The following is a 55,821-nucleotide window of genomic DNA, read 5'->3' on the forward strand; positions in this document are numbered from 1 at the left end:
GGCCTTCACGGCCTTGGTCTTTTGCCCTTCGGTGCCTCATGACGTTCCTCGCGTCGCCGTATCCGCTCCTTCAACGGCTCTTCCACGTCGTGTACTTCCGTAGCGCGGCGCACATGCTGGATCGCGTGTCATCTCCGCGTCGGACTGTGGCTCACTCGGCGTTGTCGAAGGCTGGAAAGAGGGCGCGGGCGACCTCTGGGGTTGGGGCGAGGAAGACGCCGTCTGCCTCCACCAGAGGGGTGTTCGCGGCCCGTTCCGTGGCGATCGATCCGGTCACGAAGGTCTTGCGTTCGTCTGTTCCCGTGACGTGGGCGGTTACGAGTAGAGGGGCCTGTAGGGGGACCGGGCCCCGGTATCGCATGTGGAGCGAGATGGTCATGCCCGGGTTTGCCGGTGGCGGTGCAGGCCCAGCCCATGAGTTCGTCGAGGAGCATGGCGCTGACGCCGCCGTGGACGTAGCCGGGTGGCCCTTCGTGGGGGATGCCGAGGCTGCATCGTCCGACCAGGGTGTCTTCGGTGCGGGTGACGTGCATCGGCGGCGCGATCGGGCTGCCGATGCCGGTGACCGGGCTGAACATCCGTACTCCGCCCGGGAATTCGTCGACTTCGGGGATTTCCGATGGGGAGCGGAGTCGGCCGGTGAGCTGCTGGGTGAGGGCTCGGGTGTCCGCGGCCAGGCGGTGCAGGGTTTCCGGCGAGGCGGTGGTGCGGACTGCGGTGTCGACGAGCAGGCGCAGTTCGCGGCCGAGGGTGGCGATCGCTTCTCGGTGTGGGGTCAGGTCGTCGGCTGCCGGATCTTCGGTGGCGCTTGTCGTGGTGAGGCGCGTGTTCATCGGCTGTCTCTGTGGCTGTCTCTGTGCAGGGGCGTGCGGTCGTCAGGGTGCGGTCGGGGGCGCGGTGAAGTCGCGTACGAAGACGGGCTTGAGGTGCTTCTCGGGCAGGGTGTCCGGGAGTTGGTCCCAGTTGAGGACGTGGGAGACGACGCGTTCGGGGGCCACGGTGCCGGAGGCGGCGAGGTCGAGGGCGTCGGGGATGTGGGTGCGGACGTTGTCGCGGGCGATGCGCAGGGTGACGCCGGTGAGGTACATGTCGAGGAGGGGAAGTTCGCCGGGGCGGAAGTGGTTGCCCGCTGATTCGCAGATGCCTTCGGGGGCGAGGGAGTTGACGGCGAGGGCGAGTTGGACGGCGCGACCGGTGGCCTCGACGGCGAGGTCGAAGCCGTGGCGGATGGGTTCGAGTGTCTCGGCGGTGCGGGCGCCGTAGCTCTCGGCGAGCTTGCGGTGTTCAGGGTCCGGGTCGACGTAGAGGACGTCGGAGGCGCCGAGGGCGCGGGCGATGTCGCAGACGTACAGGCCGATGCTGCCCCGGGCGACGACCAGCACCCGGGCTCCGGGGCGGGACTTGAGGTGCGGGGCGACCAGGCGCCAGGACAGGGACCAGTTGTCGCTGGCCGAGGCCATGGCGATGGGGTCGAGGCCGGTGGGCAAGGGGACGAGCATGGCGTTCGCGTACGGGACGTGGACCAGGTCGGAGAAGAGACCGCCCCAACTGCCGCCGATCGGTGCCCCGTACATCGCCATGTGCGGGACCGAGGTGCAGTGGGCGGTTAGTCCGGTGCGGCAGTTGTCGCAGGTGCCGCAGTTGATGGACCAGGGGACCACGACCAGATCCCCCGGGGGGGCGACGGTGGTCACCGCGTCGCCGATGTCGAGTACGCGGGCCACGCACTCGTGGCCGAGGGCGAAGGGCGGGGCTATGAAGCCGTGTCCGGCCAGGATCGCGGAGTCGACGTCGCAGGTGGTGGCGGCGACCGGAGCGACGATCGCCTCTCCCGCGAAGCGGACCTTGGGGTCGGGGGCCTCGCGCCACTCGGCGGTCCACCGGCCGGTGTAGGTCAGTTCACGCATCGGCCTGCTGTCCCTTCGCGGCGGCCACGAGGTCGGCGTAGCGGATTACGGAGCCGCCCGCACCCCACGTGCCGTCGGGCTGTTCGTGGACGAGGACCCACACCCGTAGCGCCTCGGTCGAGGGCAGTCCGGCCGCGGCGAGCACGGTGGCGGTGGTGTCCTCGACGAGGCCCGCCTTGCGCCGCTCGGACAGTGCGCCCTGCGGGACCGTGACCTCCGAGAGGAAGCGCGGGGCGTCGTCCTCGGCGGTGGTCTGCGCTCCTTCGGGCAGCTCGACGAGGTAGCTCCACGCCTGGGCGCGGAAGAAGGCGGTGTCCGGGGCACCCTCCCAGCGCAGCAGCACCGCGGCAAGGTCGCGCTGGATCGACGCGCGGCCCTGGTCGGTGAGGGCGCCGGCCGGGGCGGTCAGGCGGATCATGGGCATGGCAGCTCCTATGGCAGTCGTTATAGACGCCGGTCACGCTAGGCTATGACGGACGTTATAGCCAGAGGGGAGTGCTCAGTGATGGTCAAGAGCAGTGCGCCGTCGCGCGAGCGGATCGTGGCCGGTGCCGCCGACATGATCAGCAGGCGCGGGCTGAGTGCGACGAGCATCCGGGAGATGGCCAAGCACGCCAAGGCGCCGCTCGGCTCGACGTATCACTACTTCCCTGAGGGCAAGCAGCAGTTGGCGACCGAGGCCGTCCGTTTTACGGGCGACTGGGTTGCGCGAAGTCTGCGCAAGGAGCTGGAGGCGGGTCCGGCGGCGGGACTGAGCGCCTTCCTGGCGCTGTGGCGGAAGATCGTCGTCGAGAGCGGCTTCCATGCGGGCTGCCCCGTGCTGGCCGTGGCCATCGAAGAGCCGCCCGCTGATGAGGTGCCACCCGCCCTGGCCGCAGCGGCCGAGGTCTTCGAGCAGTGGGAAGCCCTGCTCGCCGACTCGCTGAGGGAGCACGGCGCCGAGCCGGAACAGGCCGCGCAGCTCGCGACGCTCATCGTCGCCGCGGTCGAGGGCACGGTGGCCATGTGCCGCGCCAAGCGCAGTACCGAGCCGCTCGACCGCACCGCCGAACAGCTACAGGCCCTCATCGCTACCGCGACCGGAAGCTGACCGGGGCCGGAGACTGGCTGGGGTCGGGGGGGGATGACCCGGCCCCGGCCTGCGCTCACGCCCCGAGCGCGGCGCGGATCGCCTTGGCCTTCTCCTCGGTGAACACGCCGCTTTCGAGGAGGGAGAGGATGGACTGTACGCCACCGCTGGAGCCCCAGCTTCCCTCGTCGATCACGCGGAAGTTGACCCACCAGGCGGGCGACGGCTTCGCCAGGCCGCAGGCGTCTGCCAGCGCCGCCAGGAGACGCTCGATGACGGCGGTCCTGACCTCCTGACGCCAGTCCCCGTCCATCACCGCCACATCGATCACCATGATGTCGGCCTCCGGGCCGATGTCCGCGACGAGCCGTCCGCCGATCGCTATCATGTCCGGCTCGCGCTCGACGAAGTGCACCTGGAATCCGACCCGCGCGGGCGGGGCGAACTGCCCGACCTCGGGTACGAGGACCGCGTCCGTCAGGGTCCCGGCCAGCTTGCGGCGCCGCTCCAGGCTCAGGCGGCCCTTCGAGGTGTTCACGGTGATGATCGTCACGACGTTCCTCCTATGACAGTTGTTATAGGCGACGTCAGATTACACCCGTCTATAACGTCTGTCATAAGCTGATGGCCTGGCCTGGCCTGGCCTGGCCTGCGAGCGGCGCGTCGTGAGGACGCGGCGCCCCGTTCAGTCGGAGATCACGGCGGTGCGGTGGATCCATTCGGTGCCGTGCAGCGCCTGGTGCATGAAGGCGGCGACGTCCGCCCGGCTGATTGTCGGGTTGCCTTTCATCGAGAGCCGGTCGTCCGCGCTGTAGGTTCCCTTGGCGGGGCCGTGGGTCAGCCGGGTCGGGTAGACCACGGTCCAGTCCAGAGCGCTGGAGCGGATGCGCTCGTCCGCGATCTCCTTGTCAGCGTAGATCGACCGCAGCAGCGTGTTGTAGATCAGCTTCTGTGCCGGACTCGACCACTTGAGGGTGTGGCCGACACCGAACGACGACAGCCACACCAGGCGGGAGATACCCACGTCCCCGGCCGCGCCGAGTACGGCGGCCGAGGCGCGCGTGAAGAGGCCGTCGGCGCGCACCGAGCTGCCCCTGCCGAGCGCGGAGACGATCGCGTCGTGACCGGCCGCCGCGGCTGCGACGTCGCATTGCGAGGTGGCGTCGCCGGTGACCGCGGTGATCTGTTCGGCCAGGTCGCCCAGGCCGGCCGGGTTGCGGACCAGGGCCGTGACCGAGTCACCGGATCGCAGGGCCAGGTCGACGAAGTGGCGACCGGTGGGGCCGGTCGCGCCGAGGATGAGCAGCTTCATGACGGGGGCTTCTTTCGGGCGCTCGGGTGCTCGGGTGCGAGGTCAGGGCGAGGGCTCGGGGTCAGCCGAGGTCGGCGAGGTCCTGTTCGGTGAGGGTGAGCGAGGCGACGGCCATGTTCTCCTCCAGGTGGGAGAGGGATCCCGTGCCGGGGATGGCCAGGGCCACCGGGGAGGAGGCCAGTAGCCGGGCAAGGCCGATCTGCGGGACGGTGGCGCCGTGCCGGGCCGCGACCTCGGCCAGACCCTTGTCATCGACGTTCCGGCCACCGCCCACCGGGAAGAACGGCACGAAGGCGATACGGGCCTCCTCACACGAGGCCAGGAGGTCCGCCTCGCCGCTCCCGGCGGCGAACTGGTTCTGCACGGCGACGACGGGCGCGATGGCGCGCGCCTCCGTGAGGTGTCGGGCGTCGACGTTGCTCAGGCCGAGGTGATGGATCAGGCCCTCCTCGCGCAGTGCGGCGAGCGCCTCGAAGCGCTCGGCCAGCGACTCGCCGTGCGGGGGTGCCATGGCCCCGATGCGGAGGTAGACAAGGTCGAGGCGGTCGAGGCCCAGGCTGTCCAGGTTGGCCTCGACGAGGCCGCGCATATCTGCGGCAGTGCCGTGGGAGAAGCCGTCCGATCGCACGATGGGGCCCACCTTGGTGGCGATGACCAGGTCGGACGGGTAGGGGTGCAGCGCCTCGCGGATCAGGGTGTTCGCCCGGACCGCGGCGTTGTCGCTGACGTAGAAGTCGGCGGTGTCGAGGTGGTTGACGCCGAGTTCGACGGCGCGGCGCAGGACCGCACGGCTGGTCTCCGGGTCGCGGGCGGGACCGCCCATGCCGTCCTTTGAGGGCAGGCGCATCGCGCCGAAGCCGAGCCGATGGACATCAAGGTCGCCGCCGAGGCGGAACGTGTCGTTCATGGCGCCAGTCTGCATGGCCCGGCTTCGGCTGCCGAGGCCGTGACACGTTGCTGCCACGCGCCGCCATGCGCCCCCTCGTGGACGCTGACTCCGTGCCCCCTGGATGCTGGCCACGTGCCGCGTGAACGGTGCCGAGCCCCGTGGACGGTGTTCACGCGCCTCATCAACCGGCCCCGCGACCGGCGCCGCGCGCACAATGGGCGTATGACACAGGTCCTGGAGCTCACCGGTGATCTCGAGCTGTGGGCGCGGATCAAGCCCTTGACGGAGTCGTACGACGCGGAATGGGTCAACGTCGCCCGCGACCTCGACACCTGGCCCGGCGCTCGTGAGGCGGCCCGCCGCACGATGCGGCGTGACGCGGCGGCCCGCGCCCGCAAGCTGTACAGCCCCGCCGTGCTCGCCGACGAGCGCGACCGGGAGGCCCTGAGCGAGATGGCCGCCCAGGGCATGCGGATCCGGATCTCCGCCACCCCGCTGTCCCGGGGGACTGTCTTCATCGACCGGCGAACCATGATCCTCACCAGCTCCGCACCCTCTGCCCCGGCCGCTCCCGGACACCGCAGGTACACCATGAGTACCGCGCCTGCCCTGGTCGACGGGGCGTACGCGCTGTTCGAAGCCGCTTGGGAGCACGCCATCGACCTCGACGTCTTCCTGGGGGCGAGGCGGCCCCGGATCGACGCGCAAGCCGGCAGGGTCCTGCGGGCCCTGTCCTCCGGCACCACCGACGAGGCAGCCGCGCGGGAACTCGGCATGTCCCTGCGCACCTACCGCCGTCGGGTCGCCGACCTGCTTGTCGTCCTGGGCGCGGGCTCCCGGTTCCAGGCCGGAGCGCGCGCCGGCGAACTGGGCCTGACCCGCGACTGACCACCCCTGCCGACTGTCGGCCGTGGGACCGGCAGGCTACGAACCGGCAGGGCGCAGTATCCGCCCGCTACATCGCCTTCCACGTCCCGTCGAGGAGCCGCTGCGCCAGCGCCCGGTGCGCGGTGCCGAAGATCTCGATGTGCCGCTGTACCCCGGCGACGCCCATGAGGAGAGGGTTGGGGGCGGACGGGTCGGCCTTGAGGGTGCGCAGGTGGCTGAAGGCGGCGCCCTGGTAGGCGTGGGTGTTGATGAACGCGTCCGCGCCCTCCTGGGCGGCCAGGCCCTGGACGAAGTCGGACGAGATGGCGTACTGGGAGGCGGCGTCGGCGTTGTCGTTGCCGCTCCACACCACCACCTTGCTTGTCTTTCCCCGGTGTTCGACCGGGACGATGACGGTCATCTGGCCCTCGGTGTGTCCGGGCGCGAGGGCGGCGACGGCCTCGGTTCCGGGCGCGATCTCGATCCGCTCCATGCCGACGGTGTGGCTGGGATACGCCTTGATCTGGATGTCGATACGGCTCGGGAGGACCGCCAGCTTCGCCTTGTACTCCTCCTTGGTGTACTCGTCGCGGTGGGCGCGCAGCTCGGCGCGGGTCTTGGCGACGTACTGGGCGTCGGGCTGCCCCATGACGAACTTGGCCGTGGGCGCGTACCGGTCCCGGATGAGGTTGGCGCCGCCGGTGTGGTCGACGTGGCGGTGGCCTATGAAGACGTAGCGGATCCGCCTCGGGTCCAGGCCCGCGGCGGACGCCTGGTCGAGGAACTGGGTGCGCATGTCGTCGGGGGTGGTGAGGGAGTCGAGCATGACCAGGCCGCCGTCCGGGGTGCGGACGATGACGAGGCCGGTGAAGTCGGTGCCGAAGTACCAGGCGTTGTCGAGGAACTGGACGCCGCCGGCGGGCATGGGCCTGATGTGATTCTTGTGGAGGAAGCCGTTCGGGGACACGAAGTCCTGGGTGGGGTCGGGGAGTTCGTCGACGGGCTGGCCGGTGCCCGCGTCGCCGATGCCGCGGTAGCCGGTCTGGCACCACACGCGGTACTGCCAGCGGATGACGGGGTTGTCGTCCACCTCCGACAGCGCCTTGGCCGCCGTGTCGTACGCCTTCGCCAGCGGCTTGTCCGGCGCGAGCGGCCCGCCCCAGGGGACGTCGGAGCCAGCTGCCGCGGGCGTGGCCGCGGTGGTGGTTGCTGAGGCTGTGGCTGCGGTGGCCGTGGGTGCGGCCATGCCGAGTGCCGTCGCCGCCGCACCGAACACGGCGAGGTGGGTGAACTCACGTCTGTTGTACGTCATTTCTCCTCCTGTGGAACGGTGCGGCGGGCCGGGCGGTGCTGGATGCCGGTCAGTGGGCTGCCGGATAGAGCAGGCAGTCCTCGGGGCGGATGAGCAGGTTGAGGTCGCCGTCGGTGTGGCGTACCGGGCTCTCGGCGTGGATGCGCAGGTCGCCGACGGTGAGCTCGTACTCGAAGCGGGCTCCGGTGTACGAGCACTGCTCGACCTTGGCGCGCAGTACGTTGACGGCGCCGTCGTGCGGGGCGTCCGCGCGGGTGGTGAGGGTGATGCGCTCCGAGCGCAGGCCGACCGTCGCGGACGTCCCGGCGGGCGCGGTGCCGGCCACCTTCAGGTGCTGGCCGGTGGAGCCGAGTTCGACGCTCACGACCTTCCCGTCAGCGGCGCCGACCCGGCCGTCCAGGAGGTTGCAGCGGCCGATGAAGCCCGCGACCTCCGGGGTGGCGGGAGTCTCGTAGATCTCCGTCGGGGTGCCGACCTGCTGGAGGCGGCCGTGCATGAAGACGGCGATGCGGTCGGACAGGGACATCGCCTCGACCTGGTCGTGGGTGACGTAGACCGTGGTGATGCCGACCTCGCGCTGGAGCTGCTTGAGCCAGACGCGGGCCTGGTCGCGCATCTTGGCGTCGAGGTTGGACAGCGGTTCGTCGAGGAGCAGGACGCCGGGCGAGTAGACGATGCCGCGGGCGAGAGCGACGCGCTGCTGCTGGCCGCCGGAGAGCTGGTGCGGGTAGCGGTCACGCAGGTGCGCCATGTCGACCTTGGCGAGGGCGTCGTCGATCAGGCGGCGCTGCTCGTCCTTGGCAACCTTGCGGAGTTTGAGCGGCAGGGCGAGGTTGTCGGCGATCGTCATGTGCGGCCACAGCGCGTACGACTGGAAGACCAGGCCCAGATTGCGGCCCTCGGGCGGCACCGTGTTGCGCGGCACCCCGTCGAAGAAGGTCCGGTCGCCGACGCGGATGGTGCCGGAGTCTGGGGTCTCCAGGCCCGCCACGCAGGACAGGGTGGTGGACTTGCCGCAGCCGGACGGGCCGAGCAGGGTGAAGAACTCTCCGTCGACGACGGTGAAGTTGATGTCCTCCAGGACGGTCGTCCCGTTGAAGGACTTCTTGAGGTTCTCGACGGCCAGCTCAGGCATGGGTCAGCTCCTTCGGGTTCGTGCCGGCCGTGACGGCCTGGGTTGCCTCGGCCTTGGCGGCCTTCTTGTCGCGCAGCAGCAGTCCGGCGAGGCCGGCGACGACCGCCGTGACGGCGATCTGAAGGGTGGCGAGCGCGGCCACCGAGCCGGTCTCTCCCTGCGTCCACAGGTCGATCGCGGTGGTGCCGATGACCTGGGACTCGGATCCGGCGAGGAACATGGCGGGCGCGTACTCGCGGATCATCTGGGTCCAGATGAGCAGGAACGAGGCGAGCATCGCGGGGACGAGGAGCCGGATCAGGATGCGCGAGACGGTGCGCCACCAGTCGGCCCCGGCGACCCGGGCCGCGTTGTCGAGTTCGCCGCCCAGCTGCATGGTCGCCGGGGAGATCGCCCCGTATGCGGAGGGCAGGGCTCGTACGCCGAAGGCGATGATCAGCGCGATGAGGGTGCCGCGTACGGCGTCGCCGCCGGGCATCCACGCGAAGGCCCAGAAGAAGCCGATGCCGACGATGAGGCCGGGCACGGCGTGCGGGGACTGTGCGGTCGTCTCCAGGAGGCGGGCGAAGCGGAAGTCCGAGCGGCGCGCGACCAGCACCACGAGCGTGCCGAACACGGTCACGGCGACCGCGCCGATGAGGGCGACGGTGATGCTGTTGGTGATCGACTCGGTGTACGGCGCGTACGCGAAGACCAGCTTGAAGTTGTCCAGGGTGAGCAGCGAGAACGGGTTGACCAGTGGGGTCAGCAGCGTGGTGAACGCCCGCAGGATCAGGGCGAGCAGGGGCAGCAGCGCCCCGAAGACGACGTAGATCCCGACGAAGGCGAAGCCGAGCCACTTCCAGCGGCCGATGTCGAGCAGATGCGAGCGCGACGCCTTGCCGCGCACCGACACGAACCGCTGGGCGTGCTTGAGTAGCCGCGACTGGACGACGACCAGGCCGATGGTGGTCAGCAGCATGAAGGTGGCGGCGGCGCCGAGCAGGCCGTAGTCCGGGCTGATGGAGTCGATGCCTTGGTCGTAGAGGAAGTTGGAGAAGAGCGTGATCCCGGCCGGTTCACCGAGGATGAGAGGGATGGAGAGGGTCTCCACCGACGTGCCGAAGATCAGCAGACCGGCGTAGAGCATCGGCGGACGCAGCATCGGGACGACGACCGAGCGCAGGATGCGGAAAGGCCCGGCGCCGACCGTGCGGGCGGCGTTCTCCAGTGAACTGTCGGACGCGACGAGGGCGTTGGCGCAGAACAGATAGGCGATCGGGACTTGCGCGACAGCCTCGACGAACGCCATGCCGGGCAGCGTGTACAGGTTCCACGGCACCCAGCCGAACGCCTCGCGGACGGACGTGGTCAAAAACCCGGCGGGGCCGTAGACGACGATCCAGCCGAAGGCGAGGACGAGGGGCGAGATGTAGATCGGCCAGCGCAGCACCTGGCCGAACAGGCGGGCCGCCGGAAAGCGGGTGCGCTCCAGGAGTATCGCCATCGGCACCGCGATGACCAGTGCGAAGAGCGTGGTCAGCGCGGCGAAGAGCAGCGTGTCGAGGATGATCGAGCCGAAGCCCGCCTCGGTGAACAAGTGGGTGTAGTTGGAGAGGGTGAAGGCGCCGCGGGCCGCGTACAGCGGCTGGTTGCGGATCGACTGGTAGAGGATCGGGATCACGGGCGCGAGCACGAGCGCGGCGGTGATCAGGAATGTCAGCCAGTGGATGGTCACTTCACGCCCGGCGCCGAACAGGCGCCGGTACTGCGGCGTGCCGAGGTCGCTGGCGCGCGGGGCACTGCGGGGTGGCGTGGGCGCCACGGGATTCTGGATGGCCATGGGGGCTCCGTATGAACAGGCCGATGGGGAAGGGAAGGTGGGAGGTTGTGGCGAGGGGCGGGGTCAGCCCACCGCCTTCTCCCAGCGCGTCACGTACGCCTCCATGACGTCCTCCGGCACCTTCTTGGGCCGGTACAGGTGCACCTGGTCCGCGCCGAGCCTGCGCTGCATGTCCTGGAAGCTGTCCATGGCGTCCTGACGGACCCCCGGCCGGTAGGGCGACAGGCCCCCTTCGGCGACGGCGGCCTGTCCGCGGGCGGAGAGCAGGAAGTCGAGGAAGAGCCGGGCGGCGTTGGGGTGCGGCGCGGTCTTCACGATGGACGCGGCGCGCGGCATGATGACGGTGCCCTCGGCGCAGTAGCTCCAGCCGAGCAGGCCGCCGCTCTTCTCGGTGGCCGGGATGGCCACGCCGCCGCTGAGGTTGATCGACACGTCGTACTCGCCGGAGACGACCTTCTCGACCAGCGTGCCGGAGGAGTGGTCGGGGCGGGTGAAGGGCAGCACGCGGCGGAAGGTCTCCCAGCCGCCGGGGACGTTCGCCGTGTAGCCCTGGTTGCTGGCGTAGCCGTAGGCGTTGGTCGGGTCGTACACGCCGATCTTGCCGCGGAAGCGGGAGGGCGTCGCCTCCACGATGTCCGCCAATGACCGCAATCCTTTGGGGAATTGGGACGCGTCGAGGGTCTTGCGGTTGTAGATGAGCGTGACGGCGTCGGTGGACATGGTCCACACGCCGGGCACCAGCTCCGCCCAGCCGGGCAGATGGTCCTTCTCCGGCGAGCGGTAGTCGGAGGCGACGTTCCGGGCCGCGTAGTCGCCCCACAACGGGCCCGCGTTGTTGGCGAGCAGGTCGACGGGGGACCTGCCGGTGGCGGATTCGCTGTAGTAGCGCTCGTAGACCGCCGAGCCGCCGAGGTTGGTGGCGCGGATGTCGGACAGCCAGGGGTAGCGGTCGCTGAACGCGTCGAAGACCGGATGCCAGTTGGTCTGCGAGGTGTTGGAGTAGATCAGGATCTTCTTCTCGCGCCGCGAGGCTTCGACGATCTTGTCGTACGAGGCCGGGTAGTACGCGGGGGCCTTGGGTGCGGCGGCGTTCGCCTCGTCGGCGGTGCAGGCGGCCAGGGCCCCGCCCAGGGCGGCGAAGGTCCCGGCGGCGGCGGCCGTACGCAGGACACGGCGGCGGGAAGGACGGGCGGGGAGAGGTGGCGACGGTGGTGTCGTCGGGGGCATGGCGGCTCTTCTCGTAGGGAGCGCGACGGCGCTGTCAGCTGCGACTTCGAGAGGGGGGTGGCAGGGGGGGCGTCGGGGTTACGGAGTGGCGACCGCGCGGCGCATCACGTACGGCAGGATTCCGCCGTGCCGCAGATACGCCAGCTCCTGGCGGGAGTTGAGGCGCAGCCTCAGCCGGGCGGTGGTGCGGGAGCCGTCGGGGCGGGTGAGGCGCAGGGCGACGGGGTTGGTGCCGACGTGCAGCGCATCGAGGCCGTCGAAGACGAGTTCCTCCTCGCCGGTGAGGCCGTACGCGGCTGCCGTGTCGCCGGGTTCGAACTCCAGCGGCAGTACGCCCATCCCGATGAGGTTGCTGCGGTGGATGCGCTCGTACGATTCGGCGATCACCGCGCGGACACCGAGCAGCGCCTGCGCCTTCGCGGCCCAGTCGCGGCTGGAGCCGGCGCCGTAGTTGCGGCCCGCGACGACGACCAGGTCCAGGCCCGCCGCGCGGTAGGTGGGTGCGGCCTCGTGTACCGGCAGGACCGCCGACCGGTCGGCGGCGTAGGCGTGGCCGCCTCGCAACTCTCCGTCCTCGATGAGGAGTTGATTACTGACGGCGGCGTTGGTGAACGCCCCGCGCAGCATCACCTCGTGGTTGCTGCGCCGCGTGGAGTACTGGTTGAGATCGCGGCGGGCGACGCCACGCTCGGCGAGCCACTGTCCGGCGGCGCTGCGGGCCGGGATCGCGCCGGCCGGTGAGATGTGGTCGGTGGTGACGTCGTCGCCGAGGTGAAGCAGCACCTTGGCCCGGTCGATACGCAGTCGGTCCGGCGCATCGGCGAGCAGACCGGTCAGGTGCGGCGGGCGCCGGATGTACGTCGACTCCGGATCCCAGCGGAAGCGGACGCCGTCCGGCGCCTCGATGTCACGCCACGCCTGGGTGCCCTCGCGCAGCCGGGCCGCGTTGGCCCGGAACATCGCGGGCCGCACGGCCGCGGCGACGCGCGCGGCGACCTCCTCGTCGCTGGGCCACAGGTCCTTCAGGAACACGGGCGTGCCGTCGGCGGTGCTGCCGAGCGGCTCGCGCTCGAAGTCGTGCCGGATCGATCCGGCCAGCGCGTAGGCGACGACGAGCGGCGGGGAGGCGAGATAGGAGTGCGCGACGCGCGGGTTGACGCGGCCCGCGAAGTTGCGGTTCCCGGACAGGACGGCGACCGGGTCGGCCCCGCCGTCGGCGGCGACCTGCTCCAACTCATCTTGCAGGGGGCCCGAGTTACCGATGCACGTCATGCAGCCGAAGCCGACGATGTGGAAGCCGGTCTCCTCCAGCGGGGTCAGCAGTCCGGCCTCGCGCAGATAGTCCTCGACGACCCGTGAGCCCGGCGACAGCGACGTCTTCACCCATGGCTTCGCCGTGAGCCCGGCCTGCCGTGCCCGTTCGGCGACCAGTGCCGCCTGCACGATCAGCGACGGGTTCGCGGTGTTGGTGCAACTGGTGATCGCGGCGATGGCGACCGGCCCCTCGGGCAGTGGTTCACCGGCGACCGTCACGGGCGCCCGGTTGCCGCTCGAAGGCTGGAAGGAGCCGGGCACCTGCGACAATGGCAGCCGCTGATGCGGCAGATCGGGCCCGGCCAGGCTCGGCTCCACCGTCGACAGATCGAGCTCGATCAGGTCGTCGTAGCGCGGCTCAGGGCTGTCGGCGGTCCGCTTGAGTCCCTGCGCGCCGAGATAGGCGTCGACGAGCCGTACGTGGTCCTCGTCCCGGCCGGTGAGGCGCAGATACGCAGCCGTCTCGTCGTCGTAGGGGAAGTAGACGCACGTCGCCCCGTACTCGGGTGCCATGTTGGAGACCGCCGCGCGCTCCGCCCAGCCGAGCGCTGCGACGCCGGGCCCGCAGAACTCCACGAACTGGTCCACCACGCCCTGTTCGCGCAGGAGTTGGGTCAGTGTGAGGGCGAGGTCGGTGGCGCCGACGCCGGAGCGCAGCCGCCCGGTCAGCCGGACGCCGACCACGCGCGGGAACGGGATGGTGACCGGCTCGCCGAGCATCGCGGCCTGTCCTTCGAGCCCGCCGACGCCCCAGCCGACGACGCCCAGCGCGTTGATCATCGGGGTGTGGCTGTCGGTGGCGACGAGCACGTCCGGGTGCAGCCACGGCAGACCGCCGCCCTCGGCCGGATCGTCCTGCTGCCAGACGACGCGGGCCAGGGTCTCCATGTTGACCTGGTGGATGATGCCCGTACCCGGCGGCACCACGCGGAAGTTGCTGAGGCTGCGCTCGGCCCACTTCACGAAGGCGTACCGCTCGGCGTTGCGCCGGAAGTCGATCAGCAGATTGCGCTCGACGGCGTCGCCGTGCCCGTACTCCTCGACGATGACGGAGTGGTCGACGGTCAGGTCCACGGGCACCGCGGGCTGCAACTGGCCCGGATCACCGCGGAGTTCGGCGACGCTGTCGCGCAGGGCCGCGAAGTCGGCGAGCGCGGGCAGGCACGTCGTGTCGTGCAGCATGATCCGATCCGGGTGCACCGGCACCTCGCAGTCACCCTGGCCCGCGCGGATCCGGTCGAGTACGGCGCCGAGCGCGGCGGGGGAGCGACGAGCGACGTTCTCGACCAGCACTCTGACCGCGTAGGGCAGTTCGGCGAGCCGCTCGGCCGGCAGCAGCCGGTCCAGCGGTAGATGGCGGTACGCGCGACCGTCGACGGTGAGGACGGCGGTGACGGCGGTGACGGGCGTGTCAGCGCATGTGCCGGTGGCTGCGTCGGCGAGTGCGGCGGTGTGGTCTGTGCTCATGATCCCTGCTGTGGTTCAGACGCGGGCGGGTCCACGGGCGCACGCCGGGTGCGCCGGGCCGCCAGTATTGTCCTAAGCCGAAGATTAATACAATGGCTGGAACGAGGAATCTGCCGCGGTGTGAGAGCGGGGAGGGTGAGTGCCCGGACCGGGCGGGGTCAGCGGCCCGTCTTGATGGTGCGCACCTTGTCCAGGTGGCGGCGCAGGAACGCCGCCGCCTCTTCGAGATCGCCGGCCTCGACCAGGTCGAGCATGTGCAGATGTTCCCGCGCCTGACCGGCCAGACGGGAGCGGTCGACCTGGTGGCGGTACTCGATGAGACGGCGCAGCCGGTTCTGGCGGCGGGTGGCGTCGAGCAGGAACTGGTTGCCCGAGAAGCCGACCAGCGTCTCATGGAACGACGCGTTCACGTGGAAGAGTTCGGCCCGCGGCAGGAGCAGGATGTCGCCGCGCAGCAGGGCCTCCTGCTGCTTGCGATGCAGGGCCGCCGCCTCTGGATCGATCGTGAAGCCCGGCTCGAGCAGGGCGTTCGGCTCGATGATCATGCGGTAGCGGTAGCTCTGGTCGTGCGCCTCGACCGTATTGAGGACCTGCTGGAACTCCCAGCCGCGCCCGCCGATCTTGCGGCGTACGAGGTCCTCGGACTCCATACGGGCCAGCACCCGCTCGGCCTGGCGGGGCGTCAGGCCGTAGCCGCGGCCGATGTCGGCCGTCGTGAACGGGCCGGTGAAGCGGCCGCCCACGTAGTCGTCGGCGATCCGGAAATACGCGTCCTGCTCGATGTCGCCACCGTCGGACAGGTCCGTCCCGGCCAGCGTGGCGGCGGAACGGGCAAGGAAGAAGCCTCGGTTGGGCTCGCGCCGCAGGATGCCGACCTCGGCGAGGAAGAGCATCGCCTTGCGGGCCGGGGTGCGCGAGACGTCCAGCTCGTCAGCGGTCCACTGTTCGGTGACGTGCGCACCCTCCTCGAGGCCGCTGCGGCGCAGCAGGTCCACCAGGCGGGTGGCGATGGAGGTGGTCAGGTTCGGCCGCGACATCACGCTGCGCTCTTCGTACGGGGACGGGGAGATCCCATCTTAAGCGCCGTGCCGGCTGCGACCGAGGGATTGTATAGATAGGCGTATTGATGCAAAATGGCGCTCGTGGGACGTCGAATCGTCCTGCTGCTGTGCAAGAGAGCCTGTGACCAGCCCCAGCCGACAGCCCGAGTGAGAGGCGCGAAGCCCCGCATGCCGACGACCGTCACGACCCCCGTCCCCACCGCCGACCTCGCCGACCAGCACGGTGACCGACTCCGTGTCTGCGATGTGCAGTTCACCAACTACGGCGGCGCCCGATCCTTCGCCGGACCGGTGCGGACCGTGTCCTGTCGCGAGGACAACGCCCTGCTGCACGAACTGCTGCGTACACCGGGAGAGGGCGCCGTCGTGGTCGTCGACGGAGGCGGCTCCCTCGCCACCACGCTCTTCGGGGACCGCATGGCCACCCGGGCCCTCGAGAACGGGTGGGCGGGAGTCGTCGTCCACGGCGCCGTCCGCGACAGCGCGGCACTGGCCACCATGCCGCTCGGTGTCCAGGCGCTCGGCACCAATCCACGCCGGGCCGGGAAGGCGGGCAGCGGGGCGGTGGATGTGCCGGTCAGCTTCGGCGGCGTCACCTTCGAGACCGGGGACGTGCTGCACGCGGACGAGGACGGGGTCGTCCTTCTGCCCCGCGCCTGAGCTGTCCGTGCGCGGCCGCCCATATGCGCCGCCTTGGCCGAGTCCCGCCCTATCTGGGGTTGCGACGATCTGATGCCATGTCGGGAAGGCGGCGGGGGCGGCATCGGCGGATGGGGGCCGCCTGGGAGCATCTGCGCAGTGGGGCCGGCCCGCAGGTGGGCACGCGCACGTGCGACGCTGTCAGACGTCCTTGATCCGTACGCGGTCGCCGCACAGCTTCGACCAGTCGTCGCGGTCCGACGTCAGTACCAGAACGGGTGCCGGGGCGCGGAGCGCCATCGCGGCGACGAGGGCATCGATGGCGTACTTGTGGCCGTGTAGGCCACCGGCGTCGCTCAGTAGCTGAACTGCGGTGAGGCTGTCCGCCTGGGTGACGTCTTGGACCTGAAGGCGGGAGAGCATCCAGCGCAGCCGGGCGGTATCCGTCTTCCCGTAGACGGCCTCCACCACTGTCAGGGGCGACACGAGGACGGGCACGCCCACGCGCCTAGCGGCCTCGATCCGGGTGATCATCTGGCGGTCGTTGCGCAGGAGCAGCGACAGGGCCTGGGAGTCCAGCACCAGAGACCTTGCGGCGGGTTCCTTCATGCGGCGCTGTCGCCGGACGCGTACGGAGCCGGTGCGTCACCGAACAATTCGCGCTGCGCGGCCTGGACTTCTGACTCGCTCAGCGGTTCGTGCTCGGCTTCGTAGGCGGCCACGATCTCGGCGAGGCCGTCCATCGCCAGCTGGTGCCGGACCGCCGCGGTCACGTAGGCGGATACGCCGCGCTTGCCCGTGCGTGTACGCAGCGCGCCGAGGAGTTCCGAGGGCATCGAGACGGAGATGTTCTCCGTGCCGCCGGGGCGGGGTGACTTCATGGGGGCCAGTCTAGTACAGGAACTATTACATCGGGTGGTGTGCTGCGCAGGCCGCATCCGGCGGCGTAGTCTCGGCGCCACTGGATCTTCTTGTGCTTTGTCGCGGCTCCCGTGCTGGGATGGTGCTGGGATGCGCCCGCATTTCCGCAGGTCAGGGCCTTGTGGTGGAGTTCCGCTTCAACGTGTAGCGCACATGAATAACTGATCGTCCGCGCGCAGCGTACTGCTGCGGTGGCCGACTCCCTGCGTGGATTCATACCGGGCGGGCACGACACGGCTGTGCTCGGGACGTACACGGCGGATCTGGAGCAGTGGTCGCAGGTGCGGGCACTGGCAGACCGCCTGGCTGCGGAATCCGTGGCCGTGGAACGTCCTCATCAACAACGCTGGCGCCGCGTTCACGCGCTACGAGCAGACCACGGACGCCGTCGAGCGCAGCTACGCCTTCAACCACCACGCCCCGTTCCTGCTCACCCACGCACCGGTGGCCAACGGAGTCCGCACCCTCAGCGCCCGGATCATCAATCTGTCCACGTTCGTGGAAAGGCGGGGCAAGCTCGACACGCGTGATCCTGATGTTGCGGGCACGTCGTGGAACGGACGTTGAGACCAACAACTCAATGTCTACGCGACCAGCAAGCTCGTCAGCCTCCTTGCTGTCCGGGAACTTGCCGAGCGTCTGCCCGACGGCATGAGCATCTGCAACGCCAACCCTGGCATGGTCAACGGCACCTCCATCAACTCCAGCACTGGCGGCCTGATGCGGTTGACGGCGCCGCCGTTCAAGCCGTTCGCGATCACGCTGGATGAAGGGGTGCGGACCCCGGTCCGGCTCGCCACCGCCCAGCCGGCCCCAGCCCAGCAGCGGGTTCTTCAGCAAGGGCGAGCTGGGCACCCCCTCCAGCCTGGCCCAGGACGAGGACATGGCCCGCACGGTCTATGAGAAGACCGCCGCACTGATCGGCATCGACTGCTGCCCATACCCCCTCTGCCGTGACGTCACGGCCTTGACTCCTGGACACGGCACTTGCCCCGTCCGGTTGCCAACGGCGCACCGGTGCGGGCGGTGCCTGGCCGACTCCTTCGTCCGGGAGGCGGTTCACAGATCGCGGAGCTTGGGCAGGACCTGCTCTCCGACGCGGGCTGTCCAGTCGGCGGGGGCGGGGCCGGAGGGGTTGACCCAGACCTGTTGGACGCCGAGTTCGGCGTACTCCCGCATGGCGGCCAGGAAGGCGTCGATGTCGGCGAGGGGGTCGAAGTGCCCGATGATGGTCTTCTTGATCTCGGCGGGGTCCCGTCCCTCGGTGTCGCAGTGGCGGTTGAGGACGTCGAGCTTGTGGGCGACCTCGCCCGGGTCGAAGGCGAAGAGGTTGCAGGCGTCCGCGTAGCGGGCGACCAGGCGCAGCGTCTTCTTCTCGCCCATGCCGCCGATCACGATGGGCAGTCCCGCCTGCTGTTCAGGGGCCGGTGAGCAGATCGTTTCAGCGAGCCGGTAGTGGTGCCCGATGTACGGGCCGGTGTCGTCGCTCCACATCTGCCGGCAGATCTGGAGGGTTTCTTCCAGGCGCTCAAAGCGTTCGGGTACGGGTGGGAAGGGGACGCCGAGGCCGTGGTGCTCGCGTTCGTACCAGGCGGCTCCGATGCCCAGCATCGCGCGGCCGCCGGAGAGTACGTCCAGGGTGCTGACGGTCTTGGCCAGGAGGCCGGGGTGGCGGTAGGTGACGCCGGTGACCAGCAGGCCCAGGGACAGGTGCCGGGTCTGGGCGGCGAGGAAGCCGAGGGTGGTGTAGCCCTCGAGCATGGGGTCGTACGCGGTGGTTCCGGGTTGTTCCATCTGGAACCAGTGGTCCATCAGCGTCAGCGCCGAGAAGCCCGCCTCGTCGGCGGCGCGGGCGGTGGCGGTCAGTACGGAAGGCAGCGCCTGGGGGCCGCCGGGGACGTCGAACCTGGTCAGATGCAGCGCAATATCCATATTCCTCGGGTCACTTCGCGGTCGGGTGTGAGTCGGGGGTGCTGATTCTGCGGACGGCTTCGACCAGGGCGGCCCGGTGGATGGCCAAGCGGTCGGCCGAGGTGGGGTCGGCGCCGTCGGCCGCCAGTAGGTCGGCAGGGCTGATCAGCCAGCTGGCCGCCATGCCCTGCACGAGGATGAGCAGGTCGGTCGCCGGCAGGCCGCTCGGGTGTACCGAGCCGTGCTGTCCGCCCATCGCCTGCACCTTCGAGGTGTAGACGTCGGCCGCGTCCGGGCCGGTGGCGGGGCGCTCCAGCTGGCGCCACAGGCTCAGCCGCAGTGCCTCGGGGTGGGCGAGGAGATGATCGAACATGCGGCCGGCGTAGCCGGGCAGGTCGTCCTCGGTGACCGGGACCTCGGCGATCAGCGTTCCGATGACCTGGTTCAGGACGGCGCTGAAGAGCCCCTCCTTGTTGCCGAAGTAGACGTAGATCATCCGCTTGTTCGCCGCGGCGACTTCGGAGATCCGGTCGATGCGGGCCCCTGCGAAGCCTTGCGCGGAGAACTCCTCCACGGCAGCGTCGAGGATCTTTCTGCGGGTGGCGGCGGAGTCTCGTGGCATGACCCCACCCTAAGTAAATAACCAGTTATTGACAATCTCCCCGATCAGGTGTCTGGTAGTAACCAACCTTTTAGTTATCTCCGAAGGGAAGCAAGATGAAGCGCTGGATACTCCCGGCAGACGTGACCGATGCGGCCAAGCTGGTGCTCGACGAGGCCCCCGTGCCGGTGCCGGGGCCCGGCGAGGTGCGGATCCGCGTCCGGGCGATCTCGATGAACTTCCGCGACCAGTTGGTTCTGAAGGGCCCGTTCGGGCGGCTGCCGGGCCGCGACCTGGTCCCGCTCTCGGACGTCGCCGGTGAGATCGATGCCGTCGGCCCGCAGACCGAGCAGTGGCGTGTGGGCGACCGGGTCACCAACCTGCACGTGCTCGGTTGGAGCGACGGCCGTCCGCCTGCCGCGATGGGTCTGGGTCTGGGCGCGCTGGAGGAGGACGGGGTGCTTGCCGAGTACGTCGTCCTGTCTGCCGAACGCGTCATGAAGGCACCGGGAAACCTCGACCACGCCGAGGCTGCCACCCTGCCTGTGGCAGCGCTGACCGCCTGGAACGCCCTGTTCGGCGACCACCCGATCACCGCGGACAGCACCGCCCTGATCATCGGCAGCGGCGGCGTGTCGCTGTTCGCCCTGCAACTCGCCCGTGCCGCCGGCGCCCGCGTCTACGCGACCGTGCGTGACGACGCGAAGGGCGAGGCGCTGGTCAGGCTCGGTGTCGACGGCTTTGTGGACAGCGTCACCGAACCCCAGTGGGGCCAGGCGGTGTTCGCGCTGTCCGGCGGCGTGGACAAGGTGGTCGACATCGTCGGCGTATCGATCATGCCCCAGGCCCTGGCGGCGCTCGCACCGGGCGGCGAGGTCGCCACCCTCGGGCTGTTCGACGTCGCAGGCGAGCCGCTGGACGGGTACGCCCTGCTCGGCAAGCAAGCGCGCGTCCGTGGTGTCGCGGTCGGCAGCCGGGCCATGCACCACGACCTCGTGCACTTCATCGAGACCCACGACATCCACCCGGTGATCGACCGGCGGATCGACTTCCTCGACGCCCCCATCGCCTACCCCACTCAGACCTCCGCCGGACTGTTCGGCAAAGTCGTCATCGAACTCAGCTGACCCGGCCGAACACCGGCGCGGCAGAACAGAAGCCTTTCATGGCCAACTTCGACAAGGTGCGCATCAACCAGCTCAGCGACCAGGGACTCGCCTGGTTCGCCGAGGTGCTGCGGGTCATCGAGACCCTGGACGTCGACGCGTACGTCGCTTTGATGGCACCGGACATACGCCTCGTCATGGACAACGGCGCCCTCACTCTCGAGGGCCACGACGCCGTGCGCACGGCTCTCGCGCAGGGATGGCAGCAACTCACCGGCATCGTCCACGACGAACTGAACCTCTACGGCACCGATCACCAGTTCGTTCACGAGGCCACCAACACCTTCACCTTCGCGGACGGCACGAACACCACCGTGGCCTCCACCGTCTGGATCGACCGCGACGAACACGGCCGACTCGCCGGCGCGCGCATCTACAACGCCCCCCAAGCCCTACGGGCCTGACCCGACGCCGTGGGTGGCAGCCGCCCGCAACCGGCTGCCACCCACCGGCCCGCGGCAGTTCAACCCCGTTCACCACACACCTGACTGCAGGAGCATTGGACATGACCAAGCTCAACGGACGGGTCGCCGTCGTCACCGGGGCCAGCAAGGGCATCGGTGCGGGCATCGCGACCCGGCTGGCGTCCGACGGAGCGGCAGTGGCGGTCAACTACGCCCACGACGCCACAGCCGCCGACACGGTCGTCGACAAGATCCGCAAGGGCGGCGGCCGTGCCGTCGCCGTCCAGGCGGACGTCGCCCAGCCCGACGACGTCTTCGCCCTTTTCGCCACCACCCGTGACGCGTTCGGCCCAGTCGACATCCTCGTCAACAACGCGGGGGTCTTCCGCTTCGGACCGCTGGAGTCGATCACCGTGGCTGAGTTCCACCGCCACTTCGACACCAACGTCCTGGGCACCCTGCTCGCCACCCAGGAATTCGCCAGCCAGCGCGAGGCCGACGGCGGCAGCGTCATCAACATCACCAGTGTCGGCGTGTCCTCCGCCCAGCCCAACGCCTCCCTGTACACCGCCACCAAGACCTCCCTGCTCGGCCTCACCCGCACCCTCAGCATCGAACTCGCACCCCGACGCATCCGCGTCAACGCCGTCGCCGCCGGCCTCGCCGACACCGAAGGCGTCCGGGCCACCGGCCTGATCGGCACCGACGCCGAACACGCGCTCGTCACCCGGATCCCACTCGGACGCATAGGCGTCCCCGAGGACATCGGCCCCGTCGCAGCCTTCCTCGCCTCCGAAGACGCCCGATGGATCACCGGCGACACACTCTTCCCCACCGGCGGCCAGTACTAGGCCGTGTCTGAAAATTGGTCTTGTGGAGGGTCGTGGTGAGTTGACGGATGCGGCGTGGGAGCGGATTGCCCCGCTGTGGCCTGGTGTGACTCCGCTGACCCGCGCTGAACGTGAGGGCCGGCTGCAGGGAGTGGAAGCGCATATCGCGTTGCTTGAGGCGGTTGAGGGCGCTTCGCCGACGGCGATCGGAGGGCTTTGGAACGGTTGGAATTCCAATGCCCACGAGCGGTGGGGTGGGATTGTGTATTACAAGGCTGATCCTTCCTGCGGCAGGCGCGGCCAGTGGCCCAAGAAGACCGGTGTTGGTGCGTTGCGGATGAGGTGAGCGACGGTGGCCGCCCGGAGACGTCACCACTGTCCCGGAGCGGTTCCGGATCCGCTCGCGATGGCAGAGCGCCAGACGGAGCTGTCGACATAGTGGTTGTCGAACCGCTCCGCCGATTCGGCGATCTCCTTCTCGTCCGACTCGCCGCGCATCACCCGGCCGAGCAGACGCAGGTAGTCGAACCGGCCCATGCCCGGCGTGAAGACGAGCAGGACGTCGGCTTCACAGCCGGGTGCTGCGGCGAAGGCGTGCGGGGCGTGCGGCGGCACTGCCAGGAAGTCACCCGTCTCCAGAACGGTCACCTCCTCGTCCACCAGCACCTGCAGGGATCCACTGATGACGAAGAACAGCTCCGTCGCCTTGGTGTGGAAGTGCGCGGGTGCCCCCACGGCTCCCTTGGCGAAAGTGGACGGGTAGCTGGTGCGCAGGAAGGTGGAGGTGAGTGACCAAGAGCGCGGGCTCCACCCACAACCTGCCTGCTCCAAAGCTGAATCATCAGACCCTCCGACGGTATGCGTCCGTAGGTCCGGCAGGGATGCTCAGGGCTGTTCCTCCGGGGCGCTGAGCCGGACCTGGTTGCTGTCGGCGAACAGTTCCAGGCGTGAGCAGCCGGCGCACTGGAGACCGAGGGCGGAGGCGTTCGCCCAGTCCAGGTTCAGCAGGCTCATCCCGGCGGTGTTGAGCTGCACCTCCCGGTTCCAGAACAGTGTGCCCCGGCACAGTGCGCAGGACAGGTCGTGCGGTCCGACCCGCGCCAGCCACGGCCCTTTGTGGCGGCGTCCTCGGCCTGCCATGTCGACCACCTCGTTTCTCTTCCAGGTCGCTGCGGATTCTCTGTCGCGTCTTCGACGGGCGAACGGGCCGTTCGCCCGGTCATTCGGGCCGCGGGTCCCAGCGGAAGCGGCGGACGGCCACGACCGCTCCGGCAGCACCCCAGATCAGCAGCGTGAGGAGGTGCTGCCAGGCGAAGCCGCCGTCCTGCACCGCCCGGAGCAGGGCCTCGTTGAACGGCCGGACCGGCAGCAGCGCCGTGACGTTCTCCACGATCTCGTTGTGGATGGGCATGTAGGTGCCGGACATGAACACGAGCGGGAAGAGGATGAACTGCACGACAGCGGGAGCGGCCTCCGCGTTCCTGACCAGTGAGGCGACCGCGACCCCCAGTGCGCAGAAGGCGGAGGCGCCCAGTACGAGCGCGACGGTGAGGGGCAGCCAGGCTGTGGCGTCCGGTATCGGCACGCTGTAGAGGCGGCCGACGCCGACGATGAGCAGGACATCGACGATGCTCACCATCACGCAGTGGGCCAGCAGGCCGACGAAGTACATCCACGGGGGCAGCGGGGTGGCCCGGACTCTTTTGAGTACCCCGTTCTGGCGCCGCGTCGACAGGACGATGGCCAACTGGCTGTAGCAGGAGCCCAGCACGGACATGGCGGCGAGGGTCGTCACGTAGTACTGGAGGGCCGAGAGGCCGCCGAAGTACGGGCTGGCGGCGACATCGTCGAACATCATGCCGAAGACCGCGATGACCACCACCGGCAGGACGAAGGTGAAGAACGCGCTCTGCGGGTTGCGCCAGAAGGACAGTTGCTCGTAGCGGATCTGGTGCAGGACCACTGTGAGGTCGCGGCGGGGTCCGTGCTGGACGGCGAGAGTGCTCACGGTGAAGGTCTCCTCATCGCGGGTTGCGGGGTGCCGCGGTTGGTCAGGCCGAGGTAGATGTCCTCCAGGCTCGGCCGGTCGATCGAGAGCTGCTCCAGGACCGTGCGCCGGCGCAGCGCCCAGTCGGTGAGCTGGTGCAGGGTCGCGGTCGGTTCGTCGGTCTCGGCGGTGACCCGTCCCGCGCCGTCCGGCACCGTGCGCACCGGAAGGTCGGCCGCGGTGCAGCCGACGGGCAGGGCGAAGCCGATGCGCACCCGTGCCGTGTCGCGTCCGCCGAGGCTTTCCGGGGTTCCCTCGCACACGATCCGGCCGGCGGAGAGGATCGCCACGCGGTCGGCCAACTCCTGTGCCTCCTCCATGTGGTGCGTGGTGAGCAGGACGGTGGTGCCGGCCTCGCGGAGGTTGCGGACGACCTGCCACGCGCTGCGGCGTGCGCTCGGGTCGAATCCGGTCGTCGGCTCGTCGAGAAAGAGCAGGCCGGGGTTGCCGATCATGCCGAGGGCCAGGTCCAGCCGGCGTTTCTGGCCGCCGGAGAGTGAGCGCACTTTGCGCCGCTCCAGCCCGGAGAGGTCGACGAGCGCGATCAGTTCGCCGATGTCGCGCGGGTTCCGGTAGTAGCCGGCGCTGCGGGCGAGCGTCTCGCGGACCGTCAGATACGGCTCGACCGCGATGTCCTGCAGCACCAGGCCGATCCGTTCGCGCAGTTCCCTGGCGCGGGACCGGTCGCCGGGGTCGATGCCGAGCACTTCCGCGTGCCCGTCGTCCCGGGTGCGGAACCCCTCCAGGATTTCCAGGGTGGTGGACTTGCCGGCGCCGTTCGGCCCGAGCAGCGCGAAGATCTGCCCGCGCCCGACGGTGAAGCTCAGCCCCGCCACGGCCTCCACAGCGCCGTAGCTCTTGCGCAGTCCTTCCACGACGACCGCGTCGGACATGAACACCTCTCTCCGTTCGGGTATCAGGGGGCGGCCGCCTCCGGATCTTCCGGGTGGGCCGCCGCGGGCCCCGGCTCGCACCCCGGCTCCGTGCCCGGGTACGGGCCCGCGCCCGGGTATGGGCCGGAGCCCGGGTGTGGGCCCGCCCCCGTGGCGCCGCGGCGCCGGAGGCCGGCGGTCCGGCCGTGCCGGAGACTCCCGGGCCCGCGCCCCCGGTCGGCTACGCCTCCGTGGGATGGCTCCGGAACCCGGTTCCGAGGTGCCCTTGGCCGCTGCTGCCGCCTGGAGGTTCCGCCGCGGCGACGGAATCCGGTCAGGCTGCCGGCCGACGGGTCCGGTGCGGCCGCGTCATGGCTTCGCCGGGCTGTCGGCCGGCTCGGCGGCCCCCGCGACGATCGTTCTCAGCGCCGCGACGTGGCCGTTGAAGGCGTCCCGGCCCGTGGATGTCAGCCGCGCGTACACCCTGCGCCGTCTGCCCTCGAGGCGGCGTTCGGTGACGATGTACCCGGCTTCTTCGAGTGTGGCGAGCTGTTTCGAGAGGGCCGAGTCGGACAGTCCGAGCCGTTCCTTGAGGAAGGCGAACTCTGCCCAGTCGGCAGCGGCCAGTGTCGCGACCAGCGACAGCCGGGTGCTGGGGTGGATCAGTTCGTCGAAGTGCGCTTCTGTCATGCGCGCGACCATCGAAGCAGTGCCCGCAGGATCTCGGGGCCGCCGAACCCGGTGACGGCAGCTGTCAGCGCCGCCGCCCAGAGGGTCGGATGGCCGGCGCCGTCCGCCTTGAGCGTCATCGCCGCGAGGATCGTGACCCCGACGAGCCCGAGGAGCATGCCGACGACGACGAACGGGACCCGGCGGCCGGCGACCGCCGCGCTGACCTGCAGCCGGTCCGTGCGTCGGCGTCCGCCGAGCAGGCGTGCGGCGAACGCGGAGTGCCCCATGCCGAAGCCCAGGGTCCCCACCACGGTCAGCCAGGCGGGTCCGAACTGGTCGATCAGCCCCAGGGCGAGCCAGCCGGCCGCCATGCCCCACCAGTAGATCCGGGGCAGGCCGACTTCGGCGGCCACCTGGCGCTGCGCTCTGTCCACGGCGGCGATCGCCTCGCCGGCCTGCTCTGCGGTGGTGTTCTCCATGGTGTGCTCACTTTCCTGGCGGGAAAGTGAGCACACCACTTTCCCGGTAGGAAAGTCAAGAGCCGGCGGAGGTGTGCGTGGGGCGGGCCCGGTGCGCCGGTCCACGGGTGCGGTGCTGTCGAGGGCGGACGCGGGCCCGCCGGGCTCGGGCTCCCGGTGCGGCGCCGTGCCGGTGCTGGAGGCGCGCCTTGCGGGCGTCGCGCCGCGGCGTTAAGTTACACATGTGACTAACTTGGTCGGTCGACCAAATTCTCCTCGTGGGCGCCGCCGCCGCGAAGAGCTCATCGAGGCAGGGCTCGCGCTGCTCGTCGAAGGCGGCTGGCCCGCCGTCACCACTCGCGCCGTGGCCGCGCGGGGTGACGCCAATGTGGGGCTGATCCATTACCACTTCGGCGGCCTGCCCGCCCTGCACCTGGCGATCGCCCGACAGGCGGGCGACGACGTGATGATGCCCCTCGTCGGGGAACTCCTCTCCTCGCCCGACGCCCGCTCCGCCCTCGACGTCCTGCGCGATGCCGTCCCCCGCATCACAGCGGACGAGCGGACCCTCCGGCTGGCCGTGGAACTGACCGCCGGGGCGCTGCGCAACCCGGAGATCGGTGCGGCCCTGCGGCAGGGGCTGCGCGAGGCGCGGGTCCGGATCGCCGACTGGCTCGCCACCCTCGACCCGCGGCTGTCGGCCGAGCAGAGGCTGGGGGCGGCCGCACTCGTCACGGCGTTGATCGACGGGATGATGCTGCACCGGCTGCTGGACGAGGACGTGCCCGTGGAAGCCGCGCTCACCGCGCTCGGCGAGCTGATCGGGGCCTCGTCATGAGGATCCTGATATCCGGCGGCGGGATCGCGGGTCTGACACTCGCCTACTGGCTGCACCGCTACGGGCACACTCCCGTCGTGGTCGAGCGCGCACCACACGGCCGACTCGGCGGCTACGGCATCGATTTCTTCGGTACCGGATACGACGTCGCCGCCCGCATGGGCATCGCCGACCGACTGGCGGCCCACCAACTCCCCACCGAGAGCATCCGCTACGTCGACGGAGCGGGACGTGTCGCGGCGCGCCTCGATCGCCGGCTGCTGGAGAAGGTGATCCGGGGACCGTACCTCGCCCTGATGCACACCACCCTCGAAGAGGCGCTGGGCGATGCCGTGCACGACAAGGCCGACATCCGGTACGGCCGCAGCATCACAGCCATCGAGCAGTCACCCGGCGGCGTCGGCGTCACCTTCACCGACGGCGAGTGCGAGAGCTTCGACCTGGTCCTGGGCGCGGACGGGGTGCACTCGCAGACCCGGGAGCTCGCCTTCGGGCCCGAAGCCGACTTCGCCCACCACCTGGGCTACGCCATGGCCTGCTACCCGGTGCCCGACACCTACGGGCTCGGGCCGCACCGCATCCACCACAGCGAGCCCGGCAGACAGACCATCCTCTATCCCAGTGACGTTCCCGGGCAGTTGATCGCGCTCTTCCTCCACCGCACCCAGGACCGCCGGCCCCCGCCGCGCGCACAACGCCGAACGGCGCTGCGCGGCGCCTTCGCCGACGCGAGCCCGCTCACCGCACAACTGCTCGACGCGGCGCCCGAAGAGGGCCTGTTCATGGACACGCTCACACAGATCACCATGCCGTCCTGGCACACCGGCCGTATCGCACTGACCGGCGACGCCTGCTCGGCGATGACCTTGACCTCCGCGCAGGGCGCCTCCATGGCGATGGCCGGCGGCTACCTGCTGGCCCAGGCCCTGCACCGGCACGACGACCACCGAGCCGCCTTCCTCGCCTACCAGAACCGGCTGCGCCCCGCCGTCCAGCAGCGTCAGCAGCGCGCCCGGGCCTTCGCCCGATCCCTCGTGCCCGCGACCCGCCCGGGCATCGCCGCCCAGCACCTCATCAGCCGGCTCGTCCTGCGCGACCTGTTCACCGGGCTGCTGCGGCGCGGCTACGGCGACACCATCAGCATTCTCGACCGCACATAGCGCACCTGAAGGAACACCGTCATGGAGATCGTCAAGCGTCCGGCCCCGCCCACCGGCATCCGCCGCCTGCTCTTCCGCGCCCCCATCCACCTCTACCGGCTGCGGCTGGGCTGGCTCTTCGGCGGCCGACTGCTCCTGCTGAACCACACGGGACGTGTCTCGGGCAAACCGCGCCGGGTCGTCATCGAGGTCGTCGAGCACGACCGGGCGGACGGCAGTTACGTGGTCTGTTCCGGATTCGGGCCCGAGGCCGCCTGGTACCGGAACCTCCTCGCCACACCCGAGGCGAGCATCCGGGTGGGTGTGCGGACCCGCCCGGTCACCGCACACCCGCTCGACACGGAGGAAGGCGGCGCCTTCATGGCCCGCTACGCACCCCGCCACCCGCGGACCGCCCGCAAGCTCGTGCGCTTCATGGGCTTCTCCGTCGACGGCACCCAGGAGGACTACCGGGCCGTCGGGCGGAAACTGCCCTTCGTACGCCTCAGCCCACGCAGCTCGTAGCGCAGCAGTGCCCGAGCCACAGCGTTCCCAGCCCCCTTCCGGCCTCCCCGGAGGCCGCGGCCGGTCCGCACGCGGTGTCAGGTCCGGCCGTCGGTGCGGCTCTGCGCGGCGGCCGGTTCGAGCAGCGGCTCGAAAGCGGACTCGCGGACCGGTGCGGCGCGGGAGCCGGCACCGGGGCTGAATTCCGGAGCCGCACCGCAAGTCACCGGCAGCGGCAACAGGTTGTCCACAGGCGTCTCCGGACGGGGTGTGCGGTCGAACTGGGCGCCTCTCTCTCGGATCTCTCGGATTTGCGCCTGTGCGACAGTACGGTGATCCCCCGCGGTCCACCGGCCGGAAGGTCCCCGCTGGCGGCAGTCACCTGCCTGAGCCCCGGGTTGCTGAGAGCGGCCGGAGCGCGGGCTCGGGGGCTGCTCCTGCTTCACGTGTCCGCCGGGTCCGCTGCACGCGGGGAAAGCCGCCCTCGTCCCCCGACGCGCCCGAACTGGAGGCCACGTGACCCCGAGCCGCACCCCCGAGAACGGCCTGGCCGTACGCCGACGACTCCGGGCGGACGGCGCCGCACGCCGCGCGCCGGCGCCCGGGAGGCCGGAGTGAGCGGGACGGCCGGCGCGGGCGGCCCCGAGCCCTCGGGAGCCGCGGCCGAGGACGGCGTCTCGGCGGCGGAGCGGGAGCTGTTCGGAGGGCGGCTGCGCTGGGACGACGCCTTCGTCGAGCACGAGGGCTCGGTGTCACGGCTGCGCTTCGGGCAGATGGCTGCCGCGCTGCCGCGCATGATGGGCGTGGTCCTGCGGGCCGGCTGGGAGACCGACCCGCGCGCGCTGGCCGGGGTGGTGGTGGCGCAGGCCGGCCAGGGCCTGACCACCGCGTTCGGGCTGGTGGCGATCAACGGCGTGCTCGGCAGTCTGTTCGCGAACGGGCCGACGGACGACAAGCTGCGGGAGTCGGTTCCGGCGCTGGTGCTGCTGGCCCTCGTCTCCGTGGGCATGGCGGTGCTGGCGGCCTGGTCGACGGCGCTGTCCGGCCGGCTGGAGCCGCAGGTCGAGCGGGCCGTCTCGCTCCGCTACTACCGGGCGGTCACCCGGGTGGAGGTCGCGGCGACGGAGCAGCCCGACATCCAACGTCACCTGGAGGCGGGCAAGTTCGGCACGGAATCGGCCCGGCGCATGCTCAGCCTGTCCGTGGGGGCCTCCAACGTCGTGATCGGCATGGTGGCCGCCGCCGTCGTACTGGCCTCGCTGCACTGGGCGCTGCTCCCGATGCTGCTGGCCATCGCGCTGCCCAAGGCCTGGGGGGCGGTGCGCTCGGCACGCCGGGAGTACACCTCGCGGCGCCACTGGGTGGACCACCGCCGGGCGGTGGCCACCCTGCTCCAGTACCTGACGATGCCGCACGCCGCCGGGGAGATCCGGGCGCACGCGGCGGGCGCGCTGCTGCTGCGCGGGTACGAGGAGATGTCCGGGCTGATGGAGACCGAGCAGCGGCGCCTGGCCCGCGCCCAGGCCGGGACCGACCTGGTCGCCGCGGCGTTCTCCGGTCTGGCGTCCCTGGGCTGCTACGGCGTGCTGTGGTGGCTGCTGACCAGCGGCGGGCTCCCGATCGCGGTGGGCGGCACCGCGGTGGTCGCCATCCGCACCTCCACCGCGCGGCTCACCTCGCTGGTGCAGCAGGTGAACCGCATGTACGAGGAGATGCTCCGGCTCGGTGACACCGAGGAGGCCATCCGGCTGGCGGCCGGGCATGCCATCCCGGCCACCGGGAGGCCGCTGCCCTCGCCGGTGCGGGAGATCCAGGTGCGGGACGTCTCCTTCGCCTATCCCGGGGCCACGGTGCCCGCACTGCACCGGGTGGACGTGTCCGTGCGGCGGGGCGCGGTGACCGCGCTGGTGGGCGCCAACGGCTCCGGCAAGTCCACGCTGGCCAGGATCCTCGGCGGGCTGCTGTTGCCGGACAGCGGTGACGTGTGGTGGGTGGGCCCGGAGGGGGAGCGGGTGGAGGTGCGCGAGGCGGTCCGCGCCGACGTCTTCCGGTCGGTGGGGATGCTGACCCAGGACTTCCCCAACTGGCAGATGACGGCCGCCGCGAACATCGCCGTCGGTGCCGGGGACCGTCCGCGGGACATGGCCCGGGTCCGGGAGGCGGCACGCGGCGCCGATGTGGCCGACCTGATCGAGGGGCTGCCGCACGGCTGGGACTCCATCGTCCTCAAGGGGTACGAACGCGGCGTGCAGCTCTCGGGCGGTCAGTGGCAGAAGCTGGGTACGGCCCGCAGCCTCTACCGGGACGCGCCGTTCCTGCTGGTCGACGAGCCGACCTCGGCGCTCGATCCGCACGCTGAGATCGAGGCGTTCGACCGGCTGCGGACCCTGGCCGACAGCGGTGTCGCGGTCGTGCTGGTCACCCACCGGCTCGCCGCGACCGCCTCCGCGGACCACATCTACGTCCTGGACCGCGGGCACGTCGCCGAACACGGCACCCACGAGCGGCTGATGGGCCGGGAGGGCGGACTGTACCGGGGCATGTTCGACGCGCAGGCCGCGCAGTACGGGCTCACTTCGCTCCCGGAGGCGGCCGTGGCCGCGCCCCGCAGCGGCACGGCTGCTTCCCCCGGCGACCCGGCTGTTCGACCGCAGCGGGGCGCGGGGGCAGCCGACTGAAGGCGGCCCGGCCGGAATTCCGCGTACTTCACAGGGGAATTCCGCGCAGCGCGGACAAGCGGAATCACGGATTTCCGTTGCCGGTGCTGCCGCCGGTCGCCAGAGGTCGTCGAACTGGCGGTGGTGGCGGTCCGTCGACGTCTCCCGACTCCGCGCCACCGGAGCCCGCAGCTGCGCCGTGAAACTCTCAAGTGGCGGATGTGACTGGTGTGTTGACGCTGCTGATGTTGCTCGATTACGTTCCACGAGGCTCCGGGAAGCCCGGCGTGTACGAGCGCCGATCTCGCGGAGACGTCATTGCCGACCTCTATCCGGAGGGAACGAAATGAACGAAGAACTGCTCGACGACGAGTTCGCCCTCGACCTGCGTGTGGGGCACACCGCGGTCTCCACCAGCTCCGCCGCCGCGACGAACAACGGCGGTTGCGAGACCTCGCGCACCTCGCTCTGCACCGACACGCTCAGCACCTGCTGCTGAGCCGCCACATCCGATGTGCTGACCCGCCGGGACCGGGGTGACGCACATCCATGGTGAGCCACGCGGAGGGCCCCGCGGTCCGTGCACAGGGGGTCTCAGAGCCCTCCGTCTGGTTGTTCGCCACGAAGGCCGAGATGCACCGAAGAGGCTGAGAGAGGGCGCCATGGAGTCCGGTCCGGCGGAGAGGGTGACCGACGACGAGGCTCTGCGGCTGGCCCGCGAAGTGGCCGACCGGCTCATGGAATCGGCCGGCGGTGCCGCGGAGAAGCCGGACCTCGCGGACGGCGCCCCCGGCATCGCGCTCGCCCTCCGGTACGCGGCCGAAGTCTTCGACGAGGACCGCTACTTCAAAGCCGGACAGCTCCATCTGCGGCACACCGCCGAGCTGAGTGCCGCCGCGCCCCTGCGGGCGCCCGGTCTGTACCTCGGCACCGCGGGTGTCGTCTGGGCGGTGGCCGAGTACGCGCGCCTGGAGCCGCGCTATCTCCCGACGCTGGCCACGATGACCGACCAACTCGCCCGGCAGACCCAGGCCATCGCACTGAACCCCGCGGCGGGAAACGTCGCCTCGCACGACTACGACGTCATCGGCGGCGCCGCCGGCTGGCTCGCCGCGCTGCTCAAGGCCGCGGACGTGCTCGGCGGGCGGGCGACGGACGCCACCCGGCAGGCCGCGGACCGCCTCGTCGACTATCTGGTGGAGCTGACCCGGGACGACGGCGGCCCGCTCAGATGGTTCTGCGCGCCCTCGCACTTCCCCACCATCCTGGGCCCCGACGGAGAGCCGACGCCCCTTCCGGGCTATGTGAAGCAGTTTCCCGACGGCGTGTACAACCTGGGATTCGCCCACGGGCCGCCCGGGATCCTCGCTGCCCTCTGCCGTCCCGACGCCGCCCGCGCGACCGGCACCGCGGACCAGGAGGCCCGCTCGCACCGGGTGCGGCAGGGCGTCCGCGAGCTCTCCCGGACGCTCGAAGCACTGCGCATCGACAGCCTCGACCATCCGGCATGGGCCAACCTCCTGCTGCCCCACCCGGACACCGGACGACCCGACACCGGCGCCGAGCAGATACCGGCCAGGAGCGCCTGGTGCTACGGGCCGCCCGGGGTCGCCGCGTCCCTGCTGCCGGCCTCGGCGGCCTGCGGCGAGCCGGAACCCACCGACCTGGCGGTGGCCACCCTCCTCGGCCTCGAACGCACCCCGGCCGAGCAGCAGCGCATCAACTCGCCCACGCTGTGCCACGGGCTGGCGGGGCTGGTGACCGTCTACGGCCGGGCCGCCGCCCAGACCGGCCTGCCGGAGCTGCGGCGCATGCACGACGCGTTCCTGTCCCGGATGTGCTCCTACGCGGACCCGCACCACCCCTACCTCTTCCCCGACTACGACCCGTGGGGCGGGCACGAGCACAATCCCGGCCTGCTCACCGGTGCCGCCGGAGTCCTGCTCGCCCTCCTCGGCGCCGTCTCCGACACGGCGGCCGGGTGGGACGAGCTGCTGTTCCTGACCCCGGGACCCGGCCCCGCGCGCCGGCCGGGCGGGAGCGGGGACGAGCAAGGACCGGACCGAGGCATGGGGGAGACGTGACCGAAGAGCGTGCCGACACCTACCGGGCCTGCGGGTTCTTCATGCTCAGGGCGCCGGCTCTGCCCGCACGCCCGATGCTCGAACTGCTCGGGTCGCTGCCCGCCGCGGCCGGCGAGGCCGCGCGCTCCGACGCCGGACGGGACGACTCCGACAGCCACGACGCCTACGCGAACCAGCTCCGCAAGCTGTGGTCCACCCCGGGTGTACCGGAGGCCGTGCGGGCCGCCTCGCCCCATCTGGCGGACGCCGTGGAGCGGTTCGACGGCCTCGGCGGCAAGGACCGGCGCAAGGCCGTCCGCGGCCTGGGCCGCTATCTGAACCGGATGAGCTTCCGCGCGACGCCGTTCGGCCTCTTCGCGGGCGTCACCACCGGCGTGTTCGGCGAGGAGCAGCGCACCCGGCTCGGCGACACCGCCATCGGAGCGGCCCGCGCACGCGCGGACTCCGGATGGGTCATGCACCTGGTCAAGCGGCTCGCCTTCGGTGCGCAGCCGCCCGGCGAACTGCGGGTGCGGCGCAACGACCTGGTCCACGTGTCCCGCGGCCGGGTGTGGCTGTCCACCGCCGAGGGCTATGGGCTCGACGCCGGAGCCGAGCCCGCCCGCACCGGCGCACCCGGCGACGGAGGCCGGAGCGCGCCCAGGGGCCGACGCTCCGTCAGCGTACGACTCACCGCGCCGATCCGGTCCGTGCTCGACCACACCCGCACGCCCATGACACTCGGCGACCTCACCGCCCGGCTCGCCGAGGACTTCCCGACGGCGGGCGCCGAGCGGATCGCGACCCTGCTGGACGGCCTCCTCGACAGCGACATCCTCATCACCGCCGAGCGCCCCCGGCTGCTGGTCCCCCCGGCCGGCCGCACGGACCGCGGCGCCTCGCTGCTGCGCTCGATGCTGCCTCCCGTCACCGACCCCGCCGTCGCCGGGGCGATCGACGGCGTGGAGGCCGCGATCGGCGCGTTCAACCAGGGCGAGATCCCGGTGGCCGAACTGCTGGAGGCGGCGAGCAGGCCGATGCCCGAGGCCGTCGGGGGCCACTCGGGTCCGACGCTCCAGATCGACTCGACGCTGAACCTCGACGCGCCGCTCGTCCTCCCCCGGGCCGTGGCCGGCCTGGCGGAAGAGGCCGCCCGCGTCTTCCGGCGCGTCGGCGCCGAGGACCGCTACCCGCCGCACCTCTCGGAGTACGCCGACGCGTTCTCCGAACGCTACGGCCACCGCTCCGAGATACCGCTGCTGGAGGCACTGACCCCGGAGACCGGCCTCGGCCCGCCGCGCCGATACCGCTCCCCGGGGCAGGCGTACCCGCTGCCGGGCGTCGTCCGGCGGGCCGAGGACGGCGCGGACCGGCCGGACGAGCGGCCCCGGGAGGCCGTGCTGAACCGGATGGTCACCGGGGCCCTGGCCCGCCGGGAGCTGAGCGTCCAGCTCGACGACCGGCTGCTCGACGAGCTCACCGAGGCCTCGGCCGCCGAGGACGACCACCGGCCGCCGATGCCGGTCCTCGATCTGTACCTCGGCCTGCTGCCGCCTGGGCCGGACCGTGAGCGCTGGCGCGCTGTCTGCGGCACGGCCGGAGTGGTGATGGGCGGGAGGACCTTCTCCCGCTTCCACGACCTCTTCGACGAGGAGACCCGCGCCTCGCTGCGGGAGCTGGCCGCCGCCGAGGAACAGCGCCAGGGCGACGCCGTCTGCGCCGAACTGTCGTCCCTGCCCCAGCACGCCCGTTCCGTCAACGTCACGATCCGGCCCACCGTGCACACCTGGGAGCTGCCGGTCAACGTCACACCGGGCCGGGACGAGGACCGGGTGATCCGGCTGGACGACGTCCTGGTCGGGGTGGCCGACGGGAAGCTCTATCTGCGCAGCCGCTCGCTGGGCCGCCGGCTGCACGTCACCGACCGCGCGATGCTCAACTGGGCGGGGGCGCCCGACCCCTGCCGGTTCATGCTGGAGGTCTCCCAGGGCCTTTCGGGCACGGTCTCGTGGTTCAGCTGGGAGAGCCTGACCTGGACCATGCCGTTCCTGCCCCGCGTCGAACGGGGCGACCTGGTGCTGCGCCGGGCACGGTGGCGGCTGCGCCCCGGCGACCTGGCACCGGCCTCCGCCGGCGGCGACGGCGAGGAGCGCCCGGCGGACGGCGGGGACGGCGAGGACGGCGGGCAGGCCGCGTTCGCCGCAGCCGTCCGAGCCTGGGCCGGGACCTGGCTGGTGCCCCGCCTGGTCAACCTCACCGACAACGACAACGCCCTGCTGCTCGACCTCACCAGCGCCGCCTCGCTGCGCGAGCTGCGCGACAGCCTGGACCGGGCCACCGAGGACGGGATCACCCTGGAGGAGGTCCTGCCCGCGCCGGACGAGGGCTTCCTGCGGGACACCGCCGGCGAACCGTACGCCTCCGAGATCGTGGTGCCCCTCGTCCGGACCGGCAAGGACCCGGGTCCCGTGGCCCGGCACATCCGGCCCCGGACCGTCCCCGGCGCCGCCGAGGACCCCGGGGCACGCAGCAAGCGGATCGGCAGCGACTGGCTGGCCGTGAAGCTCTACGCCGAGCCGGACGCACACGACACCCTGCTCGGTGTGGGCCTGGCCGGCCTCACCGGGCGGCTGGCCGAACAGTACGGCGTGCCCTCCCCGTTCTTCCTGCGCTACGGCGACCCGGCGCCGCACCTGCGGGTGCGGTTCCACGTACCCGAGGAGTCCGCGCGCGCGGACGTGCTGCGCGAGGTGACCGCCTGGGCCTACGACCTCGCCCGGGGCGGGCACCTCGCGGACCACACCTTCGTCAGCTATCAGCGCGAGGTCGAGCGCTACGGCGGCCCCGAACTGATCGCCGACTGCGAGGAATGGTTCCGGCAGGACAGCGCGGCCGTCGTCCGGCTCCTCGGCAAGCTGCGCACCTCCGGCACCGGTCTGCCGGGACTGCCGCCCCTCGGCCTGGACGCGTCCCGGGAACGTGCCGCGCTGGCCGCCCTCACCCTCGACCGGCTGTGCGGCTCCCTCGTCCCCGACCCCGCGGAGCGGCACGCCCTCGCCCGCCTCGCGGCGCGGCGCAACGCCGGCGGCGACCTCTACCGCACGGTCGGCCGCGGCCTGTGGGCCGCCCGCACGGACGACGGCCCGGCCCGTGAACTGCTCGACGGGGCCGACACGGTGTGGCGCCCGGCCGCGGAGCGGCTCACCCGGCGGATGACAGAGCTGGAGCGCACCGGCGGACTCCAGGCGGACCGCGGCGACATCGTGCTGTCCCTGCTGCACATGCACTGCAACCGCATGGGCCTGCGCCCCTCCGACGAGGCCCTCTCCTACGGCATCTGGCGCCGCCTCCTCGACCGCGCGGCACACGCCGCGGGGTGAGCAGGCGCGGCGGGGCGGCGGACCGCGGGCCCCCGGGGGACGTCCGCCGTCACCCGCGTCCGGGACGGCAGCCCGGGGTCACTCCGCGTACAGTTCGACTGCTCGGCCATCGGGGTCAGTGACGGTGTGCCGGCCCGGAGACAGCGGCGGTGTCAGCTCTCCGCCCCTCACCCGGAATCCCAGCCGCACACCGGAGACCGGGCGCCGGGCGGTCGCGGGATACAACTCCAGCACGCTGCCGTCGGGCAGCGCAGCCGCGTGGTGCACCGGACCGGTGCCGTGCTGCTCCCGCACGAAGGTGAGCCCCAGCCCGGCGTAGAACGCGCGGCACTCTTCGAGGCGACCGGTGTAGACGACGACCAGCGCGAGGCGGGCCGGGGACGGGGGAATCGCTGCCGTCATCGTGGGTGTCCTTCCGCGAGGGTGCCCGGGGGATGCCGGCACTCGTCGCGATCGATGATGCCGGGCCGGAAGATGCGATGCGTTCACCCAGGAGACGTGAGAGCCGCACCGGAACGTCGTTGTCGCGGACCGGTGCCGGTTCTGCCGGCACCCGTTCCGGAAACGGGCGCGGTGCCCGTCCGGTTCACTTCCGCACGGGGAGTCCGTGCGCGCGCGGACCGGCGGCACGGGTGTGTTCCGGGTGTTTCCGTGCGGCTTCGGCAGACGGCACGGACCAAGGGAGCGTACCGGCCGGTCGTCCCGAGGCGCTGCGCCCTGGCGGCCGGTACGTCTCGTTCCGCAAGCCGTGCCCGGGGCCGCGGTTGTCCGGACGTCCCGCCAGGAATGCTCCGCCCATGACAGGTGATGACAAGAACAGGCGTTCACAGTCCGGTGACGACGGCGGCTCCTCCAGCGGAAGCGACTCGGACGGCGGCGGAGAGTAGCCGACGGCTCGTCCTCGTCTCCGCGCACCGGTGATGTGCGGAGACGAGGCGTCGCACATCGGGGCGGAGACCTCCCGCGGGCTCGGGAAGCCGCGGAAGCTCGAGGCTCCGCGCAACTTCGCCCCGATGGCGGTCGGCGACTTCGACGGTGACGGACGCGCCGACCTGCTGCTGCCGCTCCGCCGCTCGGCATCGGACCCGGAACCGCAGCAGGGCAAGGGCGGCGGGGTCGGCGTGCTGCACGGCGCATGCTCCGGCCTGGGCGCCGGAAGGCCCGCCCGCCAGATCTTCGCGGGACGGAATGAGTTTCGGGGCATCTCCGGCGGTCGGCGGGGTCAACGGCGACGACCACCCGGACCTCGTCGTCGATACGCCCGACTTCCGGGGCGACGACGGGCTGGTCACCCTGCTCCCGGGAGGCGCCGACGGTCCGTCGGCCGAGGGTTCCCAGGAGGTCCACGCCCGGACCGAGGGGCTGCCGGGCACCCCCAACCGCGCCCCTGGAACCTCTTCGACTTCCGGCCTCCGCTGCTGGACACCGAGGGCGACGGGCACGACGAAGCTGTCGTCCTCGCCCCCCTGTTCAACAAGCGCGGTGTATTGACCGGCAGGGTTGTTGACGCGACTGATAGGCGGCTGACCGCCGAGCGCGGCATGGCATCGGTGGTAGTTGTAGGTGTGGAGGAAGTCGGCGAGGGCTTCCGTGCGTTCAGCGTTGCTGGAATACGGGCGCATGTACGCCCATTCGTCGAGCAGGGTGCGATTCAGGCGCTCGACTTTGCCGTTCGTCTGCGGGCGATAGGGGCGCGTGCGCTTATGGATGATGCTGGCGGCGCTGAGAGTCTGGGCGAACAGCCCGGATCGGTAGCAGGAACCGTTGTCGGTGAGGACACGCTCGACGGTGATGCCGTGCTGTGAGAAGAAGGTGTTCGCTCGCTCCCAGAAGGAGGCCGCAGTCTCCTTGCGCTCGTCGGACAGGACCTCGCTGTAGGCGAGGCGGGAGTGATCGTCGACGGCGGTGTGGACGAAGCAGTATCCGATCTTGGGACTGCCGTTCTTGCGCGCTTCGGTTGTGGCCTGTCGATTGCCGGCGGCCTGCTGGCGGGGCGTGATCCGATGTCCGCCGCCGTCGGGGATGTTGCCGAGCTTCTTGATGTCGACGTGAACCAGTTCGCCAGGACGCTCGCGCTCGTAGCGCCGAATGACTTGCCCGGTGGGCCGGTCCATCCAGCTCAGCCGGTTCAGCTGATGGCGGGTCAGGACGCGATGGACGGTGGAGGCGGGGATGTCCAAGATCGGTCCGATGCGTGCGGGACCGAGTTTGCGCTCGCGCCGCAACTTGCAGATGCGGCTTTCGACGTCGGGCGAAGTGCGGTGCGGTGTCGTCAAGGGCCGACTGGAGCGGTCATACAACCCTCCGTCGCCTCCATCTCGCCATCGCCGGACCCACTTATGGGCAGTTGCTCGGGAGATGCCCATCTCGTCGGCCACGTGGGCGACGGGCCTGCCGGCTCGGACGCGGGCGACCAGGAGCCGTCTGCCGTGGATAGTCAATCGTGCATTGGGGTGGGGCATAGGGGCGTCGTGGGTTGTGGGTGTTCAGTAGAAGGCGCCCCAGCCCGCCCAGGTGAGGTGGGGCCGGGGCGGTGGTCACGGTCTCCAAGGGCACTTCCCTGGCCCACTGGGCGGCGAGCAGTTCGGCGCCGGGAGCGTCGGCGGACTTCGCGAACTGTCCGACGCGCAGCGGGCGGTGACCATTCGGCGGCTGCCGTAGCAGGGCCTCTGGTGTTCGCGCTGCGTTTATGTCATGGGTGCGATGCCGAGGAGGGCGGCTGTCTTTTCGTAGACGATGCGGGCGAGGGCGTCATCCTGGGAGAGGGGGGATGGGGAGTCCGGCTGGGACCGGCTGAAGAAGCCGCCGCTGGGCTGCGGGGCCGACGGGGTGGTGGCGAGCCAGACGGAGGTTTGCACGCCCTCGTCGGGGGTGATGGCGAAGGGACGGAAGAGCGGGGCCGTCAGCCGCATCAGACCGCCGGCGTTGCTGTTGATCGCGGTGCCTTTCACCATGCCGGGATTGGCGTTGTAGACGCTCATGCCGTCGGGCAGGCGTTGGGCAAGCTCGCGGGTGGCTAGAAGGCTAAGGAGTTTGCTGGTTGCGTAGACTTTGATCTGGTTGTAGAAGCGGCTGTTCCACGATGTCCCCGCAACATCGGGGTCACTGGCGTCAAGCCTGCCGCGCTTCTCCACGAAGGTGGACAGGTTGATGACCCGCGCCTTGGGGGCGAGGGCGCCCCCCGCGAGCAGAGCGTGCGTGAGCAGGAAGGGAGCATGGTGGTTGATCGCGTAGGTGCGCTCAACACCGTCAACTGTCTGTTCATATCGGGGGAAGGCCGCCCCCGCGTTGTTGATGAGCACGTCCACCGAGACGGCATCGGCGGCCAGATTCATCGCGAGGTCGCGCACCTGTGACCACTGCCCCAGATCGGCAGCGTACGTCCGCAGTGCAGGCGCATTGTCTCCGGCGGGGGCGAGGGGGCGCAGGTGGTTGGCGGCGGCCCGGATGCGGGCCGCGTCACGGCCGACGAGGACGACGCTCTGCCCGGCTTTGACCAGGTGACGTGCCGTCACCAGCCCCAGGCCAGACGCACCGCCAGTGATGACTGTGGTCCCGCTGCTCATTGCTGTTGTTCCTTGTCGTGGTTGTTCTTGCCGGGGATGGGCTCGTCCGCCGACCGGACACCGTCGTTCACCTCTCGGAGCAGCGAATGAAGACGCAGTCTGCTCTCATGGTCGAGGTGGGCGAAGGGCGAGTGCCGGGTGGTGTGCTCGATGACGCGGTCGCGCAGTGCGCATCCCTCTGGGGTGAGCTGGACAACTTTCGCGCGTCGGTCGGTGGGGTGGGGAACTCGGCGGACCAGCCCGCGCTTCTCAAGCCGGTCGATCATCGACGTTGCGGTTGAGGCATCACAATGCAGGAGATCGGATAGGCGGCGCGCGGTCATCTCGTCCCCACGACTCAGCCTCCACAGCACGTCGGTCTGAGTGTCGGTGAGTCCCGCTTCGCGGGCCAGCCCCTTCAGCTCGCCATGGACCTGGGTGCGGATCGCAAACAGGCAGTCGAGCAGTTCTTCGTTCAACTGTGCGTCATCCATGCACCCAATAGTATATGGAGAATCCAATCATTTGAAATTCCACACATCTGCTGCGGCCTCGCCATGCCGCCAAGCCCCGCCACCAGTCGTCGCTGTCAACAAGGCTCGTGGTTGATACACCGGCTCCGGTCCCGGTGCGGTGTTCTCGTCCCCCCGGTTGCCGTGCGTGGCCCGGTTCCCGCGGCCGTGCCCCTTCCTCGGTCCCGGACCCCTGGGCATCCGGCGTTCCCGGCGGGCCATGCGCTCCCGTCGGTGCGCGGGCACCGCCGCGCCGACAACCCCCAAAGAAATGTTTGACGGTTGGCTCCGCGTGCCGCACACTCACCGCGTGGCCTTCTCCTCCCCCTCTCGCCCCGACCGCGACGTGCTCCGCGGGGTCCTGCGTCATCGCGCCTTCCGCGCGCTCACGCTGGGCCGGTCCCTGACCTTCTTCGGCAACTCCATGGCGCCCGTCGTGCTCGCTTTCGCCGTGCTGGACCTCGGCGGCTCCGCGGTGGACGTGGGACTCGTCGTCGGCGCCCGGTCCGTCAGCAGCGTGCTGCTGCTGCTCTTCGGCGGGCTGCTGGCCGACCGGCTGCCCCGGGCGCTGGTGCTCCAGGGCGCTGCCGCGTCCGCCGCGCTGGTGCAGACCGGGGTGGGACTCGCCGTGCTGACCGACCGGGCGCCGATCGGAGCACTGCTGGTCCTCAGCGTGGTGCAGGGGGCCGCGGCGGCCGTCTCCGTACCGGCGTCCGCCGCGCTGCTGCCCCGCACGGTGCCGCCGGGCGAACTGCGGCCCGCCAACGCGCTCTCCCGGATGGGGATCAACACGGGCATGATCGCGGGGACCTCGCTCGGCGGCATGCTGGCAGCCGTCGCGGGACCGGGCTGGGGCATGCTGCTGGACGGCGCGGCCTTCCTGGGCGCCGCGGCCGCCTACCGCCTGGCCGGGCGCGTGCTCGCCCGGCGCGGCGCGGTCACGTCGTCCGCGTCGTCCGCGTCGTCCGCGGAGGTGCTCTTTCCCGCTACGGCCGCCGAGTCCGCCGAGTCCGCCGGGCGGGCGCGGCCCTGGCAGGACATGCGCCAGGGCTGGCACGAGTTCGCCTCCCGCACCTGGGTGTGGGTGGTGGTGCTGCAGTTCTTCGTGGTGAACGCGGTCTCGGCGGGCGGCATCCAGGTGCTGGGGCCGGCTGTCGCCGACACGACCTTCGGCCGGACCGCCTGGGGCTTCGTCCTGGCCACCCAGATGGCCGGGGCGCTGGTCGGCGGGCTGCTCGTGGCGCGGTCCCGCTCGCGGCACGCGTTGCGGATCGGCGTGGCCGTCGTGGCCCTGGACGCGCTGCCGCTCGTCGCCCTCGCGGAATCGGCCGATCTGGCCCTGCTGCTGATGGCGATGTTCGTGAACGGCATCGCACTGGAGCAGTTCAGCGTGGCCTGGGACCTCTCGCTCCAGGAGAACGTCCCGCAGGACACGTTGGCCCGCGTCTACTCCTACGACGCCCTCGGCTCCACCCTCGCGCTCCCGCTGGGTGAGATGGCCGCCGGTCCGCTGGCGGAACGCTACGGCGTGCGTCCGACGCTGCTGTGCGGGGTCGGACTCGTCCTGCTGGTGACGGCGGGCGCACTGGGCAGCAGCCAGGTGCGGGGGCTGACTGCGGGCGGGCCGGTGCCGGACGAGGTCGCTCCGGAGCGCGCGGCGGTGTGAGGCAGACTGACCGGATGCCGCACTCCCGCTCCGGTCCGACCGACCCGCCCGGCCCGACCGACCCCGGCACCTCCCGTACCCGTGCCGCGCCGGACGCTGCCGCCGGTTCCGCGGCCTCGGAGGCCTCCGTGGCGGATCTGCGGGTGCTGGCCCATCCGCTGCGGCTGCGGCTGCTCTCCCTGCTGACCGGCGAGGCCTACAGCGCGGCGGAAGCGGCCCGGCTCCTGGACCAGTCGCAGGCGAACGTCAGTTACCACCTGCGCAGGCTGCACAAGGCCGGACTCGTGGAGGCGGTGGGCGAGGTGACCGTGCGGGGCGGCACGGCCAAGCGCTACCGCCACGATCCGGACAGCGGCGAGCGACTGGGCCGCGGCGTGCCGCAGGGCGTCGATGCGTACCTCGCGCTGGCCGGCGCGCTGGGCGAGGAGTTGCGGCGGCGTACGGCCCAGCGGGACACCGGGGTGCGGGGGGAGATGACCGACGCGGAGGTCTGGCTGGAGCCGGAGGCGTGGGCCGGGGTGCGCGAGCGCGCCAGAGAGGTGGGGGACGAACTGCACCGCTGCGCGCTCCCGCCCGGTACGGACGGCGCGGTGCGGGTGAGCGCGACGATGGTCCTGTTCGCGATGCGAGCGGCGGAGGCCACCCCGTCCGCCGGGCCGGCCGGCTAGGTCGGGCCGGGTCTCCTCCGGCCGGTATCTGCGGCGGCCGCGGACGCGTTGCGGCGCGCGGACGCGCCGGGGCGTTCCGCGCGCGTGCGGCGGAGTCCGGCGCACCGTGCCGTCCCCCGGCCCCGGTGCTGTTCCCGTTCCCGGTGTCCGCGGACGGCCCGCCCGTGCGGCGCTGTCGAGGCGGGTCGGACGGGTCTGAGCAGGTGCTCATCACATCGGGTGAAACTTTGGCCGACCGTTGCGGCCAACAACACTCTGTTGCCAAGCTGTTGCTGACCGTCAGTATCGCCCGGTACCAGTCAGCTTCATTCAGCATCTGGCCGAAACGGGGAGGGCACACGTGCCATTCGGTGAGCAACCCGCGTATCTGCGCGTGGCCTCGGATCTGCGCAGCAAGATCGCGGACGGATCCCTTCCGCCGCACACCCGCCTCCCCTCGCAGGCCCGCATCCGCGAGGAGTACGGCGTCTCGGACACGGTCGCGCTGGAGGCGCGCAAGGTGCTGATGGCGGAGGGGCTGGTGGAGGGCCGTTCCGGCTCCGGGACCTATGTGCGGGAGCTGCCGGCCGCCCGCCGGGTCTCCCGCACCGGCTACCGCTCGCTGGGGGAGTGCACGCCCTTCCGTCAGGAGCAGTCCGACGAGCGGGTGCGGGGCACCTGGGAGTCGCGGAGCGAGCAGGAGGACGCCTCGGCCGACGTCGCCGAGCGGCTGTTCATCGAGCGTGGCGAGCGGGTGATGCGCACCCGCTACGTCTTCCACGTCGGTGGCGACCCGGTGATGCTCTCCGTCTCCTGGGAGCCGCTGGCGGTGACGGGCCGGACGCCGGTGATGCTGCCCGAGGAGGGGCCGCTGGGCGGCCGGGGGGTGGTGGAGCGGATGGCCGCGATCGACCTGGTGGTGGACAACGTCACCGAGGAGGTCGCGAGCCGCCCCGGGCGGGCGGGGGAGATGACGGCGCTGGGTGGCGTCCCGGGGCACGCGGTGCTGGTGATCGCGCGGACCTATTACGCGGGGAAGCGCCCGGTGGAGACGGCGGACGTGGTGGTGCCCGCCGACCGATTCAAGCTGGCATACCACCTGCCGGTGAAGTAGCCGACCCGGCGCCTGCGGTGCGGTGCTGCTTCCGAGGTGCGCCGGGGCGCCGCCGTCGGGCGGGCGAACACCTGGCCGAAATGTTGACCGCAATGTGCAAAGCCGAATGCGGTGAGTGAGGGCCGGGCGTAAGCTCCGGCATATGCGAAGTGCGAGCGGCGACAGCGACGCGGTGCTGCCCTGGCAGCTCATCCGCCAGGACTGCCACGGCAACCGCTACCGCGTCGGCAGCTATGCCACCCGGACCGAGGCGCAGCATCTCGCCGAACGGCTGAGCGAACAGGCCGAGGGGTATCTGGTGGAACACCGGGACCGGCTGGCTGCGCACCCGGAACACGCGGACGGCGGTCGCGGCTGACGCCGCACGCGCCTCCGCTCCGTTCCCCTGACCCCGGCGCCGGGTGCGGCGCCCCGCGTGCGCCCCTTCGCTCCCCGTGTCCGATATATGGATAATGAGCCCACGTCGTAGGTATCCAGTTCCCGACCAGGGGCGTGGGCCGTGTGAGCACCGAACCCGCCGACGAGGCGACCTCGCTCCTGGACACCCTCCGCGTCGGGGTCGTCATGCTGGACGGGCACGGCACCGTCCTGGTCTGGAGCCCGACCACCCAGGAGATCCTGGGCTGGTCGGCCGAGGACACCATCGGCCGTTCGATCGAGGACTTCGTCGAGAGCGACGAGGCCGAGCGCCGCGCCCGCCGCAACAGCCTCGGCCGCGGCGGAAGCTGGCAGGGCATCCTGCACATCCGCCACCGGGCGGGGAACGTGGTCGAGGTCGAGGGCCGCGGCTCGCTGCTGCGGGACACCGAGCAGCACCCGTTCGTCCTGGCCAGCATCATGGAGACCAGCCGGCTGCGCGCCGTCGAGCACGATCTGGCCGTGCTGGACGCCCTGTTCGCCTCCTCGCCGCTGGGCATCGGGGTCTTCGACACCGAGCGGCGCTTCGTCCGCTTCAACGACGCCCTCGTACGACTGAACAACGCCACCCGCGCCGAGCTCATCGGCCACACCGTCGCCGACCTGCTCCCGGCCGCCATGGCCGAAGAGGTGCTGCAGATCCAGTCCAGGGTGCTGGAGACCGGGCGCTCGGTCGTGGACCTGGTGACCACCGCGCCCGACGGCAAGGGAGCCCGCTCCCTGTCCTACGCCCGGATCACCGACCGCAGCGGCACGGTGCGCGGGGTGAGCTGCACGGTCATGGACATCACCGAGCGGCTGGAGGCGCTCAACAAGGCGGAGGCGGCACGGCAGCGGCTCGCCCTGCTCGACGAGGTCGGCGTGGCGCTCGGCAACCTGCTGGACGTCCACGCCATCGCGCAGGCGCTCGCCGAGGTGCTGGTGCCGCGGTTCGCCGGCTACGCCGGGATCATGCTGCGCGACGAGGTCGCCGTCGGGGGCGAGCTGCCCGAACCGGTGATTCCCTTCGGCACGCCGCTGCGCCTCTTCGGGTTCGCCGCCCGGGAGAGCGGCGAGCGCGTGGAGCGGCTGCTGCGGCTGGGCAGCGAGATCCGCTACGAACGGGAGTCGCTGCTCGGCCGGGCGCTGGACACCGGCATGCCCCAACTCGCCGGTACGCCCGAGGAGATCCTGCGCGCCACCCGGTCCGGCGACCCCCGGGTCGAGGCCACCTTCGAGCTGGGGGTGCACTCGCTGATGGCGGTGCCGCTGCGGGCGCGCGGCACCGTGCTCGGGCTGCTGCTGGTGAGCCGGGCGCAGGGGGACGAGCCGTACGGGGACGACGACCGCGCGCTCGCGACGGAGGTGGCCGACCGCTCCGGCACCTTCCTGGACAACGCCCGGCTGTACGCGCGCGAGCGGGAGGGCGCGCTGATGCTCCAGCGCAGCCTGCTGCCACAGCGCATCCCCGAGCCGCCGGGAGTCGACCTCGCCTACCGCTATGTTCCGGGCAGCAGCGGTACGGAGGTGGGCGGCGACTGGTTCGACGTCATCCCGCTGCCGGGCGGCCGGGTCGCCTTCGTCGTCGGTGACGTGATGGGGCACGGACTGCACGCGGCGGTCACGATGGGACGGCTGCGTACCGCCGTCCGCACGCTGGCGGGCCTCGACCTGCCGCCGGACGAACTGCTCGCCCGAGTCAGCACGGTGGGGGACGACCTCTCCCACGGGCCCGACGACCCCCTGATGGCCACCTGTCTGTACGCCGTCTACGAACCTGCTCCCACCTCGGCGGGCTCCCGCTGCGGGGTGCTGACCATGGCGAGCGCGGGTCATGTGCCGCCGCTGCTGGTCACCCGCGAGGGGGAGAGCGGGTGCCGGGTCCGGCCCGTCGACGTGCCCTCGGGCGTCCCGCTCGGCGTCGTCGGACCCGAACCGGACCAGGAGTACCCGCTGACCGAGGCCGAGGTCGAGGAGGGGAGCATCCTGGTGCTGTACACCGACGGCCTGGTCGAGAGCAGAGGCGAGGACATCACCGAGGGCATCGACCGGGTCTGCGCGCTGCTCGCCGGTCCCGGCTCCCGCAGGTCGGCTCCCGATGACGGGTGCACCTGGAACGGTGCCGGCGCCCACGTCTCGACAGGACCCGTCGGTGCCACCGGCTGCGGCGGACTGGAGAACTCCTGCGACCTGCTCATCGACTCGCTGCGCGGGCAGCGCTCCGGCACCCCGGGCCGGCCCGGCACGGGGGACGACGTCGCGCTGCTGATGGCCAGGCTCGGCGGACTGCCCGGGCACACCGCCGCCTCCTGGTCCTTCACCCCCGGCAGCTACGCCGTGCGCAGGGCGCGCGAAGCCGTACGGAAGACACTGCGCGAGTGGCGGCTCAGCGATCTGGAGGACACCTGTGTGCTGCTGGTGAGCGAACTGGTCACCAACGCCTTGCGGTACGCGCACGGTCCCGTCGGAGTACGAGTGGTACGCGACATCGGCCGCGATCCGGCCGGGCCTGCCGGAGTGCTGATCGTGGAAGTGTCCGACCTGCTCCCCGAACCGCCCCGCGAGCGTGTCGTCACCGAGGAGCAGGAGGGCGGCCGGGGGATCCAGATGGTGGCCAGCGAGGCCCGCCGCTGGGGCACCCGGCACGGCCCCGAAGGCAAGACGGTCTGGTTCGAACTGGCGCTGCCCTGAGCGGACCGGGGCGTCGGCCGGTCGCCCCGTCCGCAACAGCAGCACCGGATGCGGCTCGGGTGGCGCGGGGTGGCGCGAAACCCCGGCGCGGCCCGGTACGTGGCCGGTGCGCACTCCTGGGGTTCGACCCGGCATTCCCTGGTTAGGAGTCAGGGGTGACTCCCGTGAACAGCGGGGGTGTGCGCGTATTGCCTCGTCGCGACAAGGAAGACTTGTGGCGATCGGGAAGAGCGGGCTCCGGATGGCTCTCCGGCCTGCCACACTTCTCGGACCGGAGGCGAGCACCGGCAGTGGAAGGGGCGGCATTGAGCGATATCCCGGTGGAGGCGGCCGGTAAGCAGGACGACGTACGTCGTGCCCTGGCCCTGCTGAATGCCGCGGGCGCGCGGATCGGCAACTCGCTGGACCTGGAGACCACCGCCCGCGAACTGCTGGACGTGGCGGTGCCCCAGTTCTGCGATCTGGCCTCCGTCGACCTCTACGAGAGCGTGCTGGCCGGTGACGAGCCCCGCCCCGTCGGACCGACGCCTCCCGAGGACACCGACGGCGCCGAGGGCTTCGGCGGACCGGAGTCCGGCCGGTGCGAGACGGCCGAGAGCCGCCTCGCCGACGGGCTGCCCCGGCGCCGCCGGGGGCCGGTCGGCTCGCCGCGCGGAGAGCTGCGCCGGGTCGCCTTCGCCAGCGCCGTCGCCAACACCCCCTACGGATACGTGCTGCCCGACGAGGAGGCGCGGGCCGGCGAAGCCGTGGTCCGCCCGCGCGGCGCAGCCCGGGACGGCACCGCACCGGACGGCGGCGCACCGGACGGCGGCGCCTCGGCGCAGGGCGCCGCCCGCGCCCGGGCCAACGGCACCGCGTCGGCCGCCGCGCAGCCGGGGCAGCCCGCGGAGGTGGGCTCCACGCACTGCTACGCCGAGCACTCCCCGTTCGCCACCGCGCTGCGCACCGGCCGGGTGCAGAACATCCCCGGCCAGGACGGCACCGTACCGGCGCAGTTCGGCGCCGTCGTGCAGTCCACACTCGCCGTGCCCATGGTCGCCCGGGACCGGGTACTGGGCCTCGCGCAGTTCTCCCGCGCCAAGGGCAGCGAGCCGTTCGGCGAGCGCGACGGCGCCCTCGCCGCCGAGCTGGCGGCCCGCGCCGCCGTCTGCATCGACAACGCCCGCCTCTACCGCCGGGAGCACGAGCGCGCCCTCATCCTGCAGCGCAGCCTGCTGCCGCCGGGCGACCCGGAGGCCGCCGGGCTGGAGATCGCCTGCCGCTATCTGCCAGGCAACCCGGCCACCGAGGTCGGCGGCGACTGGTTCGACGTCATCGAACTGCCCGGCCACCGCACCGCCATCGTCGTCGGCGACGTGATGGGGCGCGGGCTGCGGGCGGCGGTGGCCATGGGCGAACTCCGCACCGCCGTACGCACCCTCGCCCTCACCGACATGGAACCCGCCGAGGTGCTGGGCGCGCTGGACGAGATCGCGCGCGGTCTGGGCGATCCGCGCAAGCAGCACTCGCAACGGGGCCAGCGGGGCAGCGACACCGACCTGTCCGAGGTCTACCTGGCCACCTGCATCTACGCCGTCTACGACCCGGTCTCCCGACGCTGCACCTTCGCCAACGCGGGGCATCTGCCGCCCATCATGGTCGAGCCGGGCGAGCCCGCGCTGCTGCTGGAGGTGCCCAAGGGGGTGCCGCTCGGCGTGGGCGGCGAGCCGTTCGAGGAGATCGAGATCGAGCTGCCGGAGGGGGCGATGCTCTCCCTCTACACCGACGGCCTGGTCGAGTCCCGGGACCACCCGCTGGACGAGGGGCTGGACCGGTTCCGCTCGGCGCTCACCGATGCCGCCGAGCCGCTGGAGGACACCGCGGACCGGGTGCTGCGCACCCTCAACGTGCACCACGGCGAGGACGACATCGCCCTCCTCGTCGCCCGGGTGCAGGGGCTGGATCCCGGTCACGTCGGCGACTGGACGCTGCCGCCCGAGCCGCGGTCGGTCGCACGGGCCCGCGAGCTGATGTGCGAGCAGCTCGCCGCCTGGGACCTGGAGGCGCTCAGCGACACCGCCGAGCTGCTGGTCAGCGAACTGGTCACCAACGCGCTGCGGTACGGCGAGGGGAACATCCGGCTCCGGCTGCTGCTGGAGCGGACGCTGGTGTGCGAGGTGTGGGACGCGGGGCAGGTCCAGCCGCGCAGGCGCCGGGCCCGGGACACCGACGAGGGCGGCCGGGGACTGCAACTGGTCGACCTGCTCTCCACCGGCTGGGGAAGCCGCCGGGTGCCCTCCGGGAAGGCCGTCTGGTTCCAGTTGGCCCGCCCCGAGGAAGGGGCGGCGGTACCGGACCCGACCGAGGCACTGCTGAACCTGTTCTGAACGCCTCGGCCCCCGCCCGCCATCGCCGCGAGCGAGGCGGTGGCCGCCGTCGGCCGGGGGCCCGAACCGCTGTCGGACGGCTGGGGTCGGAACGCGCGAGACGGCCGGTGCGCCGCGCACCGGCCGTCTCGAGGTGTCCGGCCCGTCAGTTCGTCCGGCGGCGGATCTTGTTGCCCAGCCAGACCAGCGGGTCGTACTTGCGGTCGGCGGCGCGTTCCTTGAGCGGGATCAGCGCGTTGTCCGTGATCTTGATGTGCTCGGGGCAGACCTCGGTGCAGCACTTGGTGATGTTGCAGTAGCCGAGCCCGTGCTCCTCCTGCGCCGTGGACTTGCGGTCCAGGCCGGTCTCCTCGGCGGCGTCCAGCGGGTGCATGTCCAGCTCGGCGACCCGCATCAGGAAACGCGGCCCGGCGAAGGCCGTCTTGTTCTCCTCATGGTCGCGCACCACATGGCAGGTGTCCTGGCACAGGAAGCACTCGATGCACTTGCGGAACTCCTGCGAGCGCCCCACGTCCTCCTGCTGCATCCGGTACTCGCCCGGACCCAGGTCCTGGGGCGGCACGAACGCGGGCACCTGCCGCGCCTTCTCGTAGTTGAAACCGACGTCCGTCACCAGGTCCCGCACCACCGGGAAAGCCCGCAGCGGGGTGACGGTGAGGGTCTCGTCGCGGTCGAAGACCGACATGCGGGTCATGCACAGCAGCCGGGGCCGCCCGTTGATCTCCGCGCTGCACGAACCGCACTTGCCCGCCTTGCAGTTCCAGCGGACCGCGAGATCCGGGGCCTGGGTCGCCTGGAGGCGGTGGATGATGTCGAGGACGACCTCGCCCTCGTTCACCTCGACGGTGAAGTCCTCCAGGCCGCCGCCGTCCACATCGCCGCGCCAGACCTTGAAGTGCGCGTCGTAGCTGGTCGTGTCCGGTGCGGTAGTCACTCGCTCGTCAGCTCCTCGTCGGTCAGATACTTGATCAACTCCTCCTTCTCGAACAGCTCAAGGAGGTCCTTGCGGATGGGCGGCATCTCGCGGCGCCGCAGTGCGATCCGGCCCGCGCGGCCCGCCCCCGCCTCGGCGGCCGGCTCGGCACCCGCTTCGGCACCGGCCGGTTCCGGGGCGGTGGCGGCGAGGGTGCAGACCAGGTTGGCGCGGCGCCACTCGCGGTCCATCTCGGGATGGTCGTCGCGGGTGTGCCCGCCGCGCGACTCGGTACGGTTCAGCGCGGCGCGGGCCACGCACTCGCTCACCAGCAGCATGTTGCGCAGGTCGAGCGCCAGGTGCCAGCCCGGGTTGAACTGCCGGTGCCCCTCCACCTTCGCGCGGCGGGCCCGCTCGCGCAGTTCGGCCAGCCGCTCCAGCGCCTCGGACATCTCCTCCTCGCGGCGGATGATGCCGACCAGCTCGTTCATGGAGCGTTGCAGGTCCTGGTGGACCGTGTACGGGTTCTCGGCCGCCGCCGGTTCCTGCGCGCGCTCCTCCTCCGGCGCCGATCCCACGCCGAAGGGCCGCAGCGCCTCGGCCGCCGCCGCGTCGATCTGCGCGTCGCCGACCCGCAGGCGCTCATCGGCATGGCCGCGCGCGTACTCGGCGGCGTGCAGCCCGGCCCGGCGGCCGAAGACCAGCAGGTCGGAGAGGGAGTTGCCGCCCAGCCGGTTGGAGCCGTGCATCCCGCCGGCCACCTCGCCGGCCGCGAACAATCCCGGCACGCCCCGGGCCGCCGCGGTGTCCGAGTCGACGTCCACGCCGCCCATCACATAGTGGCAGGTCGGGCCGACCTCCATCGGCTCGGCTGTGATGTCGACATCGGCCAGCTCGCGGAACTGGTGGTGCATGGAGGGCAGCCGTCGCTTGATCGTCTCGGCGGGCATCCGGGTGGAGACGTCCAGGAAGACCCCGCCGTGCGGCGAGCCGCGCCCCGCCTTGACCTCCGCGTTGATGGCCCGTGCCACCTCGTCGCGGGGCAGCAGCTCGGGCGGGCGGCGGTTGCTGTCCGGGTCCTCGTACCAGCCGTCGGCCTCCTGCTCGGATTCGGCGTACTTCTCCTTGAAGACGTCCGGGACGTAGTCGAACATGAACCGCTTGCCCTCGGAGTTGCGCAGCACTCCGCCGTCGCCGCGCACCGACTCGGTGACCAGGATGCCCTTCACCGACGGCGGCCAGACCATCCCCGTGGGGTGGAACTGCACGAATTCCATGTTGATCAGCGAGGCGCCGGCCAGCAGTGCCAGCGCGTGCCCGTCCCCGGTGTACTCCCAGGAGTTGGAGGTCACCTTGAACGACTTGCCGATGCCGCCGGTCGCCAGCACCACGGCGGGCGCTTCGAGCACGAAGAACCGGCCGCTCTCGCGCTCGTAGCAGAACACCCCGGAGACCCGGTCGTCCTCCTTGAGGACCTGGGTGACGGTGCACTCCTGGAAGACCTTGATGCGGGCCTCGTAGTCGCCGCTCTCCTTGAAGTCCTCCTGCTGGAGCGAGACGACCTTCTGCTGGAGCGTGCGGATCAGCTCCAGGCCCGTGCGGTCGCCGACGTGGGCCAGCCGCGGGTACTCGTGCCCGCCGAAGTTGCGCTGCGAGATCCGGCCGTCCGGCGTGCGGTCGAACAGCGCGCCCCAGGTCTCCAGCTCCCATACGCGGTCGGGGGCTTCGCGGGCGTGCAGTTCGGCCATCCGCCACTGGTTGAGGAACTTGCCGCCGCGCATGGTGTCGCGGAAGTGCACCTGCCAGTTGTCGCCCTCGTTGACGTTGCCCATGCTGGCGGCGATGCCGCCCTCGGCCATCACCGTGTGGGCCTTGCCGAAGAGCGATTTGCAGATCACCGCGGTGCGCAGCCCCTGCTCCCGGGCCTCGATCGCGGCCCGCAGTCCGGCGCCCCCCGCGCCGACGATGACGACGTCCCATTGCTGACGTTCGACGTGTGCCATGTCGCTGGTATCCCTCTCAGAAGAGCCGCGGGTCGGTGATGGTGCCGGTGGCGAGCAGGTAGACGTAGAAGTCCGCCAGCGCCACGCTGAGCAACGAGGCCCAGGCGAGCAGCATGTGCCGCTCGTTGAGCTTTCCGACCCAGCCCCACATCCGGTAGCGCACCGGATGCTTGGAGAAGTGCCGCAGCCTGCCGCCGATGATGTGCCGGCAGGAGTGGCAGGAGAGGGTGTACGCCCAGATCAGCAGGATGTTGAGGAGGAAGACCAGCGTGCCCAGGCCCATGTGGCCCCACTCGTACTGCTCGTTGCGGAAGCCGAGCACGGTGTCCCAGGTGAGGATCCCCGCGACCAGCAGCGCCGCGTAGAAGAAATAGCGGTGGACGTTCTGCAGGATCAGCGGGAAGCGGGTCTCGCCGGTGTACTTCCTGTGCGGTTCGGCGACCGCGCAGGCCGGGGGAGAGGCCCAGAAGCCGCGGTAGTACGCCTTGCGGTAGTAGTAGCAGGTGAGCCGGAAGCCCAGCGGGAAGATCAGGATGAGCAGTGCGGGGGAGAGCCCCCACCACTCACCGAACAGGCCCCAGTTGGGCCCGCCCTTCATGGTCGAGCAGTTGTCCGCCAGACAGGGCGAGTAGAACGGCGAGACATACGGCGCGTGGTAGTAGTCGGCGTTCGCGAACGCGCGCCACGTCGAGTAGACGACGAACGCGAGCAGTCCGAGTGCGGTCGCGGCGGGGGCGAGCCACCACCGGTCCGTGCGCAGATGCGGCGCGGCGATGGCGGCGCGGGTGCCGGCGCGCACGCCGGTGGATCCCGGGTCCGCGGGAGGGCGGGACCCGGTGTTCGGTCGGGGTTCGGTGCCAGTGGCCAACGGTTTCTCCGGATGAGACGGCTGGGGTCAGGGCAGGCCCGGGCAGCTGGGCGTGCCTTCAACGACTCGCTGTCCAACGAGTCACGGTGCGTGCCGGTCGCGCGCTCCGAGCCCCTCGTCGTCGACATCCGTCCACAGGCCCGGGTCGTAGGGCTGGTCGGGGATGGTCACCATCTCGGCGGGCGGCTCGGCCCTCGGCGGCGGAGCGGTGGCTCTCAGCAGGGAGAGCGACTCCTTGAGGTGTTCGGCGTCGCTGCGTACCCGCCTGATCTCCAGGCCGGTGCCGACGTGTTTCTCCAGTCGGCCCACGCAGCGCGCGAGATCGTCCAGGCAGCGCTGAGCGGCTGTCAGTTCGTCCTGCAGAGACATGACTTGCCCACCTCCGCGGTGGTGGCGGCTGGCGCGGTCCATGCGCGTGGCGAGTGTTGCGCGTCACACTCCCGCTTGTGAAGGGTGCGGTACGCCTTTCCGTCGTACGGGCCACCCGGGCGGCGCCCGGGGCCCGCGGCGCCGGTTGCGGGGCGGTGTCCGAGGGGTGCGGGCCGGGCCGCCGGTCCGGGGTCCGGCCGGGCCGCTGATCCAGGGGCACTGTCCGGGGCACTGTCCGAGGAGCACTGGCCGAGGGGCGCGTCGGCCCCGGGCGCACTCGAATGTCCGTACGGGGCCACTGCGCGGGTCAGTCCGTTCGGGTGGCCGGTGGGGTGCGGGGCCCGGCTGTGCGCTCCCCGCCTGCCACCCCGGAGTGCTCCGCACGGGTGGCGTGTGTACTCCGTACGTCGTGTTGCCCGCCTCCCGGGTGTGCGGGCGCCCTCGGCGGGGCGAAAAGATGTGATGAACCGCCAAAGCCGCCGAAAGTGGACGTACGCGGGCGCGGTCAGCCCCGGAGGTTTCAGCATGCGAGCCGTCCCAGCCGAATCACCAAGGCCCTCGAGGCCGCCCCGGTCGGAGAGGAACCCCGGCCGGTACGCCACCGTCCCGCTGAGCAGGAACCGGCGCCGCACCCGGCGCTGGATCGCCGCACTGGCCGCCGGGGTGCTGCTGCCGCTGCCACTCGCCGCGTGCGGGGGGTCGGACTCGCAGGACGCCGAGGCCGGGAACGTCGGCTCGGCCCGGGCCGGCGGCGATGTACGGGCCGCCGCGCGGCAGCAGATCGCCTCCGGCGGCACCCTGCGCTGGGCGGTGGACGCGCCGCCCAGCACGTTCAACGTCTTCCAGCCCGACTCGACCGAGGTGACCCAGCGGGTGGCCGGGGCCACCCTGCCCTCGCTGTTCGACCTGGACAAGCGCGGCCGCCCGCAGGCCGACCCGGACTTCCTGCGCAGCGCCGAGGTCACCGACACCGACCCGCGGCAGACCGTCGTCTACAAGCTCAACCCCAAGGCCCGCTGGAGCGACGGGCGGCGGCTGGGTGCGGCGGACTTCCGTGCCCAGTGGAAGGCGCTGCGCGGCAAGAACAACGCCTACTGGACCGCGCGGAACGCCGGATACGACCGGATCCGGAAGATCACCAAGGGTGCCGGGGACGACGAGGTGAAGGTCGTCTTCGGCAAGCCGTACGCGGACTGGCGGTCGCTGTTCACGCCGCTGTACCCGAAGCAGGCCATGCGCAGCCCGAAGGTCTTCAACGACGGTCTCCGCACCTCGCTGCCCGCCGCCGCGGGCCCGTTCCGGGTGGCGAAGGCGGGCAAGGACCGCTCCCGCACCCTGCTCAAGCGCAACCCCCGCTGGTGGGGCGACCGCGCGAAGCTGGACCGCATCGTACTGACCGCCGTCCCCCGCGACGAGCGGACCGCGGCCCTGGCCAAGGGCAAGGTGGACGTCGCCGACATCGGCGCCTCGACGGCCGAGCGGATCGGCGCCTCGAACGGGCTGGGCGGCCCGCAGCGCCCCGACGCGGCCGAGGGGGCCAAGAACGCGGCGGAGGCCCGCAAGCTGGAGGCGAAGCGGCGCGAGGCACGCAAGCGCAAGGCCCGGGAGCGGCTGGGCGCCGCCACCGCGCGGGCCCTGGGCGACTACGAGGTGCGCCGGGCCCTCGACCCGGCGTACACCCAGCTCACCCTGAACGCCTCCGGCGGCCCGCTCGCCGACGAGCGGGTGCGCCGCGCGGTGGCGCAGGCCATCGACCGGGACGAGCTGGCGGAGAAGGCGCTCGCGGGCACCGGGCTGCCGGACGATCCGCTCGGCAGCCATCTGCGGATGGCCGACCAGGACGGCTACCGGGACAACAGCGGGGCCTTCGGCAGCGCGGATCTCGACTCCGCGCAGTCCCTGCTGGCCGACGCGGGCTGGAAGACCGGCGGCCTCGCCGGGCCGAAGGCCGACGGGAGCGCCGGCAAGGCGGACGGCGGGCAGCAGAAGGGCGAGAAGGGCGAGAAGGGCGAGAAGGGTGACGAGAAGGAGGACCGGGCCGACGGCGGGCCCGCCGAGCCGCCCGCGGCGGCCGGCTCCCCCGACGCGGGCGGTCGCGCGCCGCACCGCGCCGCGGCCGAGGCTTCCGTCGTGCGGCTGACCGCCGCGCAGATCGCCCGGGTCGTGGACCGGCCGCTGGGTCTGGCGGCCTCGGCCACCGCCCAGCGCGGCGCCGTCCTGGCCCAGGCCGCGCACTCCAGCCTGGCC

General features: G+C 71.4%; 50 protein-coding genes and 2 pseudogenes. 21 read left to right on the top strand and 31 right to left on the bottom strand.

Annotation, left to right across the window (positions count from 1 at the left end; genetic code table 11):
• Positions 1 to 151: 151 nt before the first annotated feature.
• The 3 genes from A949_RS39215 to A949_RS0120470 all read right to left on the bottom strand — a co-directional run bounded on the left by A949_RS39215 (position 152) and on the right by A949_RS0120470 (position 2,331).
• The gene (locus A949_RS39215; protein ID WP_019357895.1) at positions 152 to 379 is read right to left on the bottom strand and encodes a hypothetical protein; all 228 of its coding nucleotides are present in this window, start codon (positions 377 to 379) and stop codon (positions 152 to 154) included.
• Between the two features lie 496 nt (positions 380 to 875).
• A complete protein-coding gene (locus tag A949_RS0120465; RefSeq protein ID WP_019357896.1) occupies positions 876 to 1,907 on the bottom strand; it encodes a zinc-dependent alcohol dehydrogenase in 1,032 nt (343 codons plus the stop codon).
• Positions 1,900 to 2,331 carry a tautomerase family protein gene (locus A949_RS0120470; protein ID WP_019357897.1) on the bottom strand — a complete coding sequence of 144 codons (432 nt, stop codon included), beginning with the start codon at positions 2,329 to 2,331 and terminating at the stop codon, positions 1,900 to 1,902. Before A949_RS0120470 ends, A949_RS0120465 begins: the two co-directional genes overlap by 8 nt.
• Before the next feature lie 81 nt (positions 2,332 to 2,412).
• Here A949_RS0120470 and A949_RS0120475 point away from each other — a divergent pair, with 81 nt between their 5' ends.
• The gene (locus tag A949_RS0120475; RefSeq protein WP_019357898.1) at positions 2,413 to 2,997 is read left to right on the top strand and encodes a TetR/AcrR family transcriptional regulator; all 585 of its coding nucleotides are present in this window, start codon (positions 2,413 to 2,415) and stop codon (positions 2,995 to 2,997) included.
• A 55-nt stretch (positions 2,998 to 3,052) separates the two neighbouring features.
• Here A949_RS0120475 and A949_RS0120480 read toward each other — a convergent pair whose 3' ends face one another.
• From A949_RS0120480 to A949_RS0120490, 3 genes are all read right to left on the bottom strand, one after another.
• Positions 3,053 to 3,529, bottom strand: coding sequence for a tautomerase family protein (locus A949_RS0120480; RefSeq protein WP_019357899.1), 477 nt, complete (start codon positions 3,527 to 3,529; stop codon positions 3,053 to 3,055).
• 132 nt (positions 3,530 to 3,661) lie between these two features.
• A complete protein-coding gene (locus A949_RS0120485) occupies positions 3,662 to 4,288 on the bottom strand; it encodes an NAD(P)-dependent oxidoreductase (RefSeq protein WP_019357900.1) in 627 nt (208 codons plus the stop codon).
• Positions 4,289 to 4,349: 61 nt separating this feature from the next.
• Positions 4,350 to 5,195 carry an aldo/keto reductase gene (locus tag A949_RS0120490; protein ID WP_019357901.1) on the bottom strand — a complete coding sequence of 282 codons (846 nt, stop codon included), beginning with the start codon at positions 5,193 to 5,195 and terminating at the stop codon, positions 4,350 to 4,352.
• 204 nt (positions 5,196 to 5,399) lie between these two features.
• Between A949_RS0120490 and A949_RS0120495 the strand changes: the two genes are divergently transcribed.
• Complete coding sequence (locus A949_RS0120495) at positions 5,400 to 6,065, top strand: helix-turn-helix transcriptional regulator (protein ID WP_026004868.1); 666 nt, start codon at positions 5,400 to 5,402, stop codon at positions 6,063 to 6,065.
• A 67-nt stretch (positions 6,066 to 6,132) separates the two neighbouring features.
• Here A949_RS0120495 and A949_RS0120500 read toward each other — a convergent pair whose 3' ends face one another.
• The 6 genes from A949_RS0120500 to A949_RS0120525 all read right to left on the bottom strand — a co-directional run bounded on the left by A949_RS0120500 (position 6,133) and on the right by A949_RS0120525 (position 15,358).
• Positions 6,133 to 7,356, bottom strand: a complete 1,224-nt coding sequence (locus A949_RS0120500; protein ID WP_019357903.1) for an MBL fold metallo-hydrolase — start codon at positions 7,354 to 7,356, stop codon at positions 6,133 to 6,135.
• 49 nt (positions 7,357 to 7,405) lie between these two features.
• A complete protein-coding gene (locus tag A949_RS0120505) occupies positions 7,406 to 8,491 on the bottom strand; it encodes an ABC transporter ATP-binding protein (protein ID WP_019357904.1) in 1,086 nt (361 codons plus the stop codon).
• Positions 8,484 to 10,313, bottom strand: a complete 1,830-nt coding sequence (locus tag A949_RS0120510; protein WP_019357905.1) for an ABC transporter permease — start codon at positions 10,311 to 10,313, stop codon at positions 8,484 to 8,486. The genes A949_RS0120505 and A949_RS0120510 overlap by 8 nt, the downstream gene beginning before the upstream one ends.
• A 63-nt stretch (positions 10,314 to 10,376) precedes the next feature.
• Entirely contained in the window at positions 10,377 to 11,540 is a 1,164-nt protein-coding gene (locus A949_RS0120515; RefSeq protein ID WP_019357906.1) for an ABC transporter substrate-binding protein, read from the bottom strand.
• 78 nt (positions 11,541 to 11,618) lie between these two features.
• Positions 11,619 to 14,321 carry an aconitate hydratase AcnA gene (gene acnA / locus A949_RS0120520; RefSeq protein ID WP_019357907.1) on the bottom strand — a complete coding sequence of 901 codons (2,703 nt, stop codon included), beginning with the start codon at positions 14,319 to 14,321 and terminating at the stop codon, positions 11,619 to 11,621.
• Between the two features lie 158 nt (positions 14,322 to 14,479).
• The gene (locus tag A949_RS0120525; protein ID WP_019357908.1) at positions 14,480 to 15,358 is read right to left on the bottom strand and encodes a GntR family transcriptional regulator; all 879 of its coding nucleotides are present in this window, start codon (positions 15,356 to 15,358) and stop codon (positions 14,480 to 14,482) included.
• A gap of 192 nt (positions 15,359 to 15,550) precedes the next feature.
• Here A949_RS0120525 and rraA point away from each other — a divergent pair, with 192 nt between their 5' ends.
• Entirely contained in the window at positions 15,551 to 16,042 is a 492-nt protein-coding gene (gene rraA / locus A949_RS0120530) for a ribonuclease E activity regulator RraA (protein WP_019357909.1), read from the top strand.
• Between the two features lie 180 nt (positions 16,043 to 16,222).
• Here the strand turns inward: rraA and A949_RS0120535 are convergent, their stop codons facing one another.
• Together A949_RS0120535 and A949_RS0120540 are read right to left on the bottom strand one after the other, a co-directional pair.
• The gene (locus tag A949_RS0120535; RefSeq protein WP_026004870.1) at positions 16,223 to 16,630 is read right to left on the bottom strand and encodes a type II toxin-antitoxin system VapC family toxin; all 408 of its coding nucleotides are present in this window, start codon (positions 16,628 to 16,630) and stop codon (positions 16,223 to 16,225) included.
• Positions 16,627 to 16,902, bottom strand: coding sequence for a hypothetical protein (locus A949_RS0120540; protein ID WP_019357911.1), 276 nt, complete (start codon positions 16,900 to 16,902; stop codon positions 16,627 to 16,629). The genes A949_RS0120535 and A949_RS0120540 overlap by 4 nt, the downstream gene beginning before the upstream one ends.
• Before the next feature lie 247 nt (positions 16,903 to 17,149).
• Between A949_RS0120540 and A949_RS38560 the strand changes: the two genes are divergently transcribed.
• Entirely contained in the window at positions 17,150 to 17,509 is a 360-nt protein-coding gene (locus A949_RS38560) for a hypothetical protein (RefSeq protein WP_026004871.1), read from the top strand.
• 492 nt (positions 17,510 to 18,001) lie between these two features.
• Here the strand turns inward: A949_RS38560 and A949_RS0120555 are convergent, their stop codons facing one another.
• Positions 18,002 to 18,874 (bottom strand): LLM class F420-dependent oxidoreductase, encoded by an 873-nt coding sequence (locus A949_RS0120555; RefSeq protein WP_019357913.1) that lies wholly within the window; start codon positions 18,872 to 18,874, stop codon positions 18,002 to 18,004.
• Between the two features lie 10 nt (positions 18,875 to 18,884).
• Positions 18,885 to 19,475 (bottom strand): TetR/AcrR family transcriptional regulator, encoded by a 591-nt coding sequence (locus A949_RS0120560; protein ID WP_019357914.1) that lies wholly within the window; start codon positions 19,473 to 19,475, stop codon positions 18,885 to 18,887.
• A 95-nt stretch (positions 19,476 to 19,570) separates the two neighbouring features.
• On the opposite strand from A949_RS0120560, the gene A949_RS0120565 reads away from it, so the two are divergent.
• The 3 genes from A949_RS0120565 (at position 19,571) to A949_RS0120575 (ending at position 21,875) form a co-directional block, all read left to right on the top strand.
• Positions 19,571 to 20,581 carry a zinc-dependent alcohol dehydrogenase family protein gene (locus tag A949_RS0120565; protein ID WP_019357915.1) on the top strand — a complete coding sequence of 337 codons (1,011 nt, stop codon included), beginning with the start codon at positions 19,571 to 19,573 and terminating at the stop codon, positions 20,579 to 20,581.
• A 38-nt stretch (positions 20,582 to 20,619) separates the two neighbouring features.
• On the top strand, positions 20,620 to 21,024 hold the full coding sequence (locus tag A949_RS0120570; RefSeq protein ID WP_019357916.1) for a nuclear transport factor 2 family protein: 405 nt from the start codon (positions 20,620 to 20,622) through the stop codon (positions 21,022 to 21,024).
• Positions 21,025 to 21,125: 101 nt separating this feature from the next.
• Positions 21,126 to 21,875, top strand: coding sequence for an SDR family NAD(P)-dependent oxidoreductase (locus A949_RS0120575; RefSeq protein ID WP_019357917.1), 750 nt, complete (start codon positions 21,126 to 21,128; stop codon positions 21,873 to 21,875).
• A gap of 348 nt (positions 21,876 to 22,223) precedes the next feature.
• Here the strand turns inward: A949_RS0120575 and A949_RS34050 are convergent.
• From A949_RS34050 to A949_RS0120605, 6 genes and pseudogenes are all read right to left on the bottom strand, one after another.
• Positions 22,224 to 22,622: pseudogene (locus A949_RS34050) on the bottom strand (cupin domain-containing protein); the annotation flags it as partial.
• A 117-nt stretch (positions 22,623 to 22,739) separates the two neighbouring features.
• Complete coding sequence (locus A949_RS34055) at positions 22,740 to 22,994, bottom strand: hypothetical protein (protein ID WP_063826273.1); 255 nt, start codon at positions 22,992 to 22,994, stop codon at positions 22,740 to 22,742.
• A gap of 79 nt (positions 22,995 to 23,073) precedes the next feature.
• Positions 23,074 to 23,862 carry an ABC transporter permease gene (locus A949_RS0120590; protein ID WP_019357920.1) on the bottom strand — a complete coding sequence of 263 codons (789 nt, stop codon included), beginning with the start codon at positions 23,860 to 23,862 and terminating at the stop codon, positions 23,074 to 23,076.
• The gene (locus A949_RS0120595; protein ID WP_019357921.1) at positions 23,859 to 24,794 is read right to left on the bottom strand and encodes an ABC transporter ATP-binding protein; all 936 of its coding nucleotides are present in this window, start codon (positions 24,792 to 24,794) and stop codon (positions 23,859 to 23,861) included. The genes A949_RS0120590 and A949_RS0120595 overlap by 4 nt, the downstream gene beginning before the upstream one ends.
• A 348-nt stretch (positions 24,795 to 25,142) precedes the next feature.
• Entirely contained in the window at positions 25,143 to 25,463 is a 321-nt protein-coding gene (locus tag A949_RS0120600; protein WP_026004872.1) for a transcriptional regulator, read from the bottom strand.
• Positions 25,460 to 25,924: a hypothetical protein gene (locus A949_RS0120605; RefSeq protein ID WP_019357923.1), complete on the bottom strand. Its 465-nt coding sequence runs from the start codon at positions 25,922 to 25,924 to the stop codon at positions 25,460 to 25,462. Before A949_RS0120605 ends, A949_RS0120600 begins: the two co-directional genes overlap by 4 nt.
• 223 nt (positions 25,925 to 26,147) lie before the next feature.
• Between A949_RS0120605 and A949_RS34060 the strand changes: the two genes are divergently transcribed.
• The 3 genes from A949_RS34060 to A949_RS0120620 are packed head-to-tail and all read left to right on the top strand — an operon-like array spanning position 26,148 to position 28,405.
• Complete coding sequence (locus A949_RS34060; RefSeq protein ID WP_037707075.1) at positions 26,148 to 26,741, top strand: TetR/AcrR family transcriptional regulator; 594 nt, start codon at positions 26,148 to 26,150, stop codon at positions 26,739 to 26,741.
• Entirely contained in the window at positions 26,738 to 27,901 is a 1,164-nt protein-coding gene (locus A949_RS0120615) for an FAD-dependent monooxygenase (RefSeq protein ID WP_019357925.1), read from the top strand. Before A949_RS34060 ends, A949_RS0120615 begins: the two co-directional genes overlap by 4 nt.
• 21 nt (positions 27,902 to 27,922) lie before the next feature.
• Positions 27,923 to 28,405 carry a nitroreductase family deazaflavin-dependent oxidoreductase gene (locus tag A949_RS0120620; RefSeq protein ID WP_019357926.1) on the top strand — a complete coding sequence of 161 codons (483 nt, stop codon included), beginning with the start codon at positions 27,923 to 27,925 and terminating at the stop codon, positions 28,403 to 28,405.
• A gap of 77 nt (positions 28,406 to 28,482) precedes the next feature.
• On the opposite strand, the gene A949_RS38215 is transcribed toward A949_RS0120620, so the two are convergent.
• Positions 28,483 to 28,635, bottom strand: coding sequence for a hypothetical protein (locus A949_RS38215; RefSeq protein ID WP_019357927.1), 153 nt, complete (start codon positions 28,633 to 28,635; stop codon positions 28,483 to 28,485).
• A 363-nt stretch (positions 28,636 to 28,998) separates the two neighbouring features.
• Here A949_RS38215 and A949_RS0120630 point away from each other — a divergent pair, with 363 nt between their 5' ends.
• The 4 genes from A949_RS0120630 (at position 28,999) to A949_RS0120645 (ending at position 36,484) form a co-directional block, all read left to right on the top strand.
• Positions 28,999 to 31,062 carry an ABC transporter ATP-binding protein gene (locus A949_RS0120630; protein WP_019357928.1) on the top strand — a complete coding sequence of 688 codons (2,064 nt, stop codon included), beginning with the start codon at positions 28,999 to 29,001 and terminating at the stop codon, positions 31,060 to 31,062.
• 325 nt (positions 31,063 to 31,387) lie between these two features.
• Positions 31,388 to 31,540 carry a hypothetical protein gene (locus tag A949_RS38220; RefSeq protein ID WP_019357929.1) on the top strand — a complete coding sequence of 51 codons (153 nt, stop codon included), beginning with the start codon at positions 31,388 to 31,390 and terminating at the stop codon, positions 31,538 to 31,540.
• Between the two features lie 163 nt (positions 31,541 to 31,703).
• The gene (locus tag A949_RS0120640; RefSeq protein WP_019357930.1) at positions 31,704 to 33,125 is read left to right on the top strand and encodes a lanthionine synthetase C family protein; all 1,422 of its coding nucleotides are present in this window, start codon (positions 31,704 to 31,706) and stop codon (positions 33,123 to 33,125) included.
• Positions 33,122 to 36,484 carry a lantibiotic dehydratase gene (locus tag A949_RS0120645; protein ID WP_019357931.1) on the top strand — a complete coding sequence of 1,121 codons (3,363 nt, stop codon included), beginning with the start codon at positions 33,122 to 33,124 and terminating at the stop codon, positions 36,482 to 36,484. Before A949_RS0120640 ends, A949_RS0120645 begins: the two co-directional genes overlap by 4 nt.
• A gap of 78 nt (positions 36,485 to 36,562) precedes the next feature.
• Here the strand turns inward: A949_RS0120645 and A949_RS0120650 are convergent, their stop codons facing one another.
• From A949_RS0120650 to A949_RS0120665, 4 genes and pseudogenes are all read right to left on the bottom strand, one after another.
• The gene (locus A949_RS0120650) at positions 36,563 to 36,886 is read right to left on the bottom strand and encodes a VOC family protein (protein WP_019357932.1); all 324 of its coding nucleotides are present in this window, start codon (positions 36,884 to 36,886) and stop codon (positions 36,563 to 36,565) included.
• Positions 36,887 to 37,968: 1,082 nt separating this feature from the next.
• Positions 37,969 to 38,946 (bottom strand): annotated as a pseudogene (locus tag A949_RS34065) (IS481 family transposase); the annotation flags it as partial.
• 225 nt (positions 38,947 to 39,171) lie between these two features.
• The gene (locus A949_RS0120660) at positions 39,172 to 40,050 is read right to left on the bottom strand and encodes an SDR family NAD(P)-dependent oxidoreductase (RefSeq protein ID WP_019357934.1); all 879 of its coding nucleotides are present in this window, start codon (positions 40,048 to 40,050) and stop codon (positions 39,172 to 39,174) included.
• Positions 40,047 to 40,523, bottom strand: a complete 477-nt coding sequence (locus A949_RS0120665; protein WP_019357935.1) for a MarR family winged helix-turn-helix transcriptional regulator — start codon at positions 40,521 to 40,523, stop codon at positions 40,047 to 40,049. Before A949_RS0120665 ends, A949_RS0120660 begins: the two co-directional genes overlap by 4 nt.
• 328 nt (positions 40,524 to 40,851) lie before the next feature.
• Between A949_RS0120665 and A949_RS0120670 the strand changes: the two genes are divergently transcribed.
• The 6 genes from A949_RS0120670 to A949_RS0120695 all read left to right on the top strand — a co-directional run bounded on the left by A949_RS0120670 (position 40,852) and on the right by A949_RS0120695 (position 49,421).
• On the top strand, positions 40,852 to 42,207 hold the full coding sequence (locus tag A949_RS0120670) for an MFS transporter (RefSeq protein WP_237735870.1): 1,356 nt from the start codon (positions 40,852 to 40,854) through the stop codon (positions 42,205 to 42,207).
• A 14-nt stretch (positions 42,208 to 42,221) separates the two neighbouring features.
• Positions 42,222 to 42,875: a helix-turn-helix domain-containing protein gene (locus A949_RS0120675; protein WP_019357937.1), complete on the top strand. Its 654-nt coding sequence runs from the start codon at positions 42,222 to 42,224 to the stop codon at positions 42,873 to 42,875.
• Between the two features lie 340 nt (positions 42,876 to 43,215).
• A complete protein-coding gene (locus A949_RS0120680; protein WP_019357938.1) occupies positions 43,216 to 43,968 on the top strand; it encodes a GntR family transcriptional regulator in 753 nt (250 codons plus the stop codon).
• 142 nt (positions 43,969 to 44,110) lie between these two features.
• The gene (locus tag A949_RS0120685) at positions 44,111 to 44,326 is read left to right on the top strand and encodes a hypothetical protein (protein WP_019357939.1); all 216 of its coding nucleotides are present in this window, start codon (positions 44,111 to 44,113) and stop codon (positions 44,324 to 44,326) included.
• 143 nt (positions 44,327 to 44,469) lie between these two features.
• Entirely contained in the window at positions 44,470 to 47,055 is a 2,586-nt protein-coding gene (locus A949_RS0120690; protein ID WP_237735871.1) for a SpoIIE family protein phosphatase, read from the top strand.
• Positions 47,056 to 47,360: 305 nt separating this feature from the next.
• A complete protein-coding gene (locus A949_RS0120695) occupies positions 47,361 to 49,421 on the top strand; it encodes a SpoIIE family protein phosphatase (protein WP_026004873.1) in 2,061 nt (686 codons plus the stop codon).
• A gap of 145 nt (positions 49,422 to 49,566) precedes the next feature.
• On the opposite strand, the gene A949_RS0120700 is transcribed toward A949_RS0120695, so the two are convergent.
• From A949_RS0120700 to A949_RS0120715, 4 genes are all read right to left on the bottom strand, one after another.
• Positions 49,567 to 50,355, bottom strand: a complete 789-nt coding sequence (locus A949_RS0120700) for a succinate dehydrogenase/fumarate reductase iron-sulfur subunit (RefSeq protein ID WP_019357942.1) — start codon at positions 50,353 to 50,355, stop codon at positions 49,567 to 49,569.
• Entirely contained in the window at positions 50,352 to 52,337 is a 1,986-nt protein-coding gene (locus A949_RS0120705; RefSeq protein WP_019357943.1) for a fumarate reductase/succinate dehydrogenase flavoprotein subunit, read from the bottom strand. Before A949_RS0120705 ends, A949_RS0120700 begins: the two co-directional genes overlap by 4 nt.
• A 16-nt stretch (positions 52,338 to 52,353) precedes the next feature.
• Positions 52,354 to 53,205 carry a hypothetical protein gene (locus A949_RS0120710; RefSeq protein ID WP_026004874.1) on the bottom strand — a complete coding sequence of 284 codons (852 nt, stop codon included), beginning with the start codon at positions 53,203 to 53,205 and terminating at the stop codon, positions 52,354 to 52,356.
• Between the two features lie 81 nt (positions 53,206 to 53,286).
• Positions 53,287 to 53,574 (bottom strand): hypothetical protein, encoded by a 288-nt coding sequence (locus tag A949_RS0120715; RefSeq protein ID WP_019357945.1) that lies wholly within the window; start codon positions 53,572 to 53,574, stop codon positions 53,287 to 53,289.
• Positions 53,575 to 54,099: 525 nt separating this feature from the next.
• Between A949_RS0120715 and A949_RS34070 the strand changes: the two genes are divergently transcribed.
• A partial coding sequence (locus A949_RS34070; protein WP_158687612.1) for an ABC transporter family substrate-binding protein occupies positions 54,100 to 55,821 on the top strand: 1,722 nt, incomplete at its 3' end.

The organism is Streptomyces sp. AA1529 (assembly GCF_000280905.1).
Classification (GTDB): Bacteria; Actinomycetota; Actinomycetes; order Streptomycetales; family Streptomycetaceae; genus Streptomyces.

Coding starts and splice junctions, on each gene's coding strand:
- A949_RS0120595 (WP_019357921.1), bottom strand. CDS start 24,794: ATGTCCGACGCGGTCGTCGTGGAAGGACTGCGCAAGAGCTACGGCGCT.
- A949_RS0120660 (WP_019357934.1), bottom strand. CDS start 40,050: ATGAGCAGCGGGACCACAGTCATCACTGGCGGTGCGTCTGGCCTGGGG.
- A949_RS39215 (WP_019357895.1), bottom strand. CDS start 379: ATGACCATCTCGCTCCACATGCGATACCGGGGCCCGGTCCCCCTACAG.
- A949_RS0120565 (WP_019357915.1), top strand. CDS start 19,571: ATGAAGCGCTGGATACTCCCGGCAGACGTGACCGATGCGGCCAAGCTG.
- A949_RS0120485 (WP_019357900.1), bottom strand. CDS start 4,288: ATGAAGCTGCTCATCCTCGGCGCGACCGGCCCCACCGGTCGCCACTTC.
- A949_RS0120675 (WP_019357937.1), top strand. CDS start 42,222: ATGCCGCACTCCCGCTCCGGTCCGACCGACCCGCCCGGCCCGACCGAC.
- A949_RS0120465 (WP_019357896.1), bottom strand. CDS start 1,907: ATGCGTGAACTGACCTACACCGGCCGGTGGACCGCCGAGTGGCGCGAG.
- A949_RS0120560 (WP_019357914.1), bottom strand. CDS start 19,475: ATGCCACGAGACTCCGCCGCCACCCGCAGAAAGATCCTCGACGCTGCC.
- A949_RS0120570 (WP_019357916.1), top strand. CDS start 20,620: ATGGCCAACTTCGACAAGGTGCGCATCAACCAGCTCAGCGACCAGGGA.
- A949_RS0120615 (WP_019357925.1), top strand. CDS start 26,738: ATGAGGATCCTGATATCCGGCGGCGGGATCGCGGGTCTGACACTCGCC.
- A949_RS0120685 (WP_019357939.1), top strand. CDS start 44,111: ATGCGAAGTGCGAGCGGCGACAGCGACGCGGTGCTGCCCTGGCAGCTC.
- acnA (WP_019357907.1), bottom strand. CDS start 14,321: ATGAGCACAGACCACACCGCCGCACTCGCCGACGCAGCCACCGGCACA.
- A949_RS0120650 (WP_019357932.1), bottom strand. CDS start 36,886: ATGACGGCAGCGATTCCCCCGTCCCCGGCCCGCCTCGCGCTGGTCGTC.
- A949_RS0120515 (WP_019357906.1), bottom strand. CDS start 11,540: ATGCCCCCGACGACACCACCGTCGCCACCTCTCCCCGCCCGTCCTTCC.
- A949_RS0120470 (WP_019357897.1), bottom strand. CDS start 2,331: ATGCCCATGATCCGCCTGACCGCCCCGGCCGGCGCCCTCACCGACCAG.
- A949_RS0120525 (WP_019357908.1), bottom strand. CDS start 15,358: ATGTCGCGGCCGAACCTGACCACCTCCATCGCCACCCGCCTGGTGGAC.
- A949_RS38220 (WP_019357929.1), top strand. CDS start 31,388: ATGAACGAAGAACTGCTCGACGACGAGTTCGCCCTCGACCTGCGTGTG.
- A949_RS0120665 (WP_019357935.1), bottom strand. CDS start 40,523: ATGGATGACGCACAGTTGAACGAAGAACTGCTCGACTGCCTGTTTGCG.
- A949_RS34055 (WP_063826273.1), bottom strand. CDS start 22,994: ATGGCAGGCCGAGGACGCCGCCACAAAGGGCCGTGGCTGGCGCGGGTC.
- A949_RS0120600 (WP_026004872.1), bottom strand. CDS start 25,463: ATGACAGAAGCGCACTTCGACGAACTGATCCACCCCAGCACCCGGCTG.
- A949_RS0120540 (WP_019357911.1), bottom strand. CDS start 16,902: ATGAAGTCACCCCGCCCCGGCGGCACGGAGAACATCTCCGTCTCGATG.
- A949_RS0120510 (WP_019357905.1), bottom strand. CDS start 10,313: ATGGCCATCCAGAATCCCGTGGCGCCCACGCCACCCCGCAGTGCCCCG.
- A949_RS0120575 (WP_019357917.1), top strand. CDS start 21,126: ATGACCAAGCTCAACGGACGGGTCGCCGTCGTCACCGGGGCCAGCAAG.
- A949_RS0120555 (WP_019357913.1), bottom strand. CDS start 18,874: ATGGATATTGCGCTGCATCTGACCAGGTTCGACGTCCCCGGCGGCCCC.
- A949_RS0120605 (WP_019357923.1), bottom strand. CDS start 25,924: ATGGAGAACACCACCGCAGAGCAGGCCGGCGAGGCGATCGCCGCCGTG.
- A949_RS0120500 (WP_019357903.1), bottom strand. CDS start 7,356: ATGACGTACAACAGACGTGAGTTCACCCACCTCGCCGTGTTCGGTGCG.
- A949_RS0120640 (WP_019357930.1), top strand. CDS start 31,704: ATGGAGTCCGGTCCGGCGGAGAGGGTGACCGACGACGAGGCTCTGCGG.
- A949_RS0120475 (WP_019357898.1), top strand. CDS start 2,413: ATGGTCAAGAGCAGTGCGCCGTCGCGCGAGCGGATCGTGGCCGGTGCC.
- A949_RS0120620 (WP_019357926.1), top strand. CDS start 27,923: ATGGAGATCGTCAAGCGTCCGGCCCCGCCCACCGGCATCCGCCGCCTG.
- A949_RS0120505 (WP_019357904.1), bottom strand. CDS start 8,491: ATGCCTGAGCTGGCCGTCGAGAACCTCAAGAAGTCCTTCAACGGGACG.
- A949_RS0120490 (WP_019357901.1), bottom strand. CDS start 5,195: ATGAACGACACGTTCCGCCTCGGCGGCGACCTTGATGTCCATCGGCTC.
- A949_RS0120715 (WP_019357945.1), bottom strand. CDS start 53,574: ATGTCTCTGCAGGACGAACTGACAGCCGCTCAGCGCTGCCTGGACGAT.
- A949_RS0120535 (WP_026004870.1), bottom strand. CDS start 16,630: ATGAAGGAACCCGCCGCAAGGTCTCTGGTGCTGGACTCCCAGGCCCTG.
- A949_RS0120705 (WP_019357943.1), bottom strand. CDS start 52,337: ATGGCACACGTCGAACGTCAGCAATGGGACGTCGTCATCGTCGGCGCG.
- rraA (WP_019357909.1), top strand. CDS start 15,551: ATGCCGACGACCGTCACGACCCCCGTCCCCACCGCCGACCTCGCCGAC.
- A949_RS0120495 (WP_026004868.1), top strand. CDS start 5,400: ATGACACAGGTCCTGGAGCTCACCGGTGATCTCGAGCTGTGGGCGCGG.